The organism is Curtobacterium sp. PvP017, assembly GCF_054060195.1.
Map to the genome: position 1 here is coordinate 1 of NZ_JBSSCY010000008.1, position 54,976 is coordinate 54,976.

Below are 54,976 nucleotides of genomic sequence, written 5' to 3' on the forward strand. Positions count from 1 at the left end.
CTGCCCGCGCTCCGCCAGCACGACGCGGCGGTCGTCCGGTGACCGGGGGAGTCGAGGGGGGGGGGGGCCCCCCGCGCGGGGGGGCGGGGGGGGGGGGGGGGGTGGGGGGGGGGGGGGGGGGGGGGGGGGGGGGCCCGGGGGGCCCCCCCCCCCCCCCCGTCCGGTGGTCGCGAGGCAGGATACCTGCTCGCGCTTTGGTCTCTGGGAGACCTAGATCAGTTCTTGACCTCGATGTCGTAGTACAGCGGCACCGAGTTCCAACCGAACTTCACGTTGGACACGTTGTCCGCGTTCCAGACACCGGTGACGTTCGAGTACCAGAGCGGGATCTCCGGGAGGTCCTTGAACAGGAGCTCCTGGGCCTGGTCGAAGGCCTTGTTGCCCTCTTCGACCGTGGCGGCCGAACGGCCCTCGGCGAGCAGCTCGTTGTACTCCTTGGAGTCGTACCGCGAGTAGTTGTTCGACGAGCCCTCACCCATGGTCGGGCCGAGGAAGTTGTACAGCGACGGGTAGTCGGCCTGCCAACCGGTGCGGCTGCCGCCCGTGAGCTTGTCGTTCGTCTGAAGGTCCAGGGCTTCCTGGAACGTCGGGATCGCGTTGCCCTCGGCCTTGATGCCGAGCGTGTTCGAGATCGAGTTCGTGACCGCGGTCACCCACGCCTCGTGCCCACCGTCGGCGTTGTACGTGATGGTGAGGGTGTCGTCGTACTTCGAGATCTTGTCGGCCTCGGCCCAGAGCTTCTTGGCCTCGGACTCGTTGTAGTCCAGGACGTCGGAGCCGTCGAGGTCGTCGTTCCAGCCCGCGATGACCGGCGACGTGAAGTCCTTCGCCGGGGTGCGCGTGCCGTCGAAGATCTTGTCGGTGATCTGCTTGCGGTTGATGGCCATCGAGACGGCCTCACGACGCAGCGTGCCTTCCTCGCCCTTCCAGTGGTCGAGGTAGTACGGCAGGTAGATCGCCTGGAAGATGGCGGCCGGCTGGTTGACGTTCGAGTCCGGGAAGTCGGACTTGTAGGTCTTGAAGGCGCTGTCCGGCACGGCGTCGAGGACGTCGAGGTTGCCGCCCTGCGCGTCGGAGTACGCGGTGTCCTGCGAGGCGTAGAACGTGATCGTCAGACCACCGTTCTTCGGCTTGCGCTTGCCCTCGTAGTCCTTGTTGGTGACGAGCTTGATGGACTGGTTGTGCGTCCAGGCCTTCTTGCCGTCGAGCTTGTACGGACCGTTGCCGATCGGGTTCTCACCGAACGCCTTGGTGTCGTCGTAGAACGAGGACGGCAGCGGCACGAAGGCCGAGTAGCCGAGCGACAGCGGGAAGTCCGACTGGGCCGACTTCAGCGTGACGGTGAACTCGTCGTCGTCGACGACCTTGAGGCCCGTGAGCTCCGAGTCCTTGTCGGCGTTGTAGCCCTCGATGTTCTCGAAGAAGTAGCTGGCGCCCTGGGCGTTCGACTTCTGGGCTGCCCAGTTCCACGCCTTGGTGAACGACTCGGCCGTGACCTTCTCGCCGTTCGTGAAGGTGTAGTTGGTGTTCAGCGTGATGTCGAACGTCTTCGAGTCATCGGTGTCGATGCTCTTGGCGACCTCGTTGACCGGCTTGCCGTCGGCGTCGTACGAGACGAGGCCTTCGAAGAGCGAGTCGATGATCTTGCCGCCACCGGTCTCGGTGGTGTTCGACGGGATCAGCGGGTTCTGGGGTTCGCTGCCGTTGGTGGTGACGATCCCGGACGCGTTCGCCGAGCCCGAGCCACCCCCGTCGGAGCTGTTGCTGGAGCAGGCGGTCAGGGCGAGTGCTGTGGCCCCGAGCACGGCGAGGGCGGAAAGCCCGGCGCGCTTCTTGATCAAGGTTCCTCCTGGTGCATGGGACGCGCAGGGCACAGCGGTGTCGCCCGGGCGCGTTTGACATCTGCACTGTAGGCAAGGTGGACAGCAGCCTCCAAACCCTGGAGCGAACGGTTACAAGCCGGTAACCAACTTGCACGATCCTTGCGAGAGGATGCAAGATTCGCGCGCTCGCTGAACGCCCTCGCGCTTTTGTTGCATCTGCATGAAATTCGTTGCACTGCGACACAGTTCTGTGCAAGGAACACCTGTCACGAGTCCCCCTCAGGACCCGGGCATCCACCCTCCCCCAGCCGTACCGTGAACACGTGCTCGCGAACGACATCCCCCATCTCCACGTCCCCTTCTCCCCCTCCGTGAGCGGTGATCCCGGGAACACCGGAGCGGCCTTCGTCGCGGTCTCCCGTCCGGACCTCGAGCAGGACGCCTCCCGCAGCACCATCGAGCGCGTGACCGCTGCGGGCGCGGTCCGCTGGACCTCCGGCGACCGCGACTCGTCACCGGTCCTGTCCCCGGACGGGCTCGCGCTCGCGTTCCTCCGGTCGGTCGAGGACGACCGCGGGGTCGCGCACCCGCAGCTCGCCGTGGCACCGGTGCACGGCGGCGAGGCCCGCATCGTCACCGCCCTGCCGCTCGGCGCCGGCGACCCGGTCTGGTCGCCCGACTCGACGCGGGTCGCGGTCACCGCACGCTTCCCCGAACCGGGCCGCTACGGCTCGACGGTCCCCGGTGCCGACCGTCGTCCGGCACCGAACGCCGAGGCACCCCGGCTCGTCTCCCGGCTCGACTTCCACGTCGACGGCACCGGGTACCTGCTCGACAAGCTGCAGCAGATCGTGGTCGTCGACGTCACCGACCCCGCCGCGGCGCCGGTGGACGCCCCGCTGACGAGTGCGCCGGGCTCGGTCTCCGCTCCGGCCTGGTACCCCGACGGCGGCGCGCTCCTCGTCGTGGCCCCGCGTGACCTCGGTGCACGCGAGACCCACGACGACGACCTGTACCGCGTCGACGCGTCCGACGGCACGATGACGCTCGCGATCCGGACCGAGGGCTCCGTCAGCGCGATCGCGACGGCCCCGGACGGCACCGTGTACTACATCGGGGCGTCGCACCTCGACGGCCGCCTGGTCGCCGAACCCGAGGGCCTCTGGGTCGCGGCGCACGGCTCCGATCCGATCCGACTGACCGCACGGGCAACGGTCGACGTCACCGGAACGCCGGTGCTCCACCGCGGAGACGTCCTCGTCGCGGTACTCGACCGCGGGACCGTCACCGTGCGTCGTGTCCCCGCCGGAACGACGGCGCCGCTCCAGCTCGACGAGCTCGGGGTCGTCCTCGGGGGCCGTCTGGTCGTCTCGGGCTTCGACGTCGACGGGGACGTCCTGGTCGCCACGGCGGCCACGACGGACTCGCCCGGCGAGGTGCACGTGGTCGACCTCGCGGCATCCGACGATGCGTTGCCGACGGTCATCACCGACTACGCGGCTCCGCTCCGGTCGGAGGCGTCCGCCCCCGGTGTCCGCCGCATCGAGGAGCTCACGGGCACCGCTGCCGACGGCACCCCGGTGCACGGCTGGGTCGTCCTGCCCGAGGGCGACGGCCCGCACCCCGTCCTCCGGGTGGTGCACGGCGGACCGTTCGGCCAGGACACCTGGACGTTCTTCGACGAGGCGCAGGTGTACGCCAGTGCCGGGTACGCCGTCGTCATCGGCAACCCGCGCGGGTCTGCCGGCTACGGCCTCGACCACGGCCGCGCGGTCATCGGTGCGATGGGCACCGTCGACGTCGACGACGTGCTCGCCCTGCTCGACGCGGCGCTCGAGCGCCCCGACCTCGACGCGGCCCGCGTCGGCATCATGGGCGGCTCGTACGGCGGGTTCATGACGAGCTGGGTCGCCGCCCACCACGGTGACCGGTTCGTCGCCGCGTGGAGCGAACGCGCCGTGAACGCGTGGGACTCGTTCGCGGGCAGCTCAGACATCGGCTGGTACTTCGCCGACGCCTACGTCGGCGCCGACCCCGAGGAGCAGCGTCGCCGGAGCCCGCTGACGTACGCCGCGCAGGTCACGATCCCGTTCATGGTCGCGCACTCGGAAGCGGACTGGCGCTGCCCGATCGAGCAGGGGCAGCGCCAGTTCGTCGCGCTCCGGCGCGCCGGGGTCGACGCGTCGTTCCTCGTGTTCCCGGGCGAGGGCCACGAGCTCTCCCGCTCCGGCTCGCCGTGGCACCGCGTGCAGCGGTTCGAGCACGTCCTCGCGTGGTGGGCGGAGCACCTGCCCGTCACACCGGTCGCGTGACCTGACCGAGGGATGACGGGAGGCCCGTGGCGGATCCGCCACGGGCCTGCCGTCGTCTCGGTGGTGCGTCGAGGACGCGGGTCGCTACGCGAACGCCTCCACCGGCGGGCAGGCGCACACCAGGTTGCGGTCGCCGTACGCCTGGTCGATCCGGCGGACCGGCGGCCAGTACTTGCGGCCGCTGATGCCGGGCAGCGGGTAGACGGCCTGCTCGCGGGTGTAGGCGTGCGCCCACTCCCCCGAGATCACCGACGACGCCGTGTGCGGGGCGTGCACGAGCGGGTTGTCGTCCGCCGGCCACTCCCCGCGCTCGACCGCCGCGGCCTCGGCCCGGATCGCGAGCATGGCGTCGACGAAGCGGTCGAGCTCGGCCAGGTCCTCGCTCTCCGTCGGCTCCACCATCAGGGTGCCGGCGACCGGGAACGACATGGTCGGGGCGTGGAAGCCGTAGTCGACCAGACGCTTCGCGACGTCGTCCACGGTGATGCCGGTGGTGTCGCGCAGGGGCCGCAGGTCGAGGATGCACTCGTGCGCCACGAGCCCGTCGTCGCCCGTGTAGAGCACCGGGAACGCGTCGCGCAGTCGCGCCGCGATGTAGTTCGCCCCGAGCACGGCGGCTTCGGTCGCACGGGTGAGGCCCTCGAGCCCCATCATCCGGACGTAGGTCCAGGTGATGGGCAGGATGCTCGGGCTGCCGTACGGGGCCGCGCTGACCGGGCCACCGGCGTGCGCCAGTCGGCCGTCGGCGTCGGCCGCGGTCGAGCCGGGCCGGCGGTCGGCCTGCTGCGCGAACGGGTGCCCCGGCAGGTAGGGCGCGAGGTGCGCCTTCGCCGCCACCGGACCGACACCCGGTCCGCCGCCGCCGTGCGGGATGCAGAAGGTCTTGTGCAGGTTGAGGTGCGAGACGTCGCCGCCGAAGTCGCCGAAGCGGGCGTGGCCGAGCAGCGCGTTGAGGTTCGCGCCGTCGACGTAGACCTGCCCGCCGGCGTCGTGCACGGCGTCGCAGATCTCGCGGATGTCGTGCTCGTACACGCCGTGGGTCGACGGGTACGTGATCATCAGCGCCGCGAGGGTGTCGGCGTGCTGTTCCGTCTTCGCGCGGAGGTCGGCGAGGTCGACGTTGCCGTTCTCGTCGCAGGCGACCACGACGACCTTCATGCCGGCGAGGACCGCCGACGCGGCGTTCGTGCCGTGCGCGCTCGACGGGATCAGGCAGACGGTGCGCTCGGCGTCGCCGTTGGCCTGGTGGTACCCGCGGATCGCGAGGAGCCCGGCGAGTTCGCCCTGGCTGCCGGCGTTCGGCTGCAGGGACACGGTGTCGTACCCGGTGACCTCGGCCAGCCAGGACTCGAGGTCACCGATCATGTCGAGGTAGCCCTCGACGTCACCGCGCGGCGCGAACGGGTGGATGTTCGCGAACTCCGGCCACGTCACGGCCGCCATCTCGGTCGCCGCGTTGAGCTTCATCGTGCAGCTGCCGAGCGGGATCATGCCGCGGTCGAGCGCGTAGTCCTTGTCCGCCAGGTGCTTCAGGTACCGCATCATGCGGGTCTCGCTGCGGTGTGCGCTGAACACGGGGTGCGTCAGGTACTCGCTCTCGCGCTGCAGCCCGGCCGGGAGGCCCGTGGCCGCGTCACGCACGGCAGCCTCGGTCGCGGGGACGGTCACGTCCACGGCCCCGAACACGCCCGCCAGTCGGGCGACGTCGTCGGGCGTGGTCGTCTCGTCGACGGAGAGCTGGAACACGTCCTCGTCCACCTGGTGCAGCAGGAAGTCCGCGTCCTGCGCTGCGGCGACGAGCGCCCCGGCGCGACCGGTGGCCCGCAGGGTGAGCGTGTCGAAGAACGCGTCGTGCACCACCTGGAGGCCGGCGTCACGGGCGACCGCGGCGAGCGCCGACGTCGTCCGGGCGACCCGGTTCGCGATGAACCGCAGCCCCTCGGGTCCGTGGTACACGGCGTACATCGAGGCCATGACGGCGAGCAGGACCTGCGCGGTGCAGATGTTGCTCGTCGCCTTCTCGCGGCGGATGTGCTGCTCGCGGGTCTGCAGGCTGAGGCGGTAGGCCATCGCACCGTCGGCGTCGAAGGACACCCCGACCAGGCGACCGGGCAGCTGGCGCTCGAGTCCGGCGCGGACGGCGAGGTACCCGGCGTGCGGGCCGCCGAACCCGAGCGGGACGCCGAAGCGCTGGCTCGTCCCCACTGCGACGTCGGCGCCGAGGTCGCCGGGGCTGGCGAGCAGGGTCATGGCGAGCAGGTCGGCCGCGACGACGGCGATGCCGCCCCCGGCGTGCACGCGCTCGATGATCGACGACGGGTCGACGATCCGGCCGGAGGCACCGGGGTACTGCACGATCACGCCGAAGGCGCCGTCGAGCTGCTCGTCGGTCGGTCCGGCGACGGGGTCGAATGCACGCAGCGTGATGCCGACGGCGTCCGCGCGGTGGTCGAGCAGCGCGCGGGTCTGCGGCAGCAGCTCGTCGTCGACCAGGAACGCGTCGCCCTTCACCTTGGACGCGCGGCGGGCGAGGAGCATTCCCTCGACCACGGCGGTGCCCTCGTCGAGCATCGAGGCACCGGCGGTGGCCATGCCCGTCAGGTCGGAGACCATCGTCTGGAAGTTGATGAGCGCTTCGAGCCGGCCCTGGGAGATCTCCGGCTGGTACGGCGTGTAGGCCGTGTACCAGCTCGGGTTCTCGAGCACGTTCCGCTGGATCACCGCGGGCGTGTGGGTGCCGTGGTAGCCGAGGCCGATCATGGCGCGGCGGACGGTGTTGCGTCCGGCCTTCGCCCGCAGTTCGGCGAGCGCCTCGGTCTCACCGACGGCGGCGGGGATCACCGAGTCGGTGACGGGTGCCGCGTGGATCGACTCGGGGATCGCGGCGCGGACCAGGGCGTCGAGCGACGTCTGGCCGATCGTGTCGAGCATGGTCTGCTGGTCAGCCGGGGTGGTGCCGATGTGGCGGTCGGCGAAGGAGGTCTGCAGGTTCTGGAACACCTGCTGGTCGTCGGGGCCGGTCATGCGATGGACGCCCGGTACGCGTCGTGGTCCATCAGGTCCTCGGGGAACGAGGTGCCCTCGACCTTGATCTTCACGAGCCAGCCGGTGCCGAACGGGTCCTGGTTGACGGTGTCGGGGGCGTCGACCACGGCGTCGTTGACCGCGATGACCTCGCCCTCGATCGGCGCGAACAGCTCGCCGACGCTCTTGGTGGACTCGATCTCGCCGATCTGCGCGCCGGCGGTGGTGGCGGTGCCGACGGCGGGGAGTTCGACGTAGACGACGTCACCGAGCTGCTCGGCGGCGTGGTCGGTGATGCCGACGGTGACGGTGTCGCCCTCGACGAGGAGCCACTCGTGGTCGGCCGTGTACTGGAGTGCGGTCTGGTCGGTCATGACATCAGCCTTTCGAGGCGCGGCGGTAGAAGGGGAACGCGGTGACGGTGCTGGGGATGGCCGTCCCGCGGACGTCGATGTGCAGGAGTTGTCCCTCGGCGGAGAGCGCGGGGTCGACGAAGGCCATCGCGACGGGGTGGCCGAGGGTCGGTGAGAGAGCACCCGAGGTGACGGTGCCGACGACCGTGCCGTCGTGCACGACGTCGTAGCCGGCACGTGGGGCGCGGCGCCCCTCGGTGACGAGCCCGACGAGCACGCGGGCGTCGTCCGTCGGCGCGACACCGGCCGCGCCGACGAAGTCGCCGGTCTTCGCGACCACGCGGCCGAGTCCGGCCTGGGCGGGGCGCACGTCGGTGCTGAGCTCGTGCCCGTACAGCGGCATGCCGGCCTCGAGCCGCAGGGTGTCGCGTGCAGCGAGTCCGGCGGGGACGACACCGCGGTCGGCGCCGGCCTCGAGCAGCGCGTCCCAGATCGCCGGGGCGACCTCGGGGGCGCAGTACAGCTCGAAGCCGTCCTCGCCGGTGTACCCGGTGCGGGCGACGAGCACCTCGGAGCCGTCGAACACGGCGTGCAGGGCGCGGTAGTAGCCGAGGTCGTCGAGGGGGCTCTCCGGCTGCAGGCGGTCGGCGACGACGAGGGCGTCGAGCGTGCCGGCTGCCGCTGGGCCCTGGATCGCGACGAGTGCGGTGCTGTCCGAGTCGTCCGACACCGCGACGTCGAAGCCGTCGGTGCGCTCGGACAGCGCGGCGACGGCGACCTCGCGGTTCGAGGCGTTCGCGACGACGAGGAACACGTCGTCGTCGGTGCGGTACACGACGAGGTCGTCGAGGATCCCGCCGTCCTCGGCGAGCAGCAGGGAGTACTTCGCGCGGCCGAGCGGCATCGCGCCGAAGGAACCGGCGAGCGCGTGGTCGAGGAAGGCGACGGCGTCCGGACCGGTCACCCCGATCTCGGCCATGTGCGACAGGTCGAAGACCCCGGCCGACTGTCGGACGGCGTGGTGCTCGGCGAGGTCGGACGAGTAGCGCACGGGCATGCGGTACCCGGCGAAGTCGGTGAAGGTCGCACCGGCGGCTTCGTGCGCGGGTTCGAGCGGGGACGAACGCAGTGGCGTCGGACTCATGGCGGAGTTCTCCTGGCATCAGCAGGGCCCGGCGACGATCGCCGGGTGGAACTCCCCCTCTGTCATGGGCCTGAGAGTTTCACCGCGGCCCGTGAGGTCCGGCGGCTTTCACCGTGGGCGAGACGACTGAGCGTCTGCTTTTCAGAGTGGCCTGTCCGCTGCGGTGTGGGACCTGAGAGATTGACGGGGGGATTGCTCCTTCGGTGCCGTGCGTGCGCCCGAGGGCACGATGTGCCCATGGGCACGATGTGCCCATGGGCACGATGTACCCGTGGGCGCTGCACGGCGTCTCCCGCGACGGATGAGCGGCCGGTGTGTTCAGTTGTCCGCGCCGAGCATACCCAGACCGCGTTACGAACGTGTGTCGCGTGCCGGCCTTCGACATCTCGTAGAATGCGGGGATGGCCGGACAGCGATCACGCCCCAGGGGGCAGCTCGAGCAAGCGGTGCTCGACGCGCTCCGCTCCGTGACCGACGGCCTGACCGCCCGCCAGGTGCTCGACGCTTTCCCGGAGCCCCGTCCGGCACTGACCACGGTGCTCACCGTCCTCGACCGTCTCGGCCGCAAGGGGCAGGTGGAGCGGCAGGAGCACGACGACGCCCCGCTGAGCTTCCGCGCCGTGCACAGTCGCGACGAGCAGACCGCGTCCCTCATGTCGAGTGCGCTCGCCGCCTCGGCCGACCGTGAAGCAGCGTTGCTGCAGTTCACCGGCTCGCTCGCCTCCGACGACCTCGAGGCCCTGCGCCGCGCCCTCGACGCCCGCGCACGTTCCTGACCGGGGTCGCTCCGTGGTCGTCGCCGGCATCGCGCTCATCGTCCTCGCCCTGCTGGTGGTCGTGTTCGCCCCGAGGGTGCTGACCCGGTCCGCCTGGACCATCGACCGCCCGCGCACCGCCCTGGTGTGCTGGTCGCTCGCGGTGCTGCTCGGCGTCGTCGGGTTCGTCGCCGGCATCGCCCTCGTCGTGCTCGCCGACCGCCCGCTCACCGACCTCCTGGGCGGCGACGGTTCCCCCACCCACGGCTTCAACGTCGGCGTCGCACTGCTCGCGGTCATCGCGTTCGTCGTCGCCGTCCGCGTCCGCCCCGGGCCCGAGCACGAGGCCGTCCGCCAGGCCATGCGCTCCGGCGTCGCGCCGCACCGCGAGATCGACGGCACCCCGGTGGCCGTCGTCGACGCGGACCACGCCCTGGCCTGCGCGGTGCCCGGACGGAGCGGCGGTGTGCTGGTCAGCACCGGCCTGGCAGACCGGTTGCGGACGGACGAACTGGAGGCCGTGGTCGCCCACGAGCGCGCCCACCTGACCCAGCACCACGCGGCGGCCGTCGCGGTCGCGGAATCGATCGAGCGTGCGGTCCCGTGGGTGCCCGGTGCGCGCGCCATGGCGCGCTCGACGCGCGTCCTCGTGGAGTTCGCCGCCGACGACGCCGCGGCCCGACGCGTCGGACGCGACGCCCTGCGCCGGGCCGTCCTGGTGGCGGACGAGAGCAGCGCGCTCGGGGCGATCCGCGCCTCCCGACTGTCCTGACGCACCACGTGTCGGGGGCGAGGCATATGGTGATCGGACCGTGAAGCCACTGACCGAAGCCGACATCCGATCCTCGTTCGTCAACGCCACCCCCGACGAGCTCGAGCAGCTGCCGATCCCCGGCCTGCACGAGATGCTCTGGGACGAGCGCGAGTTCCTGGGCTGGCGCGACCCGCAGGCCGCCCGCCGCGGGTACATCGTGTCCTGGATCGACGACCGCCCCGTGGGCATCATCGTCCGGTCCGCGGGCGGCTCCCTCCGCGCCGGCATCGCCGCGATGTGCTCGTTCTGCCACTCCCCGCAGCCGGCGACGCAGGTGCGGCTGTTCTCGGCGCCCCGTGCGGGCGAGGCCGGGCGCAACGGCAACACCATCGGCACCTACATCTGCGAGGACCTCGGGTGCTCGATGCTCATCCGCACCGCGCCCCCGCACCTCAACCCGCCGGCGACCATCGCGATGCGCGGCGCCTCGCTGCTGCAGCGCGTGCAGAACTTCACCGCGGACATCATGAAGTCGGCGTGAGCCGCTTCGGCACCGCCCGCTGGGCGGTTGTCGAGGAGCTCGGCGACGGACGCTGGCGGTTGACCCTTCGCGACGAGGCCGACGACGAGCTCGGTGCGTTCGGCCTCGGGGTCGAGGGGCCGTGGGACCCGGACGTCGAACCCCACGTCGGGTTCGTGCTCGTGCAGCTCGGGCTGACCCTGCGGGGTGCACGGCCGTGGCACGTCGACGAGCTCGGGGACCACCGGGCACCCGTGCTCGCGCTCGGCTGAGCGGAGCGCTTCCCGCCGGGCGTCGCTCAGTCGGCGTCACTCAGTCGGCTTCGACGAAGTTCCGCAGGATCTCGCGGTCGTCGTCGGCACGCATCGCCCACGACAACTCGCTGCGGTGATCGCTGTCGGTCAGCGGCAACAGCACGACGGTGTCCGGTGCGGCGAGCGCGGCGCTCTCCGGAGCGACGGTCACGCCGAGTCCCGCACCAACCAGGTGCAGGACGGTGGCCCAGGTCGTGGCCTCCTGAACGACCACGGGTCGTCGACCGCCGGCCGTGACCGGTGCGAGGTTGCGCTCGGTCGCGAGCGAACCGGCCACGGCGGGGAAGAACACGAACGGCTCGTCCACGAGCTCGGTGCCGCGGATGGCTCGACGATCGGCGAGCCGGTGTCCGCGTGGGACCGCCGCGACGAAGGCCTCGGTCCGGAACGGCAGCAGCCGCACGGCGGGGTCCGGATCCGGGTCGCGCACGACGGCCAGGTCGAGCTCGCCCCGCACGATCCGGGCGAGGAGCGTCGACGAGTAGCCCTCGGTCAGGTCCACACGGACCAGGGGGTAGCGCTCGCGGAACGCCTGCACCCGCTCGATCGGACCGAGGGGCAGCGCCGAGACGACGAACCCGACGTCGAGCCGGCCGGCCTCGCCCCGACCGACCCGGACCGTCTCGTCCAGGTCGCGGCGCACCTGCCCGAGCAACGACCGCGCACGCCCCCGCAGCGTCTGGCCGGCGGCGGTGAGGGCGACGCTGCGGCTCGTGCGGACGAACAGGTCGACGCCGAGTTCGCGCTCAGTGCGGCGGATCTGCTGGGACAGCGCGGGCTGCGCGATGCGAAGGCGCTCGGCAGCGCGGCCGAAGTGCAGTTCGTTGGCCACTGCGAGGAACGCACGGAGCTGGCGGAGGTCGACGTCCGGATCCCGATCCATGCATGCAGCGTATCGATCAACGCGAACGAGTATTGGACGTGACCCCATCCGGATCGCAGGATGGAGCCATGCCCGAAGCGATCTCCACCGTCACCATCGCCGACCTCGCCACCCCCGCCGACGCCGAGGCGTTCCGCGTCCTCAACGAGGCCTGGATCACGCAGTTCTTCGCGCTCGAGGACGAGGACCGCAAGTTCCTCGGCGACCCCGTCGGTCACGTCGTCGAACCCGGCGGGGCCGTCTTCGTCGCGCGACTCGACGACCAGGTGATCGGGTGCATCGGCATCGTGCCGACGACCTCGGGGGTGTTCGAGCTCGTGAAGATGGCCGTCGCGCCCGGTCACCAGGGGCACGGCACCGGTCGGAAGCTCATCGCCGCCGCACTCGACCGCGCCCGGGAGCTCGGCGCGCACCGCATCGACCTCGAGAGCAACGCGCAGTTGGCCAGCGCCGTGCACCTGTACGAGGCGTTCGGCTTCCGGCGCCTGCGCGCCGACGAGCTCGTGCCGAGCCCCTACGTCCGCGCCGACGTGCACATGACGCTCGAGCTGCGCTGACGTTCGAGCTGCACTGACGGCGGACCGGCCCGCTTCGGTACGCTCGCGGCATGGCGACGTACGAGGTACAGGCGGTCCGTGAGCGCGGCGCGTGGCAGGTGTTCATCGACGGCTTCATGGTGACCGAGGTCGACCGCTGGCCGGCTGTCGGCTTCGTGGCCCGCGAGATCCTGGCGATGGACCGCACCGACGACCTGCAGATCCGTGTGGTCGGGCGCAACCAGTACATCGATTGACCCGGGCGCTCACTGGGCCTCGAGGCGACCTCAGCGAGAGAAGCGACCTCTTGCGGCACGCGCGTGCGTCACATCGATCTCGAGCTCGAACGACTCAGGCTCGCGCTCGTTCATCAACGCGAGCCAGTCTCGGGCCATGACCTCGATCTCGCGCTCGCGCTTCGCCTGTGTCCGGACGACGCCGTCGATCGAGATGACCCAGTACTTCGCGTCGCGTTCGGCACGGACGACGTGACGACTCACCGTCGCCTCTTCCTTGGCGCGCACCGTCGGCTTGCGCTTGTACGCACTTCCGGCACGATCTCGATCGACGAGCCCGGCGTCGACCAGGTACCGGCGGAGTACCGCAGGGTCGTCATGGAACGCGCTGAGCCGCGCGTTGACCGCTTGCTCGCTGAGCGTCTCTCCCTCTTCCAGCGCCTGGTCGGCCACCCACCGCAGGAGCTCCATCCGATCTGACGGGCGCGCCGGGTACTGCGCGATCCGCCCATCACGCAAGAACCGGCCGATGCCGTCCGGTCTGTCGGGAGCCTGGGCGCGCAGCGCATTGGAGAAGGGATCGCTCCGCGCGACCAACACGCCGTCCTCCTCCTCGATGAGCCCGATGCGGCGCAGCGCTTCCACCGCTCGTCGAGTCCGCGCCGACTGCTGCACCGTCGGGTCCACGATCGGCGCACGCTCGAGCACGACCTCCGAGTACACGCGTCGTATGTCGTCGTTGGCGAGAGCAGCGAAGATCGGCCGCCAATCCGCCACAGACTCCGTGGTCATCAGAACTCTTCTCCTGCCGCTCGGCATCCGGACGCTGCAAGGCCACAGCCACTCAGGATCGTGCCTTCAAGTCTTCGGACGAGTCTTCCGCGCCGAAATCCGTTCGGTCAAGTTTCAGATGGCGAAATACGTACAGCCCACCTCGGACTCACGTTGGGGATCACCGGTGTTCGTCCCTGCTCCGTCTCGAAGCCAAGATGGACGGCATGAGCACCACCACGTTCGACGACCTGATCGCGATCGGCGAAGCCGCCGACGTCACCGGCTGGGACTTCTCGTGGCTCGACGGCCGCGCCACCGAGGAACGCCCGCCGTGGGGCTACGCGAAGATGCTCGGCGAGCGACTCGGTCGCCTCGCCGGGGTCCCCGGCACCGCCAGCCTCGACGTGCAGACCGGCGGTGGCGAGGTCCTCGCCGAAGCGCCGGCGTTCCCAGCCACCGCGGTGGCGACGGAGTCCTGGGCGCCGAACGTCGCCACCGCCACACGACACCTGCACCCGCGCGGCGTGGTCGTCGTCGCCGACCCCGACGAGCCGCCGCTGCCCTTCGCCGACGGCGCGTTCGACCTCGTGACGAGCCGACACCCGGCCGCGATCCACTGGGACGAGCTCGCACGGGTCCTCGCTCCCGGGGGCACGTACTTCGCCCAGCACGTCGGACCCGCGAGCGTCTTCGAGCTGATCGAGTTCTTCCTCGGCCCGAAGCCCGTCGAGCGGCGCGGCCGGCACCACGACGACGAAGCCGACGCAGCACGTGCCGCCGGACTCGAGATCGTCGAGCTGCGGACCGCGCGGACCCGGATCGAGATCCACGACGTCGCCGCGGTCGTCTACCTGCTCCGCAAGGTGATCTGGTGGGTGCCGGACTTCACCGTCGAGCGGTACCGCGACCGTCTGCTCGACCTGCACGAGCTGATCCAACGGGACGGATCGTTCGTGGCGCACTCGACGCGCCACCTCATCGAGGCGCGCCGACCCGCGTGAGCCGAGCCTGGCCTCCTGGACGCATCACCGCCACGCGCTCACGCGACGTGCCAGACCAACCCCTCCTGCGCACTCGACGGGTACGCCGAGGCGATGCGGAACACGGCCTCGCGCAACGTCTCCGGTGAGCACGCCAGGTTGAGGCGAACGAACCCACGCCCCTCGCTCCCGAACCCGAGCCCGGAGTTCAGCGCGACGTAGGCGTTGTCACGCAGTGGTACGGCCGGGTCGTCACCGAGCCCGATCCCGCGGAAGTCGAGCCACGCCAGGTACCCGGCGCGCGGCCGTGTGTAGACCACACCGGGCAGGTGCTCGGCGAGGAGCTTCGCGAGCAGTCGGTCGTTGGCCACGATCCGTGACACCACCTCGTCGAGCCAGGTGGTCCCGACGGTGAACGCCGCCAGGTTCGCGTGCAGCCCGAGGATGCTCGTGCGGCAGGCGACCTCCTCCCACAGGGTGTCGAGGAGCGCGGCGGTGCGGTCGTCACCGGCGACGATGATCGAGCACTTCACGCCCGCGAGGTTCCACCCCTTGCTCGCCGAGGTCACACAGACGCTGCGGGCTCCGACGGGCTCGGCGACGGCCGCGAACGGGGTGAACTGCACGCCCGGGTGGGTCAGCGGGGCGTGGATCTCGTCGCTGATGACGAGCACGTCGTACTTCGCGGCGAGCTCGGCGATCGCGAGCAGGTCGGCCCGGTCGTGCACGAGTCCGACGGGGTTGTGCGGGTTGCAGAGCAGGAAGACGCCGACCCCGCCGGCGAACGCCCGCTCGAGGCCCTCGAGGTCGAGCCGGTACTGCCCCCACTGCTCGAGCAGCGGGACCTCTTCCACCTGACATCGGGCCTCGTCGACGAGCTCGAAGAACGGCGGGTACACCGGCGGCGTGATCGCGACGCGGCCGCCGTCGGGCAGCGCGAGTCGCAGCGACTCGACGATGCCGACGCTGACGTCGGTGGCCAGGTGGATCCGGGACGGGTCGATCTCCCAGCCCCAGCGGTCGAGGGCGAACTGCGCGAACGCCGGCGCGAGCGGCCCGGGTCCGTCGAGGTAGCCGAGGTCGGACTGCGACACGCGTTCGATCAGGGCCTGCCGGATCTCCGGCGCGACGTCGTGGTCCATCTCGGCGACGAACAGCGGCAGCACGTCGGGCGCGTACCGCGTCCACTTGATGCTCGTCCGGACCCCGCGGAGCGTGCCGACCGGGTCCTGCTCGTCGCTCGCCATGCGTCCCAGCATGCACCGACCGGGAGGCCCGGCGCGAGCCCGCCCGTCATCGAGCGTCGTCTTCCGCGCACCCTGGGACGCGGGGCGTCGCCCCGCCTACTGTCGGTCCCATGAGCACGAGCACCGCCGACAAGGCCACCACCCTCAAGCAGCTGCACGAAGCCCCGGAGATCCTCCGCGTCGTGAACGTGTGGGACGCGATCACCGCGAAGGTCGTCAGCGACCTGCCAGGTACTAAGGCGATCGCGACCGCCGGACACTCGATCGCCGCGTCGTACGGGTACGAGGACGGCGGGATGCCCCTCGACCTCGCACTGTCGGGCGCCGCGATCGTGGCCGCCGCGACCGACCTGCCGGTCACCGCGGACCTCGACGACGGGTACGAGGACCCCGCCGAGACCATCCGGCGGGCGATCGGCGCCGGCATCGTCGGCGCCAACGTCGAGGACCGCCTGCGTCCCTTCGACGAGGCCGTCGCCCGGGTCGCCGCGATCACCGCCGCTGCCCAGGCCGAGGGCGTCGACTTCCAGCTGAACGCCCGCACCGACGCGATCGCCCGCGGCGGCGACCGTCCGATCGACGAGAGCATCGCGGACGCCATCGCGCGCGGCAAGGCGTTCCTCGACAACGGCGCGGCACTCGTCTTCGTGCCCGGCGCGATCGACCGTGGCGTCGTGGAGCAGCTCGTCGACGGCCTCGGCCGCGGCAAGCTGTCGGTCATCGGTCTGCCGGGTGCCCTGCCCGCCGCCGAGTACGAAGCACTCGGCGTCGCCCGCATCTCCTACGGTCCGCTCACGCAGCGCGTCGCGCTGCGCGCGCTCCGCGACCTCGCGACCGACCTGTACGCCGACGGCGTCGTGCCGGAGGACACTCCGACCCTGAACTGACGGAGCAGACGGACGGGAGGCCCGTGGCGGTGTCGCCACGGGCCTCCCGTCCATCCTGTGGTCGCGTCACGCGACCCGCTCAGCTCAGCCGAGCGCCGGGTACAGCGCGGGCGTGGTGCGCGCCGTCGTCTCCTGCTCGAAGGCGTAGCCGAGGCCGATCAGCGTGCTCTCGTCGAACGAGCGGCCGAGGAACTCGAGGTTCACGCCGGCGCCGGTGATCGTGCCGTCGGCCGCGGTCGCCTGCCCCATCGGGACGGTGATCGCCGGCATGCCGGTGTTCGGGCTCAGGCGCATGTTCGTCGACTGCGTGCCGTACGGCGTGCCCGACGGGTAGATCAGCGAGTCGAGGTCCTGGTCGTCGAGCATCTGCGTGACGAGCTGCTTGCCGGTGGCGAGCTGGGTCGTGTGCGAACCCGTGGGCCCGGCCCACGCCTGGTACTGCGCGTCGGTGATCAGGTCGCGGGACTCGTAGGTCGACTTGCGGCTCGGCACGTACTCGCCCGAGGCCAGGATGCCCTGCAGCGACCGGGCGGTCACGTCGGGGTCGAGGTGCTTCGCGACGTACTCGTCCAGGTCGTGCTTGAACTCGTTCGTGCTGCCGCTGCCCTCGGACAGGACCCGGTTGAACGCCGTCGTCGCGGTGATCGGGACGACGGTCGCGCCGGCCGCCTCGAGCTTCGCGACGGACGCGTCGAACAGCCGCTTGGCCGTGGCGTTCGTGCCGACCATGCTCGTGACGTAGCCGATGCGGGCGCCCTCGAGCGAGTCGGCGTCGAGCGACGACGTGTACGAGGTGGGCACCTTGCCGGACTGCGCGCTCGTGACGGGGTCCGCGGCGTCCACACCGGTGACGGCGTCGAGCGCGACGGCCGCGTCGGTCACCGACCGGGCGATGGGCCCGCCGGTGTCCTGCGACAGCGCGAGCGGGATGATGCCGTCGCGGCTGGCCAAGCCGACCGTCGGGCGGATACCGACGAGCTGGTTGTACGTCGACGGGATGCGGATCGAGCCGCCCGTGTCGGTGCCGAACCCGATGCCGGCGAGGTTCGCCGCGATCGCCGCACCGGTACCACCGCTGGAGCCACCGGCGGTCTGCGCCGTGTTGTACGGGCTGGCGACCAGCAACGACGAACCGGCGGGCTGGTTCGACGAGAACTCCGAGACGAAGCCGTAGGCGAACTCGTCGAGGCTGGCCTTGGCGAGGATCACCGCACCGGCACCGCGCAGGCCGGCGACCATCGTGGCGTCGGTGTCGGTCTGGTTGTCGTCCCAGCAGCCGCAGCCACCCGTGGTCGGCATGTCCTTGGTGTCGTAGTTGTCCTTCACCGCGATCGGCACACCGAGCAGCATGCTCGTCATGCCGTGCTCGGCACGCTCGGCGTCCGCCGTCTTCGCTGCAGCGAGGGCCTCGGCGTTCGTCGTGACGATCGAGTTGAGCGCGCGGCCGGTCGACGCGGAGTCGACCTTCGTGCGGTCGTACGCGGCGATGCGGTCGAGGTAGTCCTGCGTGATGGCGACCGAGGTGGTGACCCCGGCGTTCATGGCGGCCTGCATGTCGATGGTGGACGCCTCGACGAGCGTGAACGGGCCGTCGTCGTAGATCATCCGCTGGGACAGCGCCGCGAGGTCCGCGACGGTGATCGTGCCGTCGGCGTCGGTGTCCGCGGCGCTGACGGTCGCCCAGTCGTCACTGGCGCTCGTCGCGCCGAGGTGGTCGGTGAGCACCGCGAGGTCGGACTTCGTGACCTGCTCGTCGCCGGTCAGGTCGAGGTCCGTGTAGTACGGCGCGAGCATGGCGGCCGGGCTGGCATCGACGGCTGCGGGTGCTGCTGCGGCCGTGATCGCTGGGGTCGCGGCGAGGACGGTGCCGACGAGGGCGATGAGCGAGGCGCCGGCGACGGCGGTGCGCTTCCGGCTGGTCGTGGTCGTTGCCGCGACCTGCTTGCTGGCGGCCGGCTTCTTGGCGGTCATTCTGCTGCTCCGGTGCGCTCGCGGCGGGCGCGGCGCGCACGCAGGGTGATCAGGGTTCCGCCGGCGGCGAGGAGGGCCAGGGACGCGGCGATCCACGGGGCGACGTCGGCGCCGGTCCAGGCGAGTTCGCCACCGGTCGGACGGTCGCCACCCGCTGCGGCCACGGCGGTCGCGCCGCTGGTCGGGTCGGAGGGGTCGCTCGGGCCGGCCGTGGCCGTCGGGTCGGGGTCGCCCGCGCCGGTGCCCGGGTCGGCCGTGGCGGTGGCGCCCGGGGTGGGCGTGGCCGTCGGGGTGGGTGTCGGCGTGGCCGTCGCCGCTGCAGCGATCGAGATCGAGGTGCTCGCCGGGTCGGTCAGCGTCGTCGAGGTGCCGTCGGAGCCGACGAGCGTGATGCTCGTGACCGCCAGGTCGACGCTGCCCGCTGCGGTCGGCGTCAGGCCGATCGACGCCGCGAGGTCGCCACTGAGCGCCGGGGACGTCCCGAGGCGGGTGTGCACGACCGTCAGGGCGTCGCCGTCCTGCTCGACGCTGTCGAAGCCGCCGTCGGGACCGGTGACGCTGTCGTCGACGTACGCCACGGAGTCCGCGTCGGCGTCGAGCGTGATCTCGAACGCGTAGACGTCGGTCGTCGCCGGGATCGTGAGGTCGACGTCGAACGCGGTGCCGACGGTCGCGGTGGTGGGGGCGTCGATGGTCGCGGTCGTCGCGGTCGGTGCTGCCTGTGCCGGTGCGGCGGTCAGGGCGGCGAGGCCGATCGCCCCGGCGGCGACGAGTGTCGAGGACACGATCGTCGCGCGGGGGCGCAGCCGGAGGCGGTGCTGCATGGGTGCAGGTCCTTCGGGAGGAGGTCGGGTGCTGAGCGGGTACTCAGTGATCCGAAAGCTAACGGTGCGCTGTTTCCGGCTCGGGCCCGGCACGTTTCCGCGCCGTTACGGCTCCGCCGCACCGCTACTGTCGTGCCATGTCGCTCGACGTCGAAGCCCTGCTCACCCCACCCTCCCCCGTCGCCGCACGGGCGTTGGACGTCGTTCGCACCTGGTCCTCCCCCGCGCTGGTGAACCACTGCCTGCGCTCGTGGGCGTGGGCGGTCCTGCTCGCCCCGACCGTCGACCTCGAGCCCGACCGCGAGCTGCTCTTCGTCGCCACGATGCTGCACGACCTCGGCGTGACACCGTCGTTCGACGCCCACGCCGTGCCGTTCGAAGACGCCGGCGGCGCTGTGGGCTCCGTCTTCGCCCTCGGCGCCGGGTGGGACGCAGCCCGCGCGCGACGCGTCGGCGAGGTCATCGAGCGGCACATGTGGACCTCCGTCGACCCCGCGATGGACGTGGAGGGGCACCTGCTCGAGGTCGCCACCTCGCTCGACGTCTCCGGTGCCGGGTTCTCCCGGTGGTCCACCGACGACCTGCACGCCGTCGCCACCGCACTGCCCCGCCTCGGGTTCTCCGGCTCGTTCGACGAGCTCATCCACGCGCAGGCTTCGCGCAAGCCGGCCTCCGCCGCTGCACGACTCGACGGCTCCGGGAACGCGGCTGCCGGTGGCGCCCGTTGGGACGCGTTCCTGGCGTCCTGAACCGTCTTTCCGGCCGTCGCTGGACTTCTTCGCTTCGAGTGCGTATAGTTCTTGGTTGGTGCACTGCCGCGAACCCATCTGACTCGCGCACACCAACGTCTCGACACCGACTCACCCGAGTCGCATTCCAAGCGAGACCACCGCTCGATCCGAACGGATCAGCAGCACGTTGAAACTCGACGTGCGCGCCCCGCACTCGATGCGTCGCGCCGGACTGAGACGTCCGCCGACGCCGAGTCGCCCTGGCGCCGAATGACCAGGAAGTACAGCACCATGACCAGCAACGAACGAATCACCGTGTTCGGGACCGCACTCGCGGCCCCGACGATCACCCCCGACCGCATCGCCGAGTTCCCCGTGCGTGACGACCGCTCGCAGCGCGAGTACCTCGTCCGCATCGCGGCCGACGACCTGCAGACCTTCGTCACCCGCGGCACCCGTCTGGACGCCGTCGGCGAGGCCGGCTGGACCGTCCCGGGCCGCTCCTGGGCGGGCGAGGCCAGCCGCACCCTGCTGCAGGCACAGTCCGTGCAGGCGGGCGAGATGGCCCTCGCGGCCTAGGCTCCACCAGGACGAACGCGAAGCGCCGCCGGGCTACCCGGCGGCGCTTCGTCGTGCGTGGGGCCGTCCGTGCGACGGTCACGCACCTCGACGGGCCGCAGCCACGACCTGTGACGCCGCCCCGAGTACCCCCGGCACGATCGCAGCGAACGCCCCGACCGTGTGACCGGCCGAGATGAGAATCGCTCCCGCGATGAGCGCTCCGACGGTGAGTACCTGCGCACCGATGACACCCGTCAGGACGGCGACTGCCTCCGCTCTGCTCAGACGCTCGACGGCGTCAGCAGCGACCGCTTCGGAGCGGAGGTGGCAGCCGATCATCCGCTCGGCCGCTCCCGGGACGAGCCGTTCGTACTCGGCCAGGACGCGCGGAGACGCTACCGGTCCACTGAACATCTCCGTTGCAGCGATGTTGAGGACGTTGGCGTCCGCCTCTCCTCGGCTGCCGTTCGCCGTGCCGCTGACGCCCGCTTCTCGTTCAACAGCTCCCGCATCGCCCGCGCTCGGGAGCTGTCCCCCGTGAACCCGACGTACAGGCCGTGCATCACCGCAATCTTCACCAGAGTCGCCGTCATAGCCCATGCCCTGCCCTTCATCACCGGTTCGTGGTGACCAGGGTCAATCAGCGTTGCCTGCCGTACCAAACATTTTGCATACACGGCTGCTTCGCGACGTCAGTACTCGCCCTTCACCACGAAGAACGAGCCGCGGATCGTGCCGGCGAGCTTCGACTTCTGCCGCGCGAACTTGAACTTGTCGGCGAGTTCCTCGGGCACGTCCATGCCGTCGGACAGCTTGAAGCCGACGGCGCGCTTGCCGCCCGGCTCGAGCGTGTACAGGACGTTGATCGCCAGGCCGGACTCGTAGAACACGTACGTCCAGCGCACGCCGTCGACGAGCGCTTCCGTGGCCTCGAGCGGTGGCGACGCGATGACCAGCCCGCGCTCCTCCTCGAGCACCCGCCGCACGTAGGCGACCAGATCCGGCACATCAGCCGCGGCGTGCGTGGTGAACACGTGGTCGTACTTGTTCGCGAAGTACCGCGCCTCGTTGGCCCGGAGTCCGGCGAGTGCGTCGGCGACCGGCGAGGACTCCAGACCCACCGTGGACACGTTCACGAAGTCGACGACGTACGACATGGGGGCCTCCTCGGGCGCTCAGACGAGCCGAAGCGAGCGTGTGGGTTGCTTCGACGCGCTCGGTTCATCCTGTGTACCGAGGGCGCGGAGGAGCGCCACGAGCGCGTCCTCGAATCGGTCGGTACTGAAGGTCAATGACCTCGCCGCTGCGTCCGCGAGCGACTCGGGTTTCCACGATCCTTTGAGCGTCGAGCTTTCCATGAGCAGTGACTCACGCTTCTCGTAGACCAGCGGCCAGGGCGACCCCGGCTGCGAGTAGGTCGGAACGTCGTCCGGTGCGTAGCCGGCGCACTCTGCGAGGAGCCGCGGATTGAGGTTGACGAACGATCCGTTCATCAGAGCGTCCACGGTCGTTCTGTGGTCCGCGACGTCTTCTGGGTCAAGTTCCTGATCGAAAGCGAGGATCGCCAGATGGGTGGCGTCCGTGTCCATCCAGGCAGCCTCGTTGAGGAGGTTGGCGAGACTCCCTACCGGCAACTGGTGCTCGTCGCTGATGGTGGTGTCGATCGCGCGCAAGAGCGCGACCTCAGTCTCCAACTGCGCGATCAAGTGCCGGACCTCGCCTCGAAGCGCCCCGGTGTCAGCTTCGTTGACTGACTGGTCCGAGAGCAGTTCGGCCAATCTCGGACTCGTCAACGCCTCAATGCTCCGCGCAGCAACGAGCGCTGCCTTCCCGTGTGCCAGGACGTCCTGCTTCCAGGCCGAGATGAACATGCTCGCCTCACGACGCGCCTGGTCGTTTGCAAGCTCCCGAGCCTGCCGACTGGCAATTCGCGCGACGTAGATGGTCACGGCCAAGGCAGCAATGGAGAGCAGCGCTGCTACCGCAGTGGCCACCGCTGACACCACGTCCACCCACGTCATCGTTCCCCCGTGCATTCCTGCCCCTCCTGCTGCCCCTAGTTGTTGAAGCGGAACTCCACCACGTCGCCGTCCTGCATGACGTAGTCCTTGCCCTCGATCCGGGCCTTGCCGGCAGCGCGGGCCTCGGCGATGGAGCCGGTCTCGACCAGGTCGTCGAACGAGATGACCTCGGCCTTGATGAAGCCCTTCTCGAAGTCGGTGTGGATGACACCGGCAGCCTGGGGTGCCTTCCACCCCTTGCCGATCGTCCACGCACGGGCTTCCTTCGGACCGGCCGTCAGGTAGGTCTGCAGCCCGAGGGTGTCGAACCCGATGCGGGCGAGTTGGTCGAGTCCGGACTCGGTCTGGCCGGTCGACTCGAGCAGTTCGGCGGCGTCGGCGGGGTCGAGGTCGATGAGCTCCGACTCGACCTGGGCGTCGAGGAAGACGGCCTGGGCGGGGGCGACGAGCGCGGCTAGTTCGGCCTTGCGGGCGTCGTCGGTCAGGATCGCCTCGTCGACGTTGAACACGAAGATGAAGGGCTTGGCGGACAGGAGTCCGAGCTCGGCGATCGGCGCGAGGTCGATCTTCGTCGCGGACAGCAGGGTGCCCTGCTCGAGCGCGGCACGGGCCTCGCGAGCGGTCTCGAGCACGATCGGCTCGGCCTGCTTGAGCTTCACTGTCTTCTCGTACCGCGGCAGCGCCTTGTCGATGGTCTCCATGTCGGCGAGGATCAGCTCGGTGTTGATGACCTCGAGGTCGTCCTTCGGGGACACCTTGTTCGCCACGTGCACGACGTCGTCGTCGGTGAAGCCGCGCACGACCTGCGCGATGGCGTCGGCCTCGCGGATGTTGGCGAGGAACTTGTTGCCCAGGCCTTCACCTTCGCTCGCACCCTTGACGATGCCGGCGATGTCGACGAACGACACCGGCGCGGGCACGGTCTTCTCCGAGTGGAAGAGCTCAGCGAGCTGGTCGAGCCGCGAGTCGGGCAGGTTCACCACCCCGACGTTCGGCTCGATCGTCGCGAACGGGTAGTTCGCGGCGAGGACCTGGTTCTTGGTCAGGGCGTTGAACAGGGTCGACTTGCCGACGTTCGGGAGACCGACGATTCCGATGGTGAGAGCCACGGAAGAAGAGCCTACCGGCGGCGGCCTGTCGGAACCGACCCGGGCCTCCAGTCCGTCCATCAGTCCAGCGGTGGCGACCCGCCCAGCGTGATCAGCCACAGGATCGCGGCGAGGATGCCGCGGGCCGATCCGGTGGCCACGATCGCGGCGGCGGCGCCGGCAGCGACGAGCGCGGTGGCCAACCCGACGGCACGCCGCGTGGTGTGCGGTGCTGCGTCGACGCGCTCCGCCTGCGCCAGCAGCTCGTCCATGTCTCGCGGTTCCCCCATGTCCTGAACCTAGTCCGGCTGCTGCTGGGAGGCCAGGGCAACCACTTGACGCTCGACGACGTCGAAGACGTCGGCCTGCAGCCGCTGCGAGCGCCGCCAGTCGCCGGCCACCTGCAGCGAGTGGTCGGCACGGTCAACGGTCTGGAGGCGCGCAGCAGTCCCCGAGACCCGCTCGGGCCGCCACATGGTGTCGTCTCCACCCCCGATCGCGTCATGCGCGTCGGTGGCGGCGGCGAGCGCCGTGGCCACGTCGTCGTGCGTGAGGACCGGCGTGAGCCAGACCCCGGGCACGTCGTTCCGGATCGCCCACGGCAGGGCGAAGCACCCGAACGACTTCGCGATGACCAGGTCGGGCAGGCGATCGTCCAGCGCAGCCCCGATCGCGGCCTCGACGAACGCCACCGGGTCGGCCCCGGCGTCGTCGTCGATGATCCAGGCCGGTGCCACGACCTCGCATCCGGCCGCCGACGCGATGGCCTGTGACCACCACAGCAACGGCGCCTGCTGCCCGTAGCCGGCCCCGGCGAGCACCAGCACGAGCGGCCGACCGTCTCCGTCGTTCCCCATGCGCGCACGCTACCGCGCGGAACGCGCCACGACGGCTTCTGGCAGCGTGGTCCCCGTCGTCCGGACCGGGCGACGGAACAGGAGGACGTCGATGTGGTTCGAACGCGACGAGCGCGGTGTGCACTCGGTGGGCATGGGAGCGCCGGGGCTGCGGCAGCGCTTCGCACCGGAGACACTCGCCGCCCTCGAGCAGGCCTCTCGCGCTGAGCTCGAGCAGCTGCACGACGCGATGGCCGAGCTCGAGGCCGACGTCCTGGTCGTCTACGACCCCGAGGACGACACGATCGACTACGCCGAGGAGGACCGGTTCCGCGGGATCCCGCTCCCCCGCGACTCGGGGTTCCCGGTCGTCACCGGCGACCTGACCGCCGGACTCACCGAACACGTCGAGAGCCTGCCGCTGCGCTGGCGACTGGACGGCGTCGCGGTGGCGTTCGAGATGGTGGGCACGCTGCTCGCGCCGTACTGGAAGCGCGAACGTGCGCGTCGGACGGCGACCTGGCGCGCGACGGCACGACGTCGGCGCAGCGGCTCCCGGTCGGCACGCCGCCGCTGAGCGTCCGGCCGCAACGCCGAGGCGGCTTCCGGTGATGTCGGCGCCCCGTGCGACGATCGGAACCGTGCCGTTGAACTTCACCGCGATCGACTTCGAGACCGCGAACAGCTCGCCCGCCAGTGCGTGCTCCGTCGGACTCGTCAAGGTCCGCGCGGGCCGGGTCGTCGACCGGGCGTCGTGGTTCATCCGCCCGCCCCTCGGACACGACGCGTTCCTCGAGTGGAACACCCGGATCCACGGGATCGTCGCCGAGGACGTCGTCCGGGCGAAGACGTGGGAGCAGCAGTACCCCGACCTCGTCGCCTTCGCCGAGGGTGACGTCCTGGTGGCGCACAACGCCCGGTTCGACATGGGCGTCATCGCCGGTGGGTGTTCCGCGACCGGCATCGACCTCGCCGAGCACCACTCGATGTGCTCGCTCGCGGTCGCCCGCAAGACCTACACACTCGACTCCTACCGACTGCCGGTCGCAGCGATGGCCGCCGGGTTCGAGGGCTTCCAGCACCACGACGCCGCCGCCGATGCCGAGGCGTGTGCTGCGATCGTCATCCACGCTGCCGGCCACCACGGCACCGACACGGTCGAGGCCCTGGGTGCCGCGACCCGGGTGACGATCGCCCCGGTCCGGGCCCGCGCCGAGAAGCCGAAGTCGTCGACGCCGCAGCCGCGGCTGTCGAACCGCCCGATGGTCTTCGCCGACTGAGCCCAACGCGAGCGTGGGACGGTCTCGAGCCGACACCCGTTGTCCGGTGCTCGGGGCGCCGATACCCCGGTGGTATTGTCACGACATTGCCGTCGGCACCGACGCCGGCACCCAGCACGTGTGAAGGACCGCGATGACCAACGAAGGCCAGCTGCCGTCCGACCTGTTCATGGACCTGGACCGGTCGGGTCCCATGCCCCTCTACTTCCAGGTGGCCTCGCGCATCGAGGAGTCGATCCGCTCCGGCGTGATGCCACCCGGCGCCCGTCTCGAGAACGAGATCGCGCTCGGTGAGCGCCTCGGACTGTCCCGCCCGACGATCCGTCGGGCGATCCAGGACCTCGTCGACAAGGGGCTGCTCGTCCGCCGCCGCGGCATCGGCACGCAGGTCGTGCACGGCCCGGTGACCCGCAAGGTCGAGCTCACGAGCCTGTACGACGACCTGGCGCAGGGGTCGCAGGCCCCGGCGACGAAGCTCCTTGAGCGCAACGACGTGCCGGCTCCGGACGACGTCGCAGCCGCGCTGAGCGTCGAGCCCGGCACGACCGTCGCGCACATCCGCCGCGTGCGATTCGCCGAGGACGTCCCGATGGCGATCCTCGAGAACTACCTGCCGCCGGAGTTCCTCGAGATCACCGACCAGGATCTGCAGGACCACGGGCTGTACCAGCTGCTCCGCGGTCGGGGTGTGACGATGCGGGTGGCGAAGCAGCGGATCGGTGCCCGCGCGGTCACCGACGAAGAGGCCGGTCTGCTCGAGATCGAGGACGGTGACCCGGTCCTGACGATGAGCCGCACCGCGTACGACGCCTCGGGCCGCGCGGTCGAGTACGGCGTGCACTGCTACCGCCCCGACCGTTACTCGTTCGAGGTCACCCTCGTCGACAAGTAGGAAGTCCGCGCGGTCCGCGTGACGTCGAGGTTCCACGAACCGCCGCGCGCGTGACGCCGAGGTTCCACGGATGGCCGGTGAACGCCTCGAGATGCCGAGATTTCGGAACCTCGGGCGGACGGACGGGACGAGCGGGCCGGACGGACCCCGCTCAGGCGAGCGAGGGCACGCCGAGCTCGCCCGTCACGTACTGCGCTCGTCCGAAGCCGAACGACCAGTCCTGCGGGCCGTTCTCGACGTAGCCGATGAAGACGTCCTCGGACGCGACACCGACCGCCGCCAGGGCGTCGTGGATGGCCGCGTACAGCGTCGTCTTCGCCTCGTCGGTGCGCCCGCGCTGCGTGAAGACCTGGATGACGATGACACCCTCGGTGCGCTCGAACCCCAGGCCGGCGTCCTCGGCGATGATCTGCTGCGCCGGGTGCTCGGTGATCACCTGGAACCGGTCGCGCACGGGGATCGCGTACACGTCGACGATGGCCTGGTGGATGGCGTCGGCGATGGCGCGCACCGCCTGCGGCGTGCGGCCGGTGGCGAGGTCGATACGGACGAGCGGCATGGTGCCTCCTACTGTTCGGGACTTTGTCCTGACAAACTAACATGGATCGAGAGCCGACAACAGAGAGACGGGAGGCGCGGTGCCAGCTGGCACCGCGCCTCCCGTCCGTCGTCCGCGACCGTCTAGAGCACGGGGGTCGCCGCCGCGTACGTGAGCGGCCCGTCGACGCGCGCGACGTCGTGCCACGCACCGTCGGCGAGGGACGCCTCCGCCGCCTCGACGATGGACGCTGCGGCCAGTCCGTCGGCGACGGACGGGGCGAGCTGCTCCCCGCGACGGACGCTCGCGATGAACTGGGCGGCCTCGATCGTCTTCAGGTCGTCGTAGCCCATGGCCGTGCCGGCGCCGGGCTGGAAGCGCGCGAACTCACCGTCACCCGCGGCGACGTAGTGCGTGGCGTAGCCGTCGACCTCTTGGCCGTCGAGGTACACCTCGAGCTCGTTGAGCCGCTGAAAGTCCCACCGCACCGAACCCTTGGTGCCGTAGATCTCGAGCGTGTACTCGGCGTGCGGTCCCCGCATGACACGGCTCGAGTCCATGGTGCCGACGGCGCCGTCCTCGAAGCGGAAGAGCAGGGCGGCGTAGTCCTCGTTCTCGACGCGGCCGAGCGCACCGGTGGCTGCGGCGCTCCGGTCGACGATGCCCGCGGCCGGCTTCGGGCGCTCCTGGATGAAGGTCTCGGCGAGGGCGCTCACACTGGCGATCCGACCGACGACGTACTGCGCCAGGTCGAGGCCGTGCGAGAGCAGGTCGCCGAGCACGCCCGAACCGGCACGCTCCCGCTCGAAGCGCCAGGTCAGCGGCGCCGCGGGGTCGGACGAGTAGTCGGCGAGCAGCGACCCGCGCACGTTCGTGATCCGACCGAGGCGGCCGCTGCGGACGAGTTCGCGCGCCCGCTCGATCGCCGGCGCGTGCCGGTAGTTGAACCCGACGCTCGTGATGACGCCTGCGCGCTGCACGGCCTCGTGGATCTCGCGCGAGTCGCTGGCGTAGCGGCCCATCGGCTTCTCGATCCAGAACGGCTTGCCCGCTTCGGCAGCAGCGACCGCCATCTCGCGGTGCAGGAAGTTCGGCGAGCAGATCGAGACGACGTCGACGGCCGGGTCGGCGAGGACCTCGTGGTAGTCGGCGACGGCCCGCTCGTAGCCCAGGCGGGTGACGGCCTGGTCGCGAGCGGCCTCGATCGGGTCCGCGGCGACGACGAGCCGGGGGTGCACGCCGAGCTCGGGGAAGTGGTCCGGCAGGGCGCGGTAGGCCCGCGAGTGCAGCCGCCCCATCCAGCCGACCGAGATGAGGCCGACGCCGATGGTGTCCGGCACGGCTGCGTCCGTCGACGTCATGCGGCGGGGACGATGATGTCGCGGACCAGGGCGTCGAGCTGCGCGTCGGCGTCGAGGAACTGGCGCAGGGTCGTCACCGTGGCACCGAACCGGTCGAACTCGTCGATCGTCATGCCGTCGACGTCGTAGCCGCGCGCGAACTCAGGGGTCGCGGCGCGCAGGGCCGCGATGACGTCGGCCGGCACCTCGTCGTGGATGGCGTCCGGACGGAACGGGAACGCGTTCGCGTTGATGTCCTTCGACCACTGGAACGGCGGGGAGACGACGAGGTCGCCGCCCTGGAACTCCGACCACTGCAGCGCGTTGCGGAAGGCGGCGACGAGCACGCGCGACCGGAAACCACGCTCCTGGAACACGCGGTAGGCGTTCTTCACCGCGGCGACGCCGGCCCACTCGAGGATGCCGGGGTCGACCAGGACGTGGTCGCGCTTGACGACGGTCTTCAGCCAGTCGTCGAACCGGCCGGCCATCAGCGTGACGACGTGGCCGAACTCCTGGTCGGGCAGCCCGTCGGCGGCACGGCGGTCGAGTGCGCGCTCGATGGCCTCGCCGACGGCCACGACCTGCGGCACCGTGAAGGACACGGTCGCGTTGATCGAGACACCGCGGTACGCGGCCTCCTCGATCGCGGCGATGCCGACCTTGGTGGCGGGGATCTTCACGATGATGTTCGGGGCGAGCTGCGAGAACCGCACGGCCTGCTCGACCAGGGCGTCGGCGTCCCGGTGGAAGCGCGGGTCGGTCTGCATCGACAGGCGACCGTTGCGGCCGCCGGACGCCTCGAACGCGGGCAGCAGCTGCTCGGCCGCGGCGATGGAGAGCTCCTCGACGGCCTTCCAACCGATCCAGGACTCCCCCGCCGTCGGGTGCTCGGCGGCGATCTCGCGGATGCGCGGAACCCAGGTCTCCGGGTCCTGCTTGATGCACGTGTACGCGATCACCGGGTTGCAGGTCGCCCCGACGGCGCCGTACTCGTGGATCGCGGTCGACAGCTCGCGCGGGTCGGCGGAGTCGTTCCACAGGGCCGTCACGGTCTGCGACGCGGCCCGCAGCGTGACGGGTCGGGGGTCGGCGCCGGTGGGCGTCGTGGTCTCGAGGGTGTCGGTCATCGTGTGAGTCCCTTCTTGATCGTGTCGAGCTGGAAGCGCGAGACCTGGTCGGCGTTCTCGTCCTCCGCGAAGACGCTCGACACCGCCACGGTGTCCTCGCGCGCCGTGAAGCCGACCCGGTCGAGGGCGGCCCAGAAGGCGTCGAAGTCGACGTCCGCCTGCCCGACCGGCAGGTGCTGGTGCACCCGGACCGGGTTGCCGGGCGGGTTCGTGATGTAGCGCAGCCCGTGCGACCGGTGGTGGTCGTAGGCGTCGGCGACGTGCACGAGCTGCAGGGAGTCGCCCGCGGCGTCGATGATCTCGTCCATGTTGCCGCCGTAGTGGAACGTGTGGCAGGCGACGTAGACGAAGCCGATGCTCTTCGAGTTCAGGCCACGGATCACCCGGAGTGCCTCGAGCCCATCCTCGACGAAGTCGTCGGGGTGCGGGTCGATCAGGACCCGGATGCCGGAGTCCTCGATGATCGGCAGCAGTTCCTCCATCGCCCAGTGGAACTGGTCCTCGGACTCCTCGGCGCGCTCGGGGCGGCCGGAGAACTCCGTGTTGATCGTGTCCACGCCGAGGCGCTTCGTGATCTCGATGACCCGCTTCCACTTCTTGACGGCGGCCTCGCGGGCCTCCTTGTCCGGACCGGCCCAGCGCAGGACGGGCAGGACCGATGCGACCTGCACCCCGGCCGTCGTGCACGCCGCGGCGAACGCGTCGACGAGGTCGTCGTCGGCCGTCGGGTGCCGGTAGAACGGGATGAAGTCCTTGTGCGGGGTGAGCTGCAGGTACTCGTAGCCGAGGTCGGCGACCTTCTGCGGGAACTCCAGCAGCGACAGGTCGTGGTGGTACGGCGTGGGGTCGAGTGCGATCTTCGGCATCGATCAGGCCGTCTCGTAGAAGGCGGGCTTCGCGGTCGCGTACGTGATCGGTTCGAGCGCACCGGACTGCTGCGCACGCACGGCGACCTCGGCGACGACCGACGCCGTGTACCCGTCCCAGGCGCTCGGCCCGTCGATCCCACCGGCCCGTGCGGCGTCGACCCAGCGCTGCACCTCTTCGTCGTAGGCGGCACCGAAGCGCTCGACGAACGACGGGGTGACGCCCTGGCCGGAGACGCCCTGCGACACGAGGTTCAACGAGGTCTCGCGGCCGATGTAGGCGACCCCGGACTCGAACACCGCGTCGGTCGTGACCTGGTAGCCGAACTGGGCGTTCACGTTGATCTCGACGATCGCCATGGTGCCCGACTCGGTGGTGAACAGCACGAACTGCGGCTCGGGCAGGTCGGCCGGCGCGAGCGAGTTCTTGCGGGGCTTCTTCACCTCGACGCTCGTGATCGCCTCGCCCGTGATGAACGGGATGATGTCGATCTCGTGGATCACCGAGTCGTGGATGAGCATCGACTCGCTGAAGTTCGGCGGTGTGGTCGGGTTGCGGTGCGCGTGGTGCAGCGCGAGCAGGGCGCCGTTGGCACCGGACTCCCGCAGGGCACGCAGCTCCTGGTACCCCTTGTCGAAGCGGCGCATGAAGCCGACCTGGATCTTCGGACGGTCGGCGTGCTGCTGCTCGAGCTCGACGATCCGCAGGGAGTCCTCGGCCGACGTGGTGAGCGGCTTCTCGCACAGGACGGCCAGGCCGCGCTCGAGCGCCGGCACCAGGACCGGCTCGTGCAGGAAGCCCGGCGTCGCGACGATGACGGCGTCGATCGCGGTGGCGTCGAGTGCTTCCTCGAACGACGCTGCGGTGATCGCGCCGGGCGCCTTCGCCGCGGCGGCGGTCGCGCGGCCGCTGTCGGGGTCGACGATGGCGACGACGTCGGCGCCGGCGATGGTCGAGGTGATGCGACGGATGTGGTCGCTGCCCATGGCGCCCGCGCCGACGACGGCGACGCGGAGGTTGTCAGTGGTGCTCATGGCGGTGCTCCTGGGGTAGATGACGCTGCGTGGACGGCTGTTGGTGGCCGGTCAGGACACGCGGGCGGCGGACGTGGAACCGAAGATGTGCTGGAACGTGCGCTCGGCGATCGGGCCGGGGGCGTCGACCGAGCAGCCGTACATGTCCTGCTCGACGATGCCGAAGACGTCCGGGTTGATCTTCGCGACGGCCTCGATGATCGGGGCGAGTTCCGGGGTACCGTGCGGCGGCTCGGTCATGATGCCTTGCGACACGGCGGTGGCGAACGGCACGTCGTTCTTCAGCACGTCGAACAGCAGGTCGGTGTCGACCTGCTTGAGGTGCAGGTAGCCGATGCGCTCCGGGTGCGCGGCGATGAGCTTGAGGTTGTCGCCGCCGTAGTACGCGAAGTGGCCGGTGTCGAGGCAGAGGTTCGTGTACTCCGGGTTCGTCACCTCGAGGAACCGCACGGTCTCCTTGTAGGTGCCGACGTGGCTGTCGGCGTGGGTGTGGAACTGCTGGTGGACGCCGTACTCCTCGAGCAGCGCCTTGCCGAGCTGGTCGTGGCCCTTGCCGAGGCGGTCCCACTGCTCGTCGGTCAGGGTGCGCGACTCGAGCACCTCTTCCGTGGCGTCCGAGCGCCACAGGTCCGGGATCGTCACGAGGTGCTGGGCGCCGAGCTTGGCCGCCAGACCCGCGACCGCCACGGCCTGGTCCCAGGCGCGCTGGAACTGGTCCTCGCCCTTGTGGAACCCGGTGAACACGGTGCCGGCGGAGAGCTTCAGCCCGCGCGACTCGAGCTCGTCGGACAGCTGCGACGGGTCGGTCGGCAGGTAGCCGTACGGTCCGAGCTCGATCCACTCGTACCCGGCGGCGGCCGCCTCGTCGAGGAAGCGCTTCCACGGCACCTGGTTCGGGTCGTCGGGGAACCAGACGCCCCACGAGTCGGGGGCGGTGCCGATCCGGATGGCGTCGGTTGCGGTGGCGGTGTCGGTCATGACGTCGTCGTCTGCTCTCTGGGTGTGGTGCGTGTGGTGGACGGTGGTGCTCAGCCGAGCAGCGGGCGCTGGGCGGCGACCTGCTGCTCGTACTCGGCGCGGGCGGTCTGCGTGCTCGACAGCGTCGAGGTCTGCGCGACCGGCACGTCCCACCAGCCGTCGCCCTCGGGGGCGTAGACCAGCGGGTCCGAGTTGATGTGCACGAGGGTGGTGTGGTCGTTCGCCTTCGCCTGACGCAGCGCGGCCTTGAGGTCCTCGATGCTGTCCGGGCCGGGCTGGACCTCGATCACGTCGACGCCGTACGACCGCGCGTTCGCCGCGAGGTCGACGGGCAGCGGGTCGCCGTTGTCGAACGACTGCGTCTCGTCCAGGTAGCGGTACTTCGTGCCGTAGCGCTCGGATCCGACGGTCTCGGACAGGTGCCCGATCGACGCGTACCCGTGGTTCTGGATGAGTACCACGATGATCTTGATGCCCTCGGCCACGGCGGTGACGAGTTCGGTGTGCAGCATGAGGTAGCTGCCGTCGCCGACCATGACGATCGCGTCGCGGTCCGGGGCGCCACGACGGACGCCGATGCCGCCGGCGATCTCGTAGCCCATGCACGAGAACGCGTACTCGACGTGGTAGCCGAGGGCGTCCCGCACGCGCCAGAGCTTGTGCAGGTCGCCGGGCAGCGAGCCGGCCGCCTGGATGACGACGTCGCGGGGGTCGGACACCGACTGCACGGCGCCGATGATCTCCGGCTGGCCGGGCAGGTGCGCGCCGGACGGCGCGAACGCGCCGTCGACGGCGGCGTCCCACGCGGCCTTCAGCGAGGCGATCTCCGCAGCGTAGGCGGCGTCGACGACGTACGCGGGCTCTGCGGGTGACGCCGCGGTCGACGTGAGCGCCGCGGTCAACGCGACCAGGGCCTCCCGGGCATCCGCGATCAGCGGCAGCTGCGAACCGTGCTTGTAGGCGTCGAACGCGGCCACGTTGACGTTCACGAACGTGACGTCCGGGTTCTGGAACGCGGTCCGCGACGCGGTCGTGAAGTCGCTGTAGCGCGTGCCGATCCCGATCACGACGTCCGCCTGCGCGGCGACCGCGTTCGCGGCGGCCGTGCCGGTCGCGCCGATGCCGCCGAGGGACTGCGGGTGGTCCCAGACGAGCGATCCGCCGCCGGCCTGCGAGGTGCCGACCGGGATGCCGGTCGCTTCGACGAAGGCGGCGAGCTCGTGCTCCGCGCCGGCGTACAGCACGCCACCGCCCGCGACGATGACGGGGCGCTTGGCCGCCCGGATCGCGGCGACCGCACGCGCCAGCGGCCCGTGCTCGGGCAGCGGCCGACGGATGTGCCACTCGCGCGGCTGCAGGAACGCGACGGGGACGTCGAACTCCTCGGCCTGCACGTCCTCCGGCAGGGCGATCGTCACGGCACCGGTCTCGGCCGGGTCGGTCAGCACCCGCATCGCCGCGAGGGCGATCGAGAACAGCTGCTCGGGCCGCTCGACACGGTCGAAGTAGCGCGACAGCGGACGGAACGCGTCGGTCACCTGCAGGGAGGTGTCGTGCGGCAGTTCGATCTGCTGGAGCACCGGGTCGGTGGTCCGCGTCGCGAACGTGTCCGACGGCAGCAGCAGTGCGGGCAGGCGGTTCGTCGTCGCGAGCGCAGCGGCGGTGAGCATGTTCGCGGCACCCGGACCGACCGACGCCGTCGCGGCGAAGGTCGCACGGCGGCGGTGCATGCGCGCGAAGCCGACGGCCTCGTGCACCATCGCCTGCTCGTTGCGGGCCTGGTGGTACGGCAGCAGTCCGGGCTGCTCGACGTGGAGCTGCTTGATGGCCTGTCCGACGCCGGCGACGTTGCCGTGCCCGAAGATGCCGAAGATCCCCGGGATGGTGCGTTCGCGGACGTCGCCGTCGACGGTCCACTGGTTGGCCAGGAACTCGACGAGTGCCTGGCCGACGGTCATCCGGCGCGTGGTGGTGGTCACGCCTGCTTCCTTTCGTAGGGCAGGCGCGGGTCGAGCTGCTCGCTCGCCCATGCCTGGCGGACCCAGCCGTGCGCCGGGTCGTCGGTGATGTTCCAGACGCGCTCCGGGTCGGGCCCGGCCATCACGTTGAGGTAGTACATGTCGTAGCCCGGAGCGGCGACGGCGGGGCCGTGCCACCCGTGCGGGACGAGCGCGACGTCCCCGGTGCGGACTTCGCGGAACTCGTCGATCGGACGGTCGTCCGAGGCGTAGGTCCGGTGCAGCGCGAACGGATCGGCGGTGGCCGGAGCGGAGAGGCCGCGTGCGACCGCGGACTCGTAGTAGTAGATCTCCTCGAGGTTCGACTCCTCGCCGGGCACGTTCGTGTCGTGCTTGTGCGGCGGGTACGACGACCAGTTGCCGGCCGGCGTGATCACCTCGCACACGATGAACTTCACGGCGTCGAGGGCGGCCGGGGTGCCGAAGTTGTGCACCTGCCGGCTGGACTGCCCGGCACCGCGGAGCTCGACCGGCACGTCCTGCCGGGCCACGTACGTGGTCGGCTTGACGGTGTCGGTGGGCGCCTCGGCGACCGCGAACCGGCCGCTGCCGGTGATCGTCGCCTGCGATCCGGACCCCAGGTACAGGACGTCGGTGGGACCCTCGAACACGCTCGCGCGCCCCTGCAGGGCCTGCTCGCCGTCACCGGCGGCGCCCGCGTAGGTCACGTGGAACGCCCCGGCGAGCGGCACGACGATGCGTTCCACGGCGTCGGCCGGGAGGCGCAGCTCGCGTGTGCCGGTCGGGTCGCTGTCCGTCAGGGTGCCGGTCCGGAGCCCGGTGTGCGTCCATCCTGCAATGCGACCGTCGACGACGTCGGTCCAGCCCGCCTCGGGCCGGGAGCCCGCCGGGATGAACCACTGGTCGTGCTCGTGCTGTTCGTTCGCCATGCTGCGGGTCAGTTGTTCGACGGGAAGCCGAGGTTGATGCCGCCGTGCGACGGGTCGAGCCAACGGCTCGTGATCGCCTTCTGGCGGGTGAAGAAGCTCACGCCGTCGGCGCCGTACGCCTTGTGGTCACCGAACAGCGAGTTCTTCCAGCCGCCGAACGAGTAGTACGCGACCGGCACGGGGATCGGGACGTTGATGCCGATCATGCCGACCTGGACGTCGCGCTGGAAGCGACGCGCGGCGCCGCCGTCGTTGGTGAAGATGGCGGTCCCGTTGCCGTACGCACCCGAGTTGATGAGCTCGAGGCCCTCTTCGTACGTGGCGACGCGGACGACGCTGAGCACAGGACCGAAGATCTCCTCGGTGTAGACGCGGCTCGTGGTGGGGACCTGGTCGATCAGCGTCGGGCCCAGCCAGAAGCCGTTCTCGTCGCCGTCGGGTCGGACGGTGCGGCCGTCCACCACAACCACCGCACCGTCCTGCTCTGCGACCTCGATGTACGAGGCGACCTTGTCACGGTGCTGCTTCGTGACGAGCGGGCCCATGTCGCACCCGCGACGACCGTCGCCGATGCGCAGGGTCGCCGCGCGGTCCGTGATCTTCTGGATGAGCTCGTCGGCCACCGGCTCGACGGCGACGACGACCGAGATCGCCATGCAGCGCTCACCGGCGGATCCGAAGCCCGCGTTGATGGCGTTGTCCGCGACCAGGTCGAGGTCGGCGTCCGGCAGCACGAGCATGTGGTTCTTCGCGCCGCCGAGGGCCTGCACGCGCTTGCCGTGCTTCGTGCCGGTCTCGTAGACGTACTGCGCGATCGGCGTGGAACCGACGAACGAGATCGACTCGACGTCCGGGCTGGTCAGCAGCCCGTCGACGGAGAGCTTGTCGCCGTTGAGCACGTTGAAGACGCCGTCGGGCAGACCGGCCTCGGTGAACTTCTCGGCGAGCCAGATGGCGGCGCTCGGGTCCTTCTCGGACGGCTTCAGCACGACGGTGTTGCCCGCGGCGATCGCGATCGGCAGGAACCACAGCGGCACCATCGCCGGGAAGTTGAACGGGCTGATGATGCCCACGACACCGAGCGGCTGCCGGATCGAGTAGACGTCGATGCCGGTCGAGACCTGGTCGGAGAACTCGCCCTTCATCAGGCTCGGGATGTTCGTGGCGAGCTCCACGACCTCCTGCCCACGGGCGATCTCGCCCAGGGCGTCGTCGATGACCTTGCCGTGCTCGCTCGTGATGATCTCGGCGAGCTCGCCCTTGTCGCGGTTCAGGATCTCGCGGAACGAGAACAGGATCTGCTGGCGCTTGGTGAGCGACAGGTTGCTCCACGCCGGGAACGCCGCCTTGGCGCTCGCGATGGCGGCCTGGATCTCGTCCTCGTTCGCCAGGGCGACCTGCTTCGTCGCGATGCCCAGTGCCGGGTCGTACACGGGGGCGCTGTTGCCCGACGCGGACTCGACGTGCTTGCCGCCGATCCAGTGGCCGACGGTGGTGGTGGCGGTCTCCGTGGTGGTCATGCGTTGCTTCCTTCGAGTGTGGTGGTTGCTGCGTGCGTGGCGCCGGCGCTGCCGGTGTGGACGAGACCCGCGGCCACGTCGACCGCGGTGGCGACGTCGCCGTCCGGCGGGTAGAGCAGGGTGCGGCCGACGACCAGGCCGCGCACGCCGGGGAGCGCGAGGGCGTCGGCCCACTTGGCGTAGGTCTCGAGCGGTTTGCTCGACGGGTCGCCCCCGAGCAGGAGCGTCGGCAGCGTCGTCGCCGCCATCACCCGCTCCATGTCGTCGACGACCGGGATCTTCAGCCAGCTGTAGGCGCTGGACTCCCCCAGGCCCGCGGCGATCGCCATCGAGGTGATGACGGCGTCGGCGGTCAGGTCGTTCACCACCCGGCCGTCCTGCCACGCGGACATGAACGGCTCGAGCATGATCGGCAGCTGGAGTGCGGCGGCCTCGCTGACCGCACGGGCCGTGGCCTCGAGCGTCGGTGCCGTGCCCGAGTCCTCCAGGGCGATGCGAACCAGCAGCTTCGCGAAGTCGAGCCCGGAGTCCTTGATGGCCTGTGCCGAGTACGCCGTGTAGCGGTCGTCCATCTCGAACGTCGCCCCGCGCAGTCCGCCGCGGTTCATCGACCCGACGACGACCTTGCCGTCGAGGGCGCCGAGCAGTGCCAGGTCCTCGAGGATGTCGGGCGTGCCGAGCACCCCGTCGACGCCGGGGCGGCCGAGCGCCGTGACGAGCCGCTCGAGCAGGTCGTAGCGGTCGGCCATCGCGGACTCGTCGTTCCGGACCGCCAGGGCACCGCGTGCCGGGTGGTCCGCGGCCACGATGAAGAGCTTGCCGTCGTCGGCGAGCAGGGAGCGCTTGTGCCGAGCGTCGAGCACGGACCGCACCAGTTCGGGCTGTCCGGCGCGGATGTCCCGGAGGCGCTGGAAGTCAGCGGGGCTGATCTCAGGCATGGGTCTTCTCCTCGGTGCTCGTGTGGTTGGTGCCGTCAGCGGGGTTGCTGGCGATGAACGCCTCGATCTCGTCGCTCGTGGGCATCGCCGTCGAGCACTCGAACCGCGTCGCGACGATGGCGCCGGCGGCGTTGCAGAACGCGAGGATCCGCTCGAGGCCCCAGCCCTGCAGCAGGCCGTGGGTCAGCGCGCCGCCGAAGCCGTCGCCCGAGCCGAGCCCGTTGACGACGTCGATGTGGTGCGGGCGGAACTCGACGAACTCGTCGCGGGTCTTCGCCAGCACGCCCTTGGGGCCCTGCTTGACGATGGCGATCTCGACCCCGCGCTCGAGCAGGGCGTCGGCGGCGCGGACCGGGTCGGTCTCTCCGACGGCGACCTCGCACTCCTCGCGGTTGCCGACGGCGACCGTGGCGTGTTCGAGGGCGACGGCGACCTCGCGCGTCGCGGCCTCGGGGCTCGACCAGAACATCGAGCGGTAGTCCAGGTCCAACACGGTGTGGGTCTTCGTGCTGTTCTGCGCGGCGGAACGCGCTTCGTACGCGACGTGGTGCGCCTGGCGGCTCGGCTCTTCGCTCAGGCCGGTCACCGTCGTCCAGAAGATCTTCGCCCGCTCGATCTCGTGCAGCGGCAGGGACTTCGCCGTGATCATCAGGTCCGGCGCCTTCGGGGCCCGGTAGAAGTACAGCGGGAAGTCGTCCGGCGGGAAGATCTCGCAGAACGCGACGGGGGTGTTCAGCCCCTCGACCGTCTCGACGAAGGCGTTCGCGACGCCGAACTCCGGCAGGGTGCGGGCGATGTACCGGCCGAACGGGTCGTTGCCCGTCCGGGTGATGACCGCGGCATCGGCACCGTGGCGCGCTGCGGCGATGGCGACGTTGGTCGCGCTGCCGCCGACGGACTTCGAGAACGTCGTGACGTCTTCGAGCGGGCCGGTCTGCTGCGGGTAGATGTCGACGCTGACGCGTCCCATCGTGATCACGTCGTAGGCGTGGGGAGCGTGGTTCGTCATGCGACGTGGTGGACCTTCCGTGCGGCTTCATCGGCGGACGATCACGACTGTACACCCTGTTTGCCCTAATGTCATGACATGGATTCTGCGGTCCGTCACGTTGGTCCCGTGGCGCTGGTCACGCTGGTTCTGCGGTGCGCGCCGGAGTGCCGGGAGGCGCGGTGTCGGTGGGTTCTGCCAGGGTCGCGACATGCAGATCCTCGCCCTGGTCATCGGTCTCGTGATCGGCATCGCCGTCGGTGCGGTCGTCGCCTGGTCGCTCGCCCGCTCGCGCGCGGGCATCGACGCCGCGTCGTCCCGTGCGACGGCCGAGGCGCTCCGCGGCCAGCTCGAGGCGGCCCGACGCGACGCCGAGGAACGCCTCGACGCCCAGGACACGCAGTACCGCCGCCAGGTCGACTCGCTCGAACGGCGCTCCGCCGAGCTCGAGCACCTGGTGCAGCGCATGCACGGCGTCGACGCGGCACGGAACCAGAACGAGTCCAAGGTGCTCTCCGCGCTCAGCCCCGTGGCGCAGACGCTCGACGTGATGCGCACGAAGATCGCCGAGCTCGAGCAGTCGCGGAGCGAGCAGTACGGCGCGCTGTCGGCGCAGCTCCGGTCGGCCGCCGAGTCGGAAGAGCGGCTGCGCGCCACCGCCGACACCCTGGCCAGCGCCCTGTCGTCGAACAGCACGCGCGGCGTCTGGGGCGAGACGCAGCTGCGCAACGTGGTCGAGGCCGCCGGGCTGCTCGAACGCGTCGACTTCGACGTGCAGTCGTCCGTCACCACCGCCGTCGGCTCCGCCCGGCCGGACATGGTCGTGCACCTGCCCGGCGGCAAGACCATCGCCGTCGACGCCAAGGTGCCGTTCAGCGCCTACCTGCAGGCCGCCGAGATCCCGGCGACCGCCACCGGTGCCGAGGCAGCTCGACGCGACCAGCTCATCGCCCAGCACGTCAAGGCGCTCCGAGCCCACGTCGACGCCCTCGCCGCACGGGAGTACTGGACCGGCTACGACGCCTCCCCCGAGCTCACCGTCGCCTTCATCCCGTCCGAGTCGCTCATCTCGAGCGCCCTCGCCGCCGACCCCGGCCTGCTCGACCACGCCTTCCGCAAGCGGATCGCACTCGCCTCTCCCGTGACCCTGTGGTCCGTGCTCAAGACCGTGGCGTTCTCGTGGCAGCAGGACGTCGTCTCGCAAGAGGCGCACGAGCTCTTCAAGGTCTCCCGCGAGCTCTACGGCCGGCTGTCCACGATGGCCCGGCACGTCGACAAGCTCGGCCGCTCGATCCGGGGCTCCGTCGTCGACTACAACCGGTTCGTCGGGTCCCTCGAGCGCCAGGTGCTGCCGAGCGCCCGTCGGCTGTCGCTGCTCGACGAGTCGAAGGTCATCGCGGACCCGTCATCGATCGAGGACGAGCCGCGGCTGCTCACGGCGCCGGAGCTCGTCGGCGCCGTCGACGAGGACTGAGCCGCTCGCTACGATCGATCGTCATGGGGGAAGCACTGCAGAACCATCCCGGCGACCGCGAGTTCCCGGTCCGTCCACGCTGGCGGCACCGGGCGATGGTCGCCAAGGCGCGGAAGCAGACCGGGCGACGACGGGACCGCGCCGCAGCGTGGATCATCATGGCGATCGCAATCGTGGCGTTCTTCGTCGTGCTCCTGATCTCGATCCTCGCCCCGTACGACGTCCGGGCGCACTTCGGGTACGGCATCCAGGCGGTGTGGCGCTGCTTCTTGGTCGCCATCGTCGTGTGGTTCGTGTTGACCTTCATCACCTCGCTCCGTGACATCGGGCTGCCGGTGCGGGAACAGCGGCGGTACCGTGAGCGCACCGGCGCTCGCGAGCTGCCCGCCCGCCGGCTGCAGCAGCTGGCCCTCGCCTCGTTCGGCGACTTCCACGACGGATGGTGGCCGGCGTCGCTCGCCCCGTACGGTGCGCGGGTCGAACTCGGCGGCGAGTACCTGCAGGACACCACGCCGTCGCCCTTCGTGACGATCCCCCTGCCCCCGCTGACGTTCCTGCGCCGCGAACTCGACGAGACCTACAAGATCGCCAGCGGGCGGGACGCACAGGCCTTCGCCGTCGACCTGCTCGGTCCGAAGAGCGTGTCGTGGCAGTTCCTCGCGTTGAGCCGATCCGCCGAGGGTGAGACCCGGCTCACCCGGCTGTCCTCACTGCTCGGCACCGACCCGTGGGCAGGCTCGAGCCTGCTCGAACGCCGAGCGGACCGCCCGCCGAAGCTGCTCTGGTCGATGGACGTCAAGAACGCGGTCACCGCCGTCCGAGGTGCGTACGCCGCCGGGCTCCTGAACGAGGACGATGCCTGGTCGTCGATCGACCTGGTCTCCGATGTCGCCTTCACCCTGTTCGACTCGTGGGACGACTACTTCGACAACCTGCGGGCCGCGTACGCCCTGGTCTACGACGAGCTCAAGACGGTGCAGGAGTTCGATGCCGGGCGGCGTGAGCTCTTCGCCTCGAACTGGCCGGTCACGCGGTTGCCGTGGCCGGGGTCGCCGGGGGCGCTGCTGCCCCGGACCGTCAGCGACCCGCTGTGGGCGGACGAGGACGACGCGTCGGTTTCCTGACCGCGACCGGATCCTCCTCGGGGCGACGGCTCATGCGTCGGAGTACCCGGGGAGCGCGCGGACGGCCTCGGCGTTGCGGTCCCACACGTGTTCTTTCGCGACGAGAAGGCCATCGGTCATTCTGCCTGGCCAGCTGCCGAATCAGATGAGGGGGTTACCCTCGAGGACCTTCTTCGACAACGCTTCCCAATCACCAAAATCCGGCGTGTTCGCCCAGTTCGGCTCGACGTCAACTCCGTGGAACTGCTCCAGGTCTTTTGTCTGTTTGGAGTGATCGATCCGCGTGCGCTGCCCCTCGCCGTTCGGAGACAGGTGCAATTGATTGGAGAACAGGGGCTTGTTGGCCAGTGCACGTTCCTTCGGTCTGAAGTCATCAGGTTCGGGGAAGATCTTGTAGATCACTTCGCTGAGGAACAGCCGTCCGCCCCACCGGTTCGAATACGTGGCAAGGGTCACATTGCGATTGTTTGCGTCCCAAACGAACACTTGGAAAGCTGGCCCGTCGATGGCAATTCCGCCCCGAGGCGTGACCTCCATGGTCCAGGACGGTACAGCGGATGCGGGATCGATTTCAAAGCCGCCGTCGTCCCGCCTCACGAAGGTGCCGACGCTCGGTTCGGCGGGGACCACAGTGAACCAGTCCATCTGGTCATCCTGATGCTGGTGCCAACGCCCGCGACACTCTTGCTCGCTCAGGAATCCTCTCGGATCCGGCGTCCGGGTGAAGTGATTCCACTTCTGCATGTAGAGGTATCCGTGCTCGATCACGGGTTCCTCAATTGTCCTCGAGTTCTCGGCTCTACCGAATCTGAACATCAATCACCCTCGGCATTGAAAGAAGCACCGCGCCAATGTGCGTCAGCCCGCGCTGGGGGAAAGTTTCTGGGCACATATCGAGCGCCGACGCCATCCACGCTCTCGTCAAGCCGTAGTTCAGTCAATTGAATGCCTCTAGATCATTCACGCCGTCTGCCTCCGCTCGAGCTTAGCCGCACGATCGAGCACCTTGATCAACGGCTTCGGCGCCAGGAACGCTCGTGCCAGCCCTTGAGCGGTGAAGCCGTCTGCACCGACCAACCTGGCCTTCGCTCCGGCACTCAGCATTGCACTGGCGCCAGCCACCGCGTCGTCCACAGAGACCGGATGTGGGTTCGATCGATTCGGTCGCACGGGGAGAGAACGTCGTACGAGCAGTCGGAGCGGTGTCTCTCCAGCCACGGCAGAGTTGAGCAGAGCCGCATCGGCATGAACTGCTGATTGGATGTCGATGAGGGACCCATGCGTAGCGGCCTCGAACACGACCGATACGCCCGCCTCATCATCCTCGAACACCCGATCCTGCTGCAGCATGGCGATGAGCCCGGCGGGTGCGTCCCCCAAGATTCGGGCATAGCTCAGTGGGGTCGCACCAAGGTCGTTGACATGGAACGGATCAGCGCCGGCGTCGAGCAAGACGGCGACCGGATCAAGTCCGCCGTCGCCCGAGTTCGTCACTGCGAGCTGCAGCGGCGTCGTCCCCCAACGGTCCGGCGAGTCCACCTCCACCCCGAGGTCCAGGAGTGCTCGCATCGCATGCACCGCACCGGTCTGAGCCGCGAAGTGGAGGGGCGTGAGGGCGTCGGCATTGGCGCGTGACGCTGAAGACACTTCGAAGCCTTCCGACGCGATCCTCGTGATCGCCTGCGGATCGTCCGCGATGATCGCATCCCAGAACGCAGAACTGTCCATCGCTGTGCTCATCGGATGATGCTATCCAGGACGTCCACGCCACCCGACTGCAAGCCCAGCTGGTCGGATCTGCGCTTCTTCCGAGCAGTCTCACGTCTGATGAGACGAGACTGCTGTCGCCCCCTTGCACTCGCGGGAGAATGAGAGATCGATCCGTTCGACGGGTGACCGTCTCGAGCGCATCGCCCCAGCAATGCAGGAGCCCCGCTACTCGCGCGGCTGAGGCAGGCGCGTCATTCCGCCGAGATGTACCGCGCGGGAACGAGCAAGGCGAGGGTCACCCGGTCGTGGCCCTCCGAGAACTCCACGCCCTCCAGGTGCGCCCGAGCTGCATCGATTCGCAACAGGACGGGAGCGGTGGACTTGCGCCGCCCCGCCTGCATCGCCAGCTCGCGATCGGTCGTCAAATGCGCGTACTGGCGCCCCATCGGCAAGAGCCCGTCGCGCAGGATCGACTCAGCCGCAGCGGGGGAAGTTGCGTGCCAGAGCACCGGCTGCGGAACGATCGACGGCTTCACGATGCGCTCGTCCGTCGAGTGCCCGTACTGAGCACGGATCCGGTCGCCTTCGACGGCGAAGCGCTGCTTATCGGACTCGGCGACCACTCGGCGCAGATCTTCCAACGATGCCTGAATGCCCGACCGCTCCAAAGCGTCGGCAAGATCTGCGAGCGGGACGCTCCCGTCAGCACCGAGTTCCAGCCCGTACGCACCCGGTTCGTGCCGCAACGCGTGCGACATCGCCTTGCTGATCGACGCGTCCCTACGAGGCATGTCTCAGTCCTCTTCCTGCTCCGCGAGCCACGCTGCTCGATGCTCCTCCATCTCCTCCCACCAGACGTCGAAGGACGTCCACTGCCCCCGGTACTCCGTCCCAGGCGAAGCAAACGTATGGATGATCAGCACGGGAGGGTCGCCCGAATGGTCGCCACCGTCAAAGCAGAACACATCGTCAGTGCCCTGGTGCTTTGCGAAGGGTACGAGGGAACGGGCCGGATACTGCTCCCCAACGATGTCAACCCAGTTCTTTGTCTGGTTCTCGTACTCAGACGTCCACATGAAGGGATCGATGTCGGGAAGCGGGTCTTGTGGAAGGGCACGTTGGAAGCGCTCGGGGTACTGAAATCCCTCGGGCGCAATCAAGCGCGCCTCGACTTGCCGTTCCTCGACGGTTGTTAGTCGATGTTCCCTCTCTGTGGTCCTTCGGGGAGCTTCGGGGGTCGTGAGACCCATCTGGATTCGCTTTCAACCAATTCGCGCCTTGCGACTTTATCCGACCCTCAGCGCCCCCAGCGTTCTGGGCTCGGCGTGGCCACGCTTCGTGAAGCGTTCAACCTCTTTTGCCGTCAACGATTGATGAGGTTCGTGTACTCGGCCCCTGCACCGGAAAATCAGTGTGAGACTTGGCAGATCGTCGGATCAATTCAGATTGGCGCTTGATCAGTTCCTGCCTTGCCCTGCTACCCGACCAACGGTCAACGGAATCCCGAGCAATCGCAAAGAGTTCCAGCTAAGAACTCTGCGGGTGGACCCTCGACCGTCACCTCGTTCTCCTCCGCTCGAGCCGGAATTGGCTTCACCGAGACCGACTGATGACCCGCTGGCCCCGTTCCTCTATTTGTGATTCAACCGATGTGTTCGTTTGAAGAGCAAAACAGGCACTGCCGTCTTTTGGTACAACAAAGGGGCCATTTCCAGCTAGGCTAAACAATGGGTTTTGTGTCTCGTAATACTCTCGACTGTTGTACAGAACGATCCACCAATCGTCGGTCTCGATCCATCCCCTATCCCAACTAAGGTCTTCGTCAGCGCGCACTTCCTTCGCAAATTCGTCCTGAGCATCCTTCAGAGTTCGCATGCAAGATCACCGTGTCTTGAGTAGGAAGAGTTGATCGAAGTTCTCCAACTTGGCAAACGTTCCTGACTGTCCGTCGAGAAACGCAACGCCATTCCGATCATGCTGGCCGACTGGATCGGTACCCGCCCTGGTCCCAAAGACAACGCCACGAGCCCCCTCACCAGAGGAGTTCCACTTCCACTCGTGTAGCTGGGGCAGGCACGTCATTCTGCGCTGTCGCACTGTCCGGCCTCGAGCAACCCACCGCACGCCAGAGCAAAGCGCAGCACACGGTCAGTGACGAGTCGGTGAACGGCGGCATCTAGCGATGACGCCACCGGCGTCGAGCCGTCTGGTAGGCCATTTCAGATGTGGTCCGGAGGGTCCCTCCTCTTACAGGAGATCGAGCGGCAGGAAGGGCGATTTCATCTCAACGAGGTGCATGTCGGTCGCTTTCGCGATCGCCGGCAGTTCCAGCGCCCAATACCCGACGAATCCCGCACCGTAGCTGTCGCCCGGGGCGACTGCTTCCAGCGACCCCATCCAATCCATCGGTTTCATCCGTGATGGCCAGTCTGCGAGATACGTCTCGATGGCATGGCTGGCTTCGACTGGCTGCTCGAGCGCCGTGAGCAGGGGCCGCGCGAACCTCGGCGTCGAATGCTTGTTCTGATCCCAGGAGTGCTGAAGTCCGGTCGCAGACGCAAGCGCCGAGAACAGCGGGTCCGCCCCCTGCCGAACCACCGTCTCGAGGACCGTCCGCGCATGAGTCGTCCGGCCACAGCCCATCGTGATGCCGAGAAGCCGCAGCACACTGATGTAGTACTCGTTTCCGTCGCCGAGGCTGGGCGACGGCTTCTGGTCGGAGGACGCTAGGTCGACCCACGTGCAGTACGCATCCGCCACCGATTCAGCGACATCTCCGATGACGTCCAGGCCGACGCCCGCGGAGTACTGCGCGGCCAGGTAGCGGAGGCCCATGTGCCACTCGCCACGAACGGCGCTCAAGCGCTTCGTGGGATCGGTTGCTCGCTGCGCGGCAGCCTTGCGTCCTTCCCAATTGGTCGAGGTCACGTCGATGGCGCTCTGCCAGTATCGCGCATCGAACTCGGCGGCCCGCTGCCGGAGTGCAGTCTTGCGCCGGAAAAGCGGCATCAGGGGATCACCTTTCCACCCGTATCGACCATGAATCGTGTTGAACCTCCATCATGTCCGACGACGACGACACTTCGGGGGAGCTTTCCCTCGTCGAGCAGCTTCTGGATCGCGTCGAAGTGGCGCTCGTCCACGGCTCGTTCCAAACGAGTCAGGGCGTCCCGCCCCGCTGGAGAGTCGATCCACTGATCACTCAGCTGACGCCCGCTCAGTTTCGTGTTCTTCAACAGGCTGTTCGGAGCAGCATCATCGTGCTTCGAGAACTTCGCCTCGCCGATCTCGTACTCGCCGGTCTTCTTGTTGAAGTAGACACCGTCGAGCCCGTTGGCACTGGTGCTGCCCTTCGTGTCGATCCGGTCGAAGCCGGAGCGAGCGTAGAGGTCGTGCATCTGCTGCTCTCCGAAGGCAGCCTTCTCGTCCTTGGTCGCGGTCCGTGCCAGGGTCCGCCCGTTCGGGTTGACCCTGACGCCGAGGGGTAGTTCGACCCGACGCCCGAACGGAACGGCAGACTTGGCCTTCCCGATGACCGATCTTCCCGCGGCGAGGACCCGGCGGCCTGCGCGAGAGATCCCACCCATGCCTCTCGCGTACTTGCCCAAACTCGCCAACCGCCCCAGTGCGCCGGCTGCGGGGACGCAGTCGAGCAGGGAGAACGCGAGGTCCCACCCGTCGGCTTCGCCCTTGCTCATCTTGTACAACGTGTCCGCCAACACCACGAGCGCGATCGCCGCGATGATCAACGTCCACGGCCCCGGGATGATCATCGCGATGATCCCACCCACCGCCACGACGACCTTCGCCACCGACACGATGGTCTCCCACGCCTCAGACCCGAAGATCTTGTCCCACGTGGACTGCTTCCCGAGGCCCGCGTCAGCAGCTTCACCGATCTTCGTCGCAGTCCGCTGCTCCGCGTCCTGCCAATCACCCTTCGCATCCGCCACGAGCCGCTTCGCCGCATCGATCCGCGACTGCGCCGCCGAGATGTCCCCCTGCGCCGAGCTCACGGAACCCTGCGCGACGGAAGCGTTGTCGGACGCTGCCCGCAACTGCGCCGGCGAGGGAACATGCACCCCGTCCGGCACGTCGGAACCCGCCGGGTACTCGTCCGCGACCTTCGACAGGTCCTTCGACGCGGACTCGTAGTGCGACAGCGTCGACTGCGCATCCGCCAACCGGTCCTGCGCCGCGGCGAGGTCCCCGGTGGCGTCCTTCGCATCCGCCAACGCACCATCAGCCCGGTACTGGGTGTCATCGACCGTGTCAGCCCACCCCGACAACGCCGTCGCGGCGAGTTCGTACGAATCGACGAGCTTGGTCAGGTCCGACGGGGTGTCCTCGATGGCGTCGACGAACACATCAGCGGCTTCACCTTCCCAGTCGGTCAGCCACCCGGAGCCCTTCACCGACTGCAACCGGGTCGAGGCGTCATCGGCCGCGTCGGAGATGCGCTGGTACTCCCGCGCCATCATCCGCAACGTCGACGGATCACCCTTGACCGGGTCATCACCCTGATCGACAACGTCCCACCCCGACGGCCGCCCCATCATTCCTCCCCAGGTCCGATCTCTCGCCCTGTTCTCCACAGGCGCGCGAATGTGACCATATCAGGGGACATCGACGTGGACGCGTGCCCCCGACGCGGCCGCGGCGTCAGAGGGCTGCGCGGATGGCACCGAGCTCCGGGAACCCTCGGAGCCGGTACCGGGCGGGGCGGACGTCGAGCTCGTCGATCAGGTCGGTCGCCAGCTCCCGCAGCCGACCAAACGGCACGGGCTGCGTCTGCCCGTCGAGGGTCACGAGCACGATCGTGTCGACCGCGGCGACGACGGTCTCGACGTCCTCGGTCCACGACGAGTACGAGAAGGCCGGGTCGTCCTCGGCGAGCCGGGCGACCGAGACCGCACCGACGTGGACGTTCTCGCCCCGCCGGTCGAACGACTCCTGCAAGGCGTCCTGCTGCAGGTTCGCGGCGGTCGCCGTCCAGAGCGCGCGGATCGTCCGGAGCTCGCCGTCGAGTGACGGGTGCTCGAACCGGACCCACCCGTCACCGCGCAGCACCATGGGCGGTCCACTCAGGACCTCGCCCTCGTCGTCGGCCAGGATCTGCTGGGCGACACCGGCCGCGACCTGGAGCCCGTCCTCGTCCTGGTCGCCGGTGACGATGAACGTCGTCGGCGCAACCGGGAAGACCACTGCGCTGCCGCGGAACTCGATCCCCTGGAACGCCTGCGGTGCGAGCACGAGCACCACGGCGAGGTCGGGGTCCTGGATGACGATCGTGCCGGGCTGGATCACCGCCACGTCGCCTCCGGCCTGCTCCTGCGCGGCGGCGACGGCTGCACGCAGGACGTCGTCGTCCGCCCAGCCCATCTCGGCGAGCGCCGGCGCGGTGAGGATCGCGCCGTCCTCGTCCGCCAGGATCACGCCGAGGTCGGGCGCCACCGGCACGACGTGCGGCAGCCGGTCGGCCGTGCCGTCCGCCTCCGCGTGCAGCGTGCGGATGCCCGCGGTGTCCAGTCCGACGATCCGTGCCGTTGTCGCAGTCATGCGTCGAGCCTACGCAAGGGCACGTGCAACGGGGCGCCGCCGGGAGACCGGCGACGCCCCGAAGCGGCGGACGATCGTCCGGCCTAGAACCACTTCTCCGCACGGTGGTCCGCCTGGATGCGGCGGATGGTGTTCGAGCGCGACCGGAGCACGAGCGAGTCGGTGTGGATGACACCGCGCGAGCGACGGACACCGTCGACCAGGACACCGTCGGTGACGCCGGTGGCGACGAAGAACGTGTTGTCACCCGTGACCAGGTCGTCCTGGTCGAGGACCTTGTCCAGGTCGTGGCCGGCGGCGATGGCGCGCTCGCGCTCCTCGTCGTCCTTCGGCTGGAGCTTGCCGAGGATCACGCCGCCGAGCGCCTTGATCGCGCACGCCGTGATGATGCCCTCGGGGGTGCCGCCGACGCCGACGCACATGTCGATCGTCGAGCCGGGCAGGGCGGCGGCGATGCCACCGGCGACGTCACCGTCGAGCAGCAGTCGCGTGCCGGCACCGGTCGCACGGATCGCGCGGATCAGCTCGTCGTGGCGGGGACGGTCGAGCACGGCGACGACCATGTCCTCGAGGTCCTTGCCCTTGGCCTTCGCCAGCGCGCGGATGTTGTCGCCGATCGGCTTCTCGAGGTCCAGGACCCCGCGACCCTCGGGGCCGGCGGCGATCTTGTCCATGTAGAAGACGGCGGAGGGGTCGTACATCGAACCTCGGTCCGAGACGGCCATGACGGAGATGGCGTTCTGGCGGCCGGCGGCGGTGAGCGAGGTGCCGTCGATCGGGTCGACCGCGATGTCGCAGGCCGGGCCGTGACCGTTGCCGACGTGCTCGCCGTTGTAGAGCATCGGGGCGTTGTCCTTCTCGCCCTCACCGATGACGACGACGCCGTCGAAGTTCACCGTGCCGAGGAACTTGCGCATCGCGTCGACCGCGGCGCCGTCGGCGAGGTTCTTCTCCCCCCGACCGACCCACGGCTGCGCACGGATCGCGGCGGCCTCCGTCGCACGCACGAGCTCGAGGGCCAGGTTGCGGTCGGGCTGGAGGAACAGGGAGCCGGTTTCCGTAGAGGGAGTCACGACCCGAGCTTACCGACCGCCGTCGAGTCACACTCCAGTCCGGCTGACTACGATCGGCGGGGACATCACCGAAGTCGAAGGAGATCCACGTGCCCATCGCAACGCCGGAACAGTACGCCGAGATGATCGAACGCGCGAAGGCGGGCAAGTTCGCGTACCCCGCGGTCAACGTGTCCTCGTCGCAGACCATCAACGCGGTCCTCCAGGGCCTGCAGGAGTCCGGCTCGGACGGCATCCTCCAGGTGACGACGGGCGGTGCCGACTACTTCGCCGGCCACACCATCAAGAACCGCGCAGCGGGTGCCCTCGCGATGGCGAAGTTCGCCCACGAGGTCGCGAAGAACTACGACATCACGGTCGCGCTGCACACCGACCACTGCCCGAAGGACGCCCTCGACGGCTTCGTCCTGCCGCTCATCGCGGCGAGCGAGGAAGAGGTCCGGCAGGGCCGCAACCCGATCTTCCAGTCGCACATGTGGGACGGCTCGGCCGTGCCGCTCGACGAGAACATCGAGATCGCGAAGACCATGATCGAGAAGACGCGGAACATCAACGCGATCCTCGAGGTCGAGATCGGCGTCGTCGGCGGCGAAGAGGACGGCGTCGAGCACGAGGGCACGAACGACGCGCTCTACACGACCCCGAACGACGTCGAGAAGGTCGTCGACGCACTCGGCCTGGGCGACAAGGGGCGCTGGATCGCCGCGCTCACCTTCGGCAACGTGCACGGCGTCTACAAGCCGGGCAACGTCAAGCTCCGCCCCGAGCTCCTCGGCGAGATCCAGGCCTCGGTCGCGGCGAAGCACGGCACCGGCGAGAACCCCCTCGACCTCGTCTTCCACGGCGGCTCCGGCTCGACCGACGACGAGATCCACGAGGCCGTCCGCAACGGCGTCATCAAGATGAACATCGACACGGACACGCAGTACGCGTTCACGCGCTCGATCGCCGACTCGATGTTCCGGAACTACGAGGGCGTCCTGAAGATCGACGGCGAGGTCGGCAACAAGAAGCAGTACGACCCCCGCGCCTGGGGCAAGGTCGCCGAGTCCGCCATGGCGGCTCGCGTGGGCGAGGCCGCGAAGGTGCTCGGCTCCGCCGGTCACACCAAGGGCTGAGCAGGTCCGTCCGGTCGGGTCCACCGGCCGGGAGGAACGGGGCGCGTCCGACGGACGTGCCCCGTTCTGCGTCCGGTCGACTCCACCGCATGCCACGATGGGCGGGTGACCGTCGACGCCATCGCCTCCGAGTTCGCCCAGTTCGTCACCGAGTCGCCCACCGCGTTCCACGCGGCAGCGGCCTCCCGTGACCGCCTCGTCGCAGCCGGGTTCACCGAGCTGTCCGAGCTCGACGCCTGGCCGACCGAACCCGGCGCGTACGTGGTGGTCCGCGACGGTGCGGTGATCGCGTGGCGACTGCCGGAGGGTGCGTCGGCGACGACCCCGTTCCGGATCCTCGGCGCCCACACCGACTCCCCCGGCTTCCGCGTGAAGCCGAACCCCGGCGTCCGCACCGGGGGCTGGGAGCAGCTCAACGTGGAGGTCTACGGCGGCGCACTCCTGTCCACCTGGTTCGACCGCGACCTCCGCATCGCCGGCCGGGTCGTCGATGCCGACGGCAGCGTCCGACTCGTCAGCACCGACGCCGTCGCCCGCATCCCGAACCTCGCCATCCACCTCGACCGCGGGGTGAACGACGGCAAGGAGATCGATCGCCAGCGCCACACGCTGCCGATCGTCGGGGTCGACGGCGACGCCGGTGGGACCTCGGTCGTGGAGTGGCTGCGCGCCCGTCTCGGTGACGATGCCGTGTCGTGGGACCTCTTCCTCGCCGACACCCAAGCCCCCACCCGCATCGGCATCGAGCGCGAGTTCCTGGCCTCGGGCCGGATGGACAACCTGACGAGCGTGCACGCCGGACTCCGCGGCATCGTGGACGCCTCGGTCGACGGCGACCACATCCCCGTGTTCGCCGCGTTCGACCACGAGGAGATCGGTTCCTCGACCCCGTCCGGTGCCGGTGGTCCGTTCCTCGAGGACGTCCTCGGCCGCGTGCAGGAGGGCCTCGGTGCCACCCGCTCCGAGGCCGCCCGGGCGTTCCGCGCCTCGTGGTTGCTGTCGAGCGACGCCGGCCACCTGGTGCACCCGAACCAGCCGGAGAAGCACGACCCGACGAACCGTCCACGCCCCGGTGCCGGCCCGCTGCTGAAGATCAGCGCGAACCAGCGCTACATGACCGAGGCGAAGGGCGAGGCCGTCTGGGCCGCCGCGTGCGACACGGCCGGGGTGCCGTGGCAGCCGTTCGTCAACGTGAACACGATCCCCGGCGGCTCGACCATCGGTCCGATCGCGGCGACCCGGCTCGGGATCCCGACGATCGACATCGGCGTCGGGCTGCTGTCGATGCACTCGATCCGCGAGCTCGTGCACGTCGAGGACCTGGCGTCACTGCACGGCGCCGTCGCGGCGTTCCTGGCCGGCTGAGCCCCGGCTGGCTGAACCCGTCTGGCTGCGGTCAGGCGCCGGTCTGGCGCATCATGAACTCGACGAACTGCGGGTCCTGGAACACCACGACGACGAACGCGATGGTGCTCACGAACGTGGCGACGACCGCGCCGACGATCGGCACCCAGAACGTGCGCTTCCGTGCCCGGAGCCGGCGGATCGACCACCACGCCACGAGCGCGAACACCACGACGTTCGTGATCGCGCCGATGACGGCGGCACCGCTCAGCGCGCTCGGGTCGTTCAGCGCCGTGTACTGCGTCTCGAGGGTCCGCCGGACCGTCGAAGCGACGTTGGTCACGGCGAGCGACTGCACGACGGAGATGAGCCCGAAGGCGAGCAGCCCGACCGTCAGGACGAAGTCGGCGGGGGTGCGGCCGAACCGACTCGTCGCCACCGAACGCTGCGGCCCGCCCGGGGTCGGGTCGTCGACTGCGCCGGGTCGGCCCGGAGGCACGGTGCCTGTCGGCGCGCCGGCACCGGACCGGTACGCGGTCGCGCCGTCCCGCCCGGCCTGGCTCGCTGCCTGCTGGCGGCGGTCGCGCTCTTGCTGCTCGCGCTCCTGTCGTTCCCGTTCGACCAGGACCGGGTTGACCCACCCCTCGGGCGCGTACTCGCCGTACGCGGGGGCGGGTCGGCCGTGGACCCGGCCGCTCGCGGCACCGGCGGCCGTCGTCGGGGACGTGTCCTGGGCCTCCTGGCCGGCTGCCGCCGTGTCGTCGACGTGACCCGGCTCGCGTCGCGGCACCGAGCCCCACCCGTCCGCGCCGCTCATGCCCGACGCCCGCCGAGCGCGCGCGTCGGGTTGCCCGACGCGTCGGTGCGGAGCTCCTTGGGGAGCGAGAACATCAGGTCTTCGTGTGCGGTCACGACTTCTTCCACGGCGCCGTACCCGGCGTCGGCGAGCTGTTCGAGGACTTCGGCGACGAGCTCTTCGGGGACCGAGGCGCCGCTCGTGACGCCGACGGTGGCGACGCCGTCCAGCCACTCCTGGCGGATCTCCTCCGCGTAGTCGACGCGGTGCGCGGCCTTCGCGCCGTGCTCCAACGCGACCTCGACCAGGCGGACGCTGTTCGACGAGTTGGCGGAGCCGACCACGATCACCAGGTCGGTGCCCGGTGCGACCTTCTTGATCGCGACCTGGCGGTTCTGGGTGGCGTAGCAGATGTCGTCCGACGGCGGGTTCGCGATCGTGGGGTACTTCTCGCGCAGCAGGCGGACGGTCTCCATCGTCTCGTCGACGCTCAACGTGGTCTGCGACAGCCAGACCAGGTTGTCGGGGTCGGGGACGTCGAGCGCGGCGACGTCGTCCGGTCCGTTGACCAGGATCGTGCGGTCGGGGGCGTGGCCCATGGTGCCCTCGACCTCTTCGTGGCCGGTGTGCCCGATGAGGATGATGGTGCGCTCGGCCTTGGCGAAGCGGGTGGCCTCGCGGTGGACCTTGGTGACCAGGGGGCAGGTGGCGTCGATGGCGTGCAGGTCGCGTTCGGCAGCCCCCGCCACGACGGCCGGTGAGACGCCGTGGGCGCTGAAGACGACGTGTGACCCACGCGGGACCTCGGCGACGTCGTCGACGAAGACCGCGCCGCGCTGCTCGAGGGTCGACACGACGTGGACGTTGTGGACGATCTGCTTGCGGACGTAGACGGGCTCGCCGTACTGCTCGAGCGCCTTCTCGACCGCCACGACCGCCCGGTCGACCCCGGCGCAGTAGCCGCGCGGGGCTGCGAGCAGCACCTTCTTCGGACCGGCGACCGGCTCGTCCCGCAGGCGCCCACGCGCCGCGTGCACACGCGGCGGGGCGAGCGGGACCGTGTGGCCGTTGGTGATCGTCACGTCCCCGATGATAGGTGAGCGGGACGCGCGCGACCTGGGCGCGGGCACCATCCGTGGAGATCCCGCCGCTCGCCCGCTGTCACCGGTGTCGGGCACGATGGACGTCCCGCACGAGAAGGAGCGACATGGCGATCGAACAAGGCCCGCCGACGGCCGACAACCCGTGGCCGGTCGCACTCCTGGGCGCGAAGCTCCGCGACTGGATCGACCGGCTCGGTACCGCGTGGATCGAGGGCGAGATCACGCAGTGGAACGTCGCCGGCGGCAACGTGTACGGCAAGCTCAAGGACGTCGAGGTCGACGCCACGGTGTCGTTCTCGATCTGGTCGAGCGTGCGCTCCCGGGTGCCGGCGGACATCAAGCAGGGCGACCGGGTCGTCGCGGCCGTCAAGCCGAACTACTGGGTCAAGGGCGGCTCGCTGACCATGCAGGTCGTCGAGATGAAGCACGTCGGCCTCGGTGACCTGCTCGAACGACTCGAACGCCTGCGCCGCACCCTGGGCGAAGAGGGCCTGTTCGACCCCGCACGCAAGAAGCGCCTGCCGTTCCTGCCGCACCGCATCGGCCTGATCACGGGCAAGGACTCCGACGCCGAGAAGGACGTCAAGCGCAACGCGCAGCTCCGGTGGCCGCAGGTCGAGTTCCGCACCGTCCACACCGCGGTGCAGGGTGAGCGCACCGTCGGCGAGGTCACGGCGGCGATCCTCGA

The 54,976-nt window shown here is 69.8% G+C and carries 56 protein-coding genes and 2 riboswitches (1 of these 58 cut by a window edge); of the genes, 19 read left to right on the forward strand and 37 right to left on the reverse strand.

The features are described 5' to 3' along the window. Positions 1-215 precede the first annotated feature (215 nt). Complete coding sequence (locus ACVKXF_RS14825) at positions 216-1,841, reverse strand: peptide ABC transporter substrate-binding protein (RefSeq protein WP_123313321.1); 1,626 nt, start codon at positions 1,839-1,841, stop codon at positions 216-218. Positions 1,842-2,146: 305 nt separating this feature from the next. Here ACVKXF_RS14825 and ACVKXF_RS14830 point away from each other — a divergent pair, with 305 nt between their 5' ends. Then, on the forward strand, positions 2,147-4,135 hold the full coding sequence (locus ACVKXF_RS14830; RefSeq protein ID WP_456796194.1) for a prolyl oligopeptidase family serine peptidase: 1,989 nt from the start codon (positions 2,147-2,149) through the stop codon (positions 4,133-4,135). An 84-nt stretch (positions 4,136-4,219) separates the two neighbouring features. On the opposite strand, the gene gcvP is transcribed toward ACVKXF_RS14830, so the two are convergent. From gcvP to gcvT, 3 genes are read right to left on the reverse strand one after another with little or no spacing between them, the layout of a single operon-like run. Next, positions 4,220-7,159: an aminomethyl-transferring glycine dehydrogenase gene (gene gcvP, locus ACVKXF_RS14835; protein WP_456796195.1), complete on the reverse strand. Its 2,940-nt coding sequence runs from the start codon at positions 7,157-7,159 to the stop codon at positions 4,220-4,222. Beyond that, positions 7,156-7,533 carry a glycine cleavage system protein GcvH gene (gcvH, locus tag ACVKXF_RS14840; protein ID WP_123313318.1) on the reverse strand — a complete coding sequence of 126 codons (378 nt, stop codon included), beginning with the start codon at positions 7,531-7,533 and terminating at the stop codon, positions 7,156-7,158. The genes gcvP and gcvH overlap by 4 nt, the downstream gene beginning before the upstream one ends. A gap of 4 nt (positions 7,534-7,537) precedes the next feature. Further along, positions 7,538-8,656, reverse strand: coding sequence for a glycine cleavage system aminomethyltransferase GcvT (gcvT, locus tag ACVKXF_RS14845; RefSeq protein ID WP_456796196.1), 1,119 nt, complete (start codon positions 8,654-8,656; stop codon positions 7,538-7,540). Positions 8,657-8,705: 49 nt separating this feature from the next. Next, positions 8,706-8,807, reverse strand: a riboswitch (glycine riboswitch). Continuing rightward, positions 8,808-8,961: riboswitch (glycine riboswitch) on the reverse strand. It lies immediately after the preceding riboswitch. 96 nt (positions 8,962-9,057) lie between these two features. Here gcvT and ACVKXF_RS14850 point away from each other — a divergent pair. Genes ACVKXF_RS14850 through ACVKXF_RS14865 form a run of 4 tightly spaced genes read left to right on the forward strand, consistent with a single transcriptional unit; the run spans position 9,058 to position 10,957 of the window. Then, positions 9,058-9,432, forward strand: a complete 375-nt coding sequence (locus ACVKXF_RS14850) for a BlaI/MecI/CopY family transcriptional regulator (protein ID WP_111084962.1) — start codon at positions 9,058-9,060, stop codon at positions 9,430-9,432. 13 nt (positions 9,433-9,445) lie between these two features. After that, positions 9,446-10,183, forward strand: a complete 738-nt coding sequence (locus ACVKXF_RS14855; protein WP_123313316.1) for a M48 family metalloprotease — start codon at positions 9,446-9,448, stop codon at positions 10,181-10,183. Positions 10,184-10,223: 40 nt separating this feature from the next. Beyond that, positions 10,224-10,706, forward strand: a complete 483-nt coding sequence (locus ACVKXF_RS14860) for an FBP domain-containing protein (RefSeq protein ID WP_123673093.1) — start codon at positions 10,224-10,226, stop codon at positions 10,704-10,706. Then, positions 10,703-10,957: a hypothetical protein gene (locus ACVKXF_RS14865; protein ID WP_111084959.1), complete on the forward strand. Its 255-nt coding sequence runs from the start codon at positions 10,703-10,705 to the stop codon at positions 10,955-10,957. Before ACVKXF_RS14860 ends, ACVKXF_RS14865 begins: the two co-directional genes overlap by 4 nt. 40 nt (positions 10,958-10,997) lie before the next feature. On the opposite strand, the gene ACVKXF_RS14870 is transcribed toward ACVKXF_RS14865, so the two are convergent. After that, a complete protein-coding gene (locus ACVKXF_RS14870) occupies positions 10,998-11,882 on the reverse strand; it encodes a LysR substrate-binding domain-containing protein (protein ID WP_456796197.1) in 885 nt (294 codons plus the stop codon). A gap of 68 nt (positions 11,883-11,950) precedes the next feature. Here ACVKXF_RS14870 and ACVKXF_RS14875 point away from each other — a divergent pair, with 68 nt between their 5' ends. Next, a complete protein-coding gene (locus tag ACVKXF_RS14875) occupies positions 11,951-12,439 on the forward strand; it encodes a GNAT family N-acetyltransferase (protein WP_456796198.1) in 489 nt (162 codons plus the stop codon). A 50-nt stretch (positions 12,440-12,489) separates the two neighbouring features. Continuing rightward, on the forward strand, positions 12,490-12,675 hold the full coding sequence (locus tag ACVKXF_RS14880) for a hypothetical protein (RefSeq protein WP_123313312.1): 186 nt from the start codon (positions 12,490-12,492) through the stop codon (positions 12,673-12,675). 30 nt (positions 12,676-12,705) lie between these two features. Here ACVKXF_RS14880 and ACVKXF_RS14885 read toward each other — a convergent pair whose 3' ends face one another. Then, complete coding sequence (locus ACVKXF_RS14885; protein WP_456796199.1) at positions 12,706-13,473, reverse strand: DUF2087 domain-containing protein; 768 nt, start codon at positions 13,471-13,473, stop codon at positions 12,706-12,708. 179 nt (positions 13,474-13,652) lie between these two features. Between ACVKXF_RS14885 and ACVKXF_RS14890 the strand changes: the two genes are divergently transcribed. Then, the gene (locus tag ACVKXF_RS14890) at positions 13,653-14,429 is read left to right on the forward strand and encodes a class I SAM-dependent methyltransferase (protein ID WP_456796200.1); all 777 of its coding nucleotides are present in this window, start codon (positions 13,653-13,655) and stop codon (positions 14,427-14,429) included. Between the two features lie 38 nt (positions 14,430-14,467). Here ACVKXF_RS14890 and ACVKXF_RS14895 read toward each other — a convergent pair whose 3' ends face one another. Continuing rightward, on the reverse strand, positions 14,468-15,655 hold the full coding sequence (locus ACVKXF_RS14895) for a MalY/PatB family protein (protein WP_456796202.1): 1,188 nt from the start codon (positions 15,653-15,655) through the stop codon (positions 14,468-14,470). A 110-nt stretch (positions 15,656-15,765) separates the two neighbouring features. Here ACVKXF_RS14895 and ACVKXF_RS14900 point away from each other — a divergent pair, with 110 nt between their 5' ends. Next, a complete protein-coding gene (locus ACVKXF_RS14900) occupies positions 15,766-16,542 on the forward strand; it encodes an isocitrate lyase/PEP mutase family protein (RefSeq protein WP_456796203.1) in 777 nt (258 codons plus the stop codon). Positions 16,543-16,626: 84 nt separating this feature from the next. On the opposite strand, the gene ACVKXF_RS14905 is transcribed toward ACVKXF_RS14900, so the two are convergent. Both ACVKXF_RS14905 and ACVKXF_RS14910 read right to left on the reverse strand, forming a co-directional pair. Further along, on the reverse strand, positions 16,627-18,513 hold the full coding sequence (locus tag ACVKXF_RS14905; protein WP_456796204.1) for an amidase family protein: 1,887 nt from the start codon (positions 18,511-18,513) through the stop codon (positions 16,627-16,629). Then, a complete protein-coding gene (locus ACVKXF_RS14910) occupies positions 18,510-19,337 on the reverse strand; it encodes a hypothetical protein (protein ID WP_456796205.1) in 828 nt (275 codons plus the stop codon). The genes ACVKXF_RS14905 and ACVKXF_RS14910 overlap by 4 nt, the downstream gene beginning before the upstream one ends. A gap of 137 nt (positions 19,338-19,474) precedes the next feature. Between ACVKXF_RS14910 and ACVKXF_RS14915 the strand changes: the two genes are divergently transcribed. Next, on the forward strand, positions 19,475-20,086 hold the full coding sequence (locus tag ACVKXF_RS14915; protein ID WP_456796206.1) for an HD domain-containing protein: 612 nt from the start codon (positions 19,475-19,477) through the stop codon (positions 20,084-20,086). Positions 20,087-20,359: 273 nt separating this feature from the next. Further along, the gene (locus tag ACVKXF_RS14920; RefSeq protein ID WP_131845315.1) at positions 20,360-20,647 is read left to right on the forward strand and encodes a hypothetical protein; all 288 of its coding nucleotides are present in this window, start codon (positions 20,360-20,362) and stop codon (positions 20,645-20,647) included. 78 nt (positions 20,648-20,725) lie between these two features. On the opposite strand, the gene ACVKXF_RS14925 is transcribed toward ACVKXF_RS14920, so the two are convergent. From ACVKXF_RS14925 to ACVKXF_RS14950, 6 genes are all read right to left on the reverse strand, one after another. Then, positions 20,726-21,229: a hypothetical protein gene (locus ACVKXF_RS14925; RefSeq protein ID WP_396290400.1), complete on the reverse strand. Its 504-nt coding sequence runs from the start codon at positions 21,227-21,229 to the stop codon at positions 20,726-20,728. Positions 21,230-21,321: 92 nt separating this feature from the next. Continuing rightward, positions 21,322-21,786: a phage tail protein gene (locus tag ACVKXF_RS14930; RefSeq protein WP_123294134.1), complete on the reverse strand. Its 465-nt coding sequence runs from the start codon at positions 21,784-21,786 to the stop codon at positions 21,322-21,324. A gap of 18 nt (positions 21,787-21,804) precedes the next feature. Next, a complete protein-coding gene (locus ACVKXF_RS14935) occupies positions 21,805-22,650 on the reverse strand; it encodes a hypothetical protein (RefSeq protein WP_456796208.1) in 846 nt (281 codons plus the stop codon). A gap of 35 nt (positions 22,651-22,685) precedes the next feature. Then, complete coding sequence (gene ychF, locus ACVKXF_RS14940) at positions 22,686-23,759, reverse strand: redox-regulated ATPase YchF (RefSeq protein ID WP_123313302.1); 1,074 nt, start codon at positions 23,757-23,759, stop codon at positions 22,686-22,688. A 59-nt stretch (positions 23,760-23,818) separates the two neighbouring features. Next, positions 23,819-24,028, reverse strand: coding sequence for a hypothetical protein (locus ACVKXF_RS14945; protein ID WP_148061774.1), 210 nt, complete (start codon positions 24,026-24,028; stop codon positions 23,819-23,821). A 9-nt stretch (positions 24,029-24,037) separates the two neighbouring features. Next, complete coding sequence (locus ACVKXF_RS14950; RefSeq protein WP_456796209.1) at positions 24,038-24,595, reverse strand: hypothetical protein; 558 nt, start codon at positions 24,593-24,595, stop codon at positions 24,038-24,040. A 91-nt stretch (positions 24,596-24,686) separates the two neighbouring features. On the opposite strand from ACVKXF_RS14950, the gene ACVKXF_RS14955 reads away from it, so the two are divergent. The 3 genes from ACVKXF_RS14955 (at position 24,687) to ACVKXF_RS14965 (ending at position 26,746) form a co-directional block, all read left to right on the forward strand. After that, positions 24,687-25,151, forward strand: coding sequence for a hypothetical protein (locus tag ACVKXF_RS14955; protein ID WP_456796210.1), 465 nt, complete (start codon positions 24,687-24,689; stop codon positions 25,149-25,151). A 64-nt stretch (positions 25,152-25,215) separates the two neighbouring features. After that, positions 25,216-25,854, forward strand: coding sequence for an exonuclease domain-containing protein (locus ACVKXF_RS14960; RefSeq protein WP_123313619.1), 639 nt, complete (start codon positions 25,216-25,218; stop codon positions 25,852-25,854). Between the two features lie 133 nt (positions 25,855-25,987). Continuing rightward, a complete protein-coding gene (locus ACVKXF_RS14965; protein ID WP_123313299.1) occupies positions 25,988-26,746 on the forward strand; it encodes a GntR family transcriptional regulator in 759 nt (252 codons plus the stop codon). A 151-nt stretch (positions 26,747-26,897) separates the two neighbouring features. Here ACVKXF_RS14965 and ACVKXF_RS14970 read toward each other — a convergent pair whose 3' ends face one another. The 11 genes from ACVKXF_RS14970 to iolC form a co-directional block, all read right to left on the reverse strand. Then, a complete protein-coding gene (locus tag ACVKXF_RS14970; RefSeq protein ID WP_456796211.1) occupies positions 26,898-27,305 on the reverse strand; it encodes a tautomerase family protein in 408 nt (135 codons plus the stop codon). 122 nt (positions 27,306-27,427) lie between these two features. Next, positions 27,428-28,645 (reverse strand): Gfo/Idh/MocA family protein, encoded by a 1,218-nt coding sequence (locus tag ACVKXF_RS14975; protein ID WP_396290394.1) that lies wholly within the window; start codon positions 28,643-28,645, stop codon positions 27,428-27,430. Next, complete coding sequence (locus ACVKXF_RS14980) at positions 28,642-29,754, reverse strand: transaldolase family protein (RefSeq protein WP_456796212.1); 1,113 nt, start codon at positions 29,752-29,754, stop codon at positions 28,642-28,644. The genes ACVKXF_RS14975 and ACVKXF_RS14980 overlap by 4 nt, the downstream gene beginning before the upstream one ends. Further along, on the reverse strand, positions 29,751-30,620 hold the full coding sequence (locus ACVKXF_RS14985; RefSeq protein WP_111084937.1) for a sugar phosphate isomerase/epimerase family protein: 870 nt from the start codon (positions 30,618-30,620) through the stop codon (positions 29,751-29,753). Before ACVKXF_RS14985 ends, ACVKXF_RS14980 begins: the two co-directional genes overlap by 4 nt. A gap of 3 nt (positions 30,621-30,623) precedes the next feature. Next, the gene (locus ACVKXF_RS14990) at positions 30,624-31,655 is read right to left on the reverse strand and encodes a Gfo/Idh/MocA family protein (RefSeq protein WP_396290392.1); all 1,032 of its coding nucleotides are present in this window, start codon (positions 31,653-31,655) and stop codon (positions 30,624-30,626) included. Positions 31,656-31,706: 51 nt separating this feature from the next. Beyond that, a complete protein-coding gene (locus tag ACVKXF_RS14995) occupies positions 31,707-32,633 on the reverse strand; it encodes a sugar phosphate isomerase/epimerase family protein (protein WP_173169472.1) in 927 nt (308 codons plus the stop codon). Between the two features lie 50 nt (positions 32,634-32,683). Beyond that, on the reverse strand, positions 32,684-34,591 hold the full coding sequence (iolD, locus tag ACVKXF_RS15000; protein WP_456796276.1) for a 3D-(3,5/4)-trihydroxycyclohexane-1,2-dione acylhydrolase (decyclizing): 1,908 nt from the start codon (positions 34,589-34,591) through the stop codon (positions 32,684-32,686). A 17-nt stretch (positions 34,592-34,608) separates the two neighbouring features. Then, positions 34,609-35,541, reverse strand: a complete 933-nt coding sequence (iolB, locus tag ACVKXF_RS15005) for a 5-deoxy-glucuronate isomerase (RefSeq protein ID WP_456796213.1) — start codon at positions 35,539-35,541, stop codon at positions 34,609-34,611. An 8-nt stretch (positions 35,542-35,549) separates the two neighbouring features. Further along, positions 35,550-37,061, reverse strand: a complete 1,512-nt coding sequence (locus tag ACVKXF_RS15010; protein WP_340197328.1) for a CoA-acylating methylmalonate-semialdehyde dehydrogenase — start codon at positions 37,059-37,061, stop codon at positions 35,550-35,552. Next, a complete protein-coding gene (locus ACVKXF_RS15015) occupies positions 37,058-37,999 on the reverse strand; it encodes a class I fructose-bisphosphate aldolase (protein ID WP_396290388.1) in 942 nt (313 codons plus the stop codon). Before ACVKXF_RS15015 ends, ACVKXF_RS15010 begins: the two co-directional genes overlap by 4 nt. After that, a complete protein-coding gene (gene iolC, locus ACVKXF_RS15020; RefSeq protein ID WP_396290387.1) occupies positions 37,992-39,008 on the reverse strand; it encodes a 5-dehydro-2-deoxygluconokinase in 1,017 nt (338 codons plus the stop codon). The genes ACVKXF_RS15015 and iolC overlap by 8 nt, the downstream gene beginning before the upstream one ends. 190 nt (positions 39,009-39,198) lie before the next feature. On the opposite strand from iolC, the gene ACVKXF_RS15025 reads away from it, so the two are divergent. After that, the gene (locus ACVKXF_RS15025; protein WP_456796214.1) at positions 39,199-40,461 is read left to right on the forward strand and encodes a DNA recombination protein RmuC; all 1,263 of its coding nucleotides are present in this window, start codon (positions 39,199-39,201) and stop codon (positions 40,459-40,461) included. A 23-nt stretch (positions 40,462-40,484) separates the two neighbouring features. Beyond that, positions 40,485-41,585: a DUF1266 domain-containing protein gene (locus ACVKXF_RS15030; protein WP_456796215.1), complete on the forward strand. Its 1,101-nt coding sequence runs from the start codon at positions 40,485-40,487 to the stop codon at positions 41,583-41,585. Between the two features lie 141 nt (positions 41,586-41,726). Here the strand turns inward: ACVKXF_RS15030 and ACVKXF_RS15035 are convergent, their stop codons facing one another. The 9 genes from ACVKXF_RS15035 to glpX form a co-directional block, all read right to left on the reverse strand. Next, positions 41,727-42,353, reverse strand: coding sequence for a hypothetical protein (locus tag ACVKXF_RS15035; RefSeq protein WP_340197324.1), 627 nt, complete (start codon positions 42,351-42,353; stop codon positions 41,727-41,729). 192 nt (positions 42,354-42,545) lie between these two features. Further along, a complete protein-coding gene (locus ACVKXF_RS15040) occupies positions 42,546-43,325 on the reverse strand; it encodes an ankyrin repeat domain-containing protein (protein WP_071405747.1) in 780 nt (259 codons plus the stop codon). A gap of 221 nt (positions 43,326-43,546) precedes the next feature. Continuing rightward, a complete protein-coding gene (locus ACVKXF_RS15045; RefSeq protein WP_071405748.1) occupies positions 43,547-44,086 on the reverse strand; it encodes an RNA 2'-phosphotransferase in 540 nt (179 codons plus the stop codon). Between the two features lie 3 nt (positions 44,087-44,089). Further along, a complete protein-coding gene (locus ACVKXF_RS15050) occupies positions 44,090-44,545 on the reverse strand; it encodes a hypothetical protein (protein WP_456796217.1) in 456 nt (151 codons plus the stop codon). 343 nt (positions 44,546-44,888) lie between these two features. After that, positions 44,889-45,170, reverse strand: a complete 282-nt coding sequence (locus ACVKXF_RS15055) for a YrhB domain-containing protein (protein ID WP_159571709.1) — start codon at positions 45,168-45,170, stop codon at positions 44,889-44,891. Positions 45,171-45,542: 372 nt separating this feature from the next. Continuing rightward, complete coding sequence (locus ACVKXF_RS15060) at positions 45,543-46,304, reverse strand: PoNe immunity protein domain-containing protein (RefSeq protein WP_456796218.1); 762 nt, start codon at positions 46,302-46,304, stop codon at positions 45,543-45,545. After that, the gene (locus ACVKXF_RS15065; protein ID WP_456796219.1) at positions 46,304-47,854 is read right to left on the reverse strand and encodes a putative T7SS-secreted protein; all 1,551 of its coding nucleotides are present in this window, start codon (positions 47,852-47,854) and stop codon (positions 46,304-46,306) included. The genes ACVKXF_RS15060 and ACVKXF_RS15065 overlap by 1 nt, the downstream gene beginning before the upstream one ends. A gap of 103 nt (positions 47,855-47,957) precedes the next feature. Further along, entirely contained in the window at positions 47,958-48,854 is an 897-nt protein-coding gene (locus tag ACVKXF_RS15070; RefSeq protein ID WP_456796220.1) for a hypothetical protein, read from the reverse strand. A gap of 83 nt (positions 48,855-48,937) precedes the next feature. Then, entirely contained in the window at positions 48,938-49,927 is a 990-nt protein-coding gene (gene glpX, locus ACVKXF_RS15075) for a class II fructose-bisphosphatase (protein ID WP_123673052.1), read from the reverse strand. An 89-nt stretch (positions 49,928-50,016) separates the two neighbouring features. Here glpX and fbaA point away from each other — a divergent pair, with 89 nt between their 5' ends. Together fbaA and ACVKXF_RS15085 are read left to right on the forward strand one after the other, a co-directional pair. After that, positions 50,017-51,045: a class II fructose-bisphosphate aldolase gene (gene fbaA, locus ACVKXF_RS15080; protein WP_123313285.1), complete on the forward strand. Its 1,029-nt coding sequence runs from the start codon at positions 50,017-50,019 to the stop codon at positions 51,043-51,045. A gap of 105 nt (positions 51,046-51,150) precedes the next feature. Continuing rightward, positions 51,151-52,410 (forward strand): M18 family aminopeptidase, encoded by a 1,260-nt coding sequence (locus ACVKXF_RS15085; RefSeq protein WP_456796221.1) that lies wholly within the window; start codon positions 51,151-51,153, stop codon positions 52,408-52,410. Positions 52,411-52,441: 31 nt separating this feature from the next. Here ACVKXF_RS15085 and ACVKXF_RS15090 read toward each other — a convergent pair whose 3' ends face one another. Then, positions 52,442-53,206 carry a DUF6264 family protein gene (locus ACVKXF_RS15090; RefSeq protein WP_456796222.1) on the reverse strand — a complete coding sequence of 255 codons (765 nt, stop codon included), beginning with the start codon at positions 53,204-53,206 and terminating at the stop codon, positions 52,442-52,444. Further along, positions 53,203-54,267, reverse strand: a complete 1,065-nt coding sequence (locus ACVKXF_RS15095; RefSeq protein ID WP_260233085.1) for a 4-hydroxy-3-methylbut-2-enyl diphosphate reductase — start codon at positions 54,265-54,267, stop codon at positions 53,203-53,205. The genes ACVKXF_RS15090 and ACVKXF_RS15095 overlap by 4 nt, the downstream gene beginning before the upstream one ends. A 125-nt stretch (positions 54,268-54,392) precedes the next feature. Here ACVKXF_RS15095 and xseA point away from each other — a divergent pair, with 125 nt between their 5' ends. Then, positions 54,393-54,976 carry the beginning of an exodeoxyribonuclease VII large subunit gene (gene xseA / locus ACVKXF_RS15100; RefSeq protein WP_456796223.1) on the forward strand. The gene runs 676 nt beyond the window's last position, so the window shows 584 of its 1,260 coding nt (coding positions 1-584); its start codon is at positions 54,393-54,395; its stop codon lies off the right edge, out of view.

What these genes read in the sequence shown, in the direction of transcription:
- ACVKXF_RS14995 (WP_173169472.1), bottom strand. Translation starts at nt 32,633, where the DNA reads ATGACCGACACCGCCACCGCAACCGACGCCATCCGGATCGGCACCGCC.
- ACVKXF_RS15060 (WP_456796218.1), bottom strand. Translation starts at nt 46,304, where the DNA reads ATGCCGCTTTTCCGGCGCAAGACTGCACTCCGGCAGCGGGCCGCCGAG.
- ACVKXF_RS15045 (WP_071405748.1), bottom strand. Translation starts at nt 44,086, where the DNA reads ATGCCTCGTAGGGACGCGTCGATCAGCAAGGCGATGTCGCACGCGTTG.
- ACVKXF_RS15070 (WP_456796220.1), bottom strand. Translation starts at nt 48,854, where the DNA reads ATGACTGCGACAACGGCACGGATCGTCGGACTGGACACCGCGGGCATC.
- ACVKXF_RS14870 (WP_456796197.1), bottom strand. Translation starts at nt 11,882, where the DNA reads ATGGATCGGGATCCGGACGTCGACCTCCGCCAGCTCCGTGCGTTCCTC.
- ACVKXF_RS15015 (WP_396290388.1), bottom strand. Translation starts at nt 37,999, where the DNA reads ATGCCTGAGATCAGCCCCGCTGACTTCCAGCGCCTCCGGGACATCCGC.
- ACVKXF_RS14915 (WP_456796206.1), top strand. Translation starts at nt 19,475, where the DNA reads ATGTCGCTCGACGTCGAAGCCCTGCTCACCCCACCCTCCCCCGTCGCC.
- ACVKXF_RS15090 (WP_456796222.1), bottom strand. Translation starts at nt 53,206, where the DNA reads ATGAGCGGCGCGGACGGGTGGGGCTCGGTGCCGCGACGCGAGCCGGGT.
- iolC (WP_396290387.1), bottom strand. Translation starts at nt 39,008, where the DNA reads ATGACGAACCACGCTCCCCACGCCTACGACGTGATCACGATGGGACGC.
- ACVKXF_RS14950 (WP_456796209.1), bottom strand. Translation starts at nt 24,595, where the DNA reads ATGGGGAACGACGGAGACGGTCGGCCGCTCGTGCTGGTGCTCGCCGGG.
- gcvH (WP_123313318.1), bottom strand. Translation starts at nt 7,533, where the DNA reads ATGACCGACCAGACCGCACTCCAGTACACGGCCGACCACGAGTGGCTC.
- ACVKXF_RS15040 (WP_071405747.1), bottom strand. Translation starts at nt 43,325, where the DNA reads ATGAGCACAGCGATGGACAGTTCTGCGTTCTGGGATGCGATCATCGCG.
- ACVKXF_RS14900 (WP_456796203.1), top strand. Translation starts at nt 15,766, where the DNA reads ATGAGCACGAGCACCGCCGACAAGGCCACCACCCTCAAGCAGCTGCAC.
- ACVKXF_RS14920 (WP_131845315.1), top strand. Translation starts at nt 20,360, where the DNA reads ATGACCAGCAACGAACGAATCACCGTGTTCGGGACCGCACTCGCGGCC.
- iolD (WP_456796276.1), bottom strand. Translation starts at nt 34,591, where the DNA reads ATGACCGTCGGCCAGGCACTCGTCGAGTTCCTGGCCAACCAGTGGACC.
- ACVKXF_RS14990 (WP_396290392.1), bottom strand. Translation starts at nt 31,655, where the DNA reads ATGAGCACCACTGACAACCTCCGCGTCGCCGTCGTCGGCGCGGGCGCC.
- gcvP (WP_456796195.1), bottom strand. Translation starts at nt 7,159, where the DNA reads ATGACCGGCCCCGACGACCAGCAGGTGTTCCAGAACCTGCAGACCTCC.
- ACVKXF_RS14880 (WP_123313312.1), top strand. Translation starts at nt 12,490, where the DNA reads ATGGCGACGTACGAGGTACAGGCGGTCCGTGAGCGCGGCGCGTGGCAG.
- ACVKXF_RS14955 (WP_456796210.1), top strand. Translation starts at nt 24,687, where the DNA reads ATGTGGTTCGAACGCGACGAGCGCGGTGTGCACTCGGTGGGCATGGGA.
- ACVKXF_RS14970 (WP_456796211.1), bottom strand. Translation starts at nt 27,305, where the DNA reads ATGCCGCTCGTCCGTATCGACCTCGCCACCGGCCGCACGCCGCAGGCG.
- ACVKXF_RS15065 (WP_456796219.1), bottom strand. Translation starts at nt 47,854, where the DNA reads ATGATGGGGCGGCCGTCGGGGTGGGACGTTGTCGATCAGGGTGATGAC.
- gcvT (WP_456796196.1), bottom strand. Translation starts at nt 8,656, where the DNA reads ATGAGTCCGACGCCACTGCGTTCGTCCCCGCTCGAACCCGCGCACGAA.
- ACVKXF_RS14905 (WP_456796204.1), bottom strand. Translation starts at nt 18,513, where the DNA reads ATGACCGCCAAGAAGCCGGCCGCCAGCAAGCAGGTCGCGGCAACGACC.
- ACVKXF_RS14945 (WP_148061774.1), bottom strand. Translation starts at nt 24,028, where the DNA reads ATGGGGGAACCGCGAGACATGGACGAGCTGCTGGCGCAGGCGGAGCGC.
- ACVKXF_RS14885 (WP_456796199.1), bottom strand. Translation starts at nt 13,473, where the DNA reads ATGCCGAGCGGCAGGAGAAGAGTTCTGATGACCACGGAGTCTGTGGCG.
- ACVKXF_RS15050 (WP_456796217.1), bottom strand. Translation starts at nt 44,545, where the DNA reads ATGGGTCTCACGACCCCCGAAGCTCCCCGAAGGACCACAGAGAGGGAA.
- ACVKXF_RS14925 (WP_396290400.1), bottom strand. Translation starts at nt 21,229, where the DNA reads ATGGGCTATGACGGCGACTCTGGTGAAGATTGCGGTGATGCACGGCCT.
- ACVKXF_RS14965 (WP_123313299.1), top strand. Translation starts at nt 25,988, where the DNA reads ATGACCAACGAAGGCCAGCTGCCGTCCGACCTGTTCATGGACCTGGAC.
- ACVKXF_RS14935 (WP_456796208.1), bottom strand. Translation starts at nt 22,650, where the DNA reads ATGACGTGGGTGGACGTGGTGTCAGCGGTGGCCACTGCGGTAGCAGCG.
- ACVKXF_RS14875 (WP_456796198.1), top strand. Translation starts at nt 11,951, where the DNA reads ATGCCCGAAGCGATCTCCACCGTCACCATCGCCGACCTCGCCACCCCC.
- ACVKXF_RS14850 (WP_111084962.1), top strand. Translation starts at nt 9,058, where the DNA reads ATGGCCGGACAGCGATCACGCCCCAGGGGGCAGCTCGAGCAAGCGGTG.
- ACVKXF_RS14980 (WP_456796212.1), bottom strand. Translation starts at nt 29,754, where the DNA reads ATGACCGACACCCTCGAGACCACGACGCCCACCGGCGCCGACCCCCGA.
- ACVKXF_RS15010 (WP_340197328.1), bottom strand. Translation starts at nt 37,061, where the DNA reads ATGACCACCACGGAGACCGCCACCACCACCGTCGGCCACTGGATCGGC.
- iolB (WP_456796213.1), bottom strand. Translation starts at nt 35,541, where the DNA reads ATGGCGAACGAACAGCACGAGCACGACCAGTGGTTCATCCCGGCGGGC.
- ACVKXF_RS14910 (WP_456796205.1), bottom strand. Translation starts at nt 19,337, where the DNA reads ATGCAGCACCGCCTCCGGCTGCGCCCCCGCGCGACGATCGTGTCCTCG.
- ACVKXF_RS15055 (WP_159571709.1), bottom strand. Translation starts at nt 45,170, where the DNA reads ATGCGAACTCTGAAGGATGCTCAGGACGAATTTGCGAAGGAAGTGCGC.
- ACVKXF_RS14890 (WP_456796200.1), top strand. Translation starts at nt 13,653, where the DNA reads ATGAGCACCACCACGTTCGACGACCTGATCGCGATCGGCGAAGCCGCC.
- ACVKXF_RS15030 (WP_456796215.1), top strand. Translation starts at nt 40,485, where the DNA reads ATGGGGGAAGCACTGCAGAACCATCCCGGCGACCGCGAGTTCCCGGTC.
- ACVKXF_RS15025 (WP_456796214.1), top strand. Translation starts at nt 39,199, where the DNA reads ATGCAGATCCTCGCCCTGGTCATCGGTCTCGTGATCGGCATCGCCGTC.
- ACVKXF_RS14975 (WP_396290394.1), bottom strand. Translation starts at nt 28,645, where the DNA reads ATGACGTCGACGGACGCAGCCGTGCCGGACACCATCGGCGTCGGCCTC.
- ACVKXF_RS14895 (WP_456796202.1), bottom strand. Translation starts at nt 15,655, where the DNA reads ATGGCGAGCGACGAGCAGGACCCGGTCGGCACGCTCCGCGGGGTCCGG.
- ACVKXF_RS14985 (WP_111084937.1), bottom strand. Translation starts at nt 30,620, where the DNA reads ATGCCGAAGATCGCACTCGACCCCACGCCGTACCACCACGACCTGTCG.
- ACVKXF_RS14930 (WP_123294134.1), bottom strand. Translation starts at nt 21,786, where the DNA reads ATGTCGTACGTCGTCGACTTCGTGAACGTGTCCACGGTGGGTCTGGAG.